Origin of the sequence: Pseudoalteromonas sp. Z9A6 (assembly GCF_011378805.1) — a bacterium.
Taxonomy (GTDB): domain Bacteria; phylum Pseudomonadota; class Gammaproteobacteria; order Enterobacterales; family Alteromonadaceae; genus Pseudoalteromonas; species Pseudoalteromonas distincta.
Window position 1 is genome coordinate 1 of the sequence record NZ_WTKZ01000006.1, and the last position, 57,671, is coordinate 57,671.

The following is a 57,671-nucleotide window of genomic DNA, read 5'->3' on the forward strand; positions in this document are numbered from 1 at the left end:
CAGTTGCTACTGGCGTTTCAGCTTTAGCAGGCTCTTCAGTTGCTACTGGTGTTTCAACTTTAACTGGCTCTTCAGTGGCTACTGGCGTTTCAGCTTTAGCCGGTTCTTTAGCTTTTACTGGCTCTTCTACAGCTTCCACCTTTGCTAAGTCTTCAACCGCAACTGCTTGCTCAACTTGTTGCGACGCATCTACCGGTGTTTCTTCTGATTTAGCTTTAAGTTCTGCTTCGTATTCTGCAGCAGCTTGATCAGCAACTGGAATAAATGCAGGTGCTTCATCAGATTTAACTTCTGCTTCACCTTCAGGGCGACGACGACGTTGACCAGATGCACGAAGATGACGAGGAGAACGACGTGAACGTGTACGTGTTTGCTCTTGTTCGTCTTCAGTAGTTGCTGTTTCATCGTTAGAATCAACAACATCAACTTTCTCTTCTTTAATGTGAGCTGTTTTTTCTGCCGGAGTTTGCTTTTGCTTTTCTACAGCAGGAGCTTGCTCTTGAACTTGTTGAGTTTCAGTAACAGCCGTTTGCTCAGGTGCTTGCTCTGTTGAGTTAGCTTGCTCAGCTTTTTCATCTTGCAGACGTACTTTTTTACGTATGTTACGACGTTGACGGCGAACTTTAGGCTTCTGCTCTTTAGGCTCTGCAGCTTGTGCTGGCTTAGAATCAGTTTCTACTTCCGCCTTTGCAGGGGCTTCAGTTTTAACTTGATCTTTATCTTGGTTTTTATGCTCTGGGCGCTTACGAGAGTTAGGATTACGACGGCGCTTGTTGCGGTTCTCGCTTCTCTCTTGAGTCTCGGTGCTTGCTGCTGAGTCAGTTTTAGCTTCCTCTTCAGCGGCTGAACGCTCATTGCGCGGCTTGTTAGTGCGTGGGTTATTATTACGACGACGTTGATTGTTATTACGACGACGATTATCGTTACCACGACGCGCATTGTTGCGCGTTTCTTGCTGCTCTTTTTCTACAGCTTCTTTTTTCTCTTCTTCAGATTCACTTGCAAATAACGACTTAAACCAATTACCAATAGCAGCTAGTAAGCCACCTTCAGTTTTAGTTTGTGCTACCGCAGCAGGCTCTACGGCTTTAGCTGGCGCTGCTTGTGGAGCAGGAGTAGAAGGCATTACCACGCCTTTTAGCATCGGCTCTTCACGGACTGGCGTACTTGGAGATTTTGACATCTCGAATACTTCAGGCTCCGGTGCAACAACTTGTCCGTAACTTACAGTTTCAAGTGTTTCGTCTTTACGTAAGCGCATAACTTCATAATGTGGTGTTTCCATATGTTGATTTGGAATAATCACTACGTCACATTTATGATGTTTTTCAATGCGATGAACACTACGACGTTGCTCATTTAATAAATAAGCAGCAACAGCAACAGGCACTTGTGCATTTACTTGTGCTGTATTGTCTTTAATTGCTTCTTCTTCAATTAAGCGAAGAATTGAAAGTGCTATTGATTCGTTTGAACGAATAGTACCTTGGCCACTACAACGTGGACATGGGCCTTGGCTTGCTTCACCTAATGAAGGGCGCAAACGCTGGCGCGACATTTCAAGTAAACCAAAGCGTGAGATTTTACCAATTTGAACACGAGCACGATCTGGGCGCGCTGCATCTTTTAAACGATTCTCTACTTCACGTTGATGGCGTGGAGGAGTCATATCAATAAAGTCGATTACAATTAAACCACCTAGGTCACGAAGACGTAATTGACGTGCAATTTCATCGGCCGCTTCTAAGTTTGTATTAAGTGCTGTCTCTTCAATATCGCCGCCTTTAGTTGCCTTAGACGAGTTGATATCAATAGATGTCAGTGCTTCAGTAGGGTCAATTACAATTGAACCACCAGAAGGAAGACGTACTTCACGCTGGAATGCAGACTCAATTTGGCTTTCAATTTGGTAATGTGTAAATAAAGGCGTGTCACCTTGATAAAGCTTAACACGGCTCATAAAGTCAGGACGAAAACGCTCAATGTGCGCTTTAGCTTCTTCAAAAACACGTGGTTTATCAATTAAAATTTCGCCAATGTCACGACGTAAATAATCACGTATTGCACGGAAAATCACGTTGCTTTCTTGGTGAATCAAAAACGGTGCTTTAGCACTATCGGCTGCTTGTTTAATTGCATCCCAGTGTACTAATAGTGCTTTTAAATCGTAGTTAAGTTCTTCAAATGACTTGCCAACACCCGCTGTACGAACAATTAAGCCCATACCTTTAGGTAGTTCTAAACGACCTAATGCTTCTTTAAGTTCAGTTCGCTCATCACCTTCAATACGACGAGAAATACCGCCAGCACGAGGGTTATTAGGCATAAGAACTAAATAGCTACCAGCAACGCTGATAAAAGTAGTTAACGCTGCGCCTTTTTGGCCGCGTTCTTCTTTATCAACTTGTACTATTACTTCTTGACCTTCTTTTATTACGTCGCGAATGTTAGGGCGACCATGAAAAGTGTAACCTGCAGGGAAGTAAGTACGTGCAATTTCTTTTAAAGGAAGGAAACCATGGCGGTCAGCACCGTAATCAACAAATGCTGCTTCAAGAGATGGTTCAATGCGAGTGATTTTGCCTTTATAAATATTGGCTTTTTTCTGTTCGTGACCTGGGCTTTCGATATCTAAATCATAAAGGCGCTGGCCATCAACCAGTGCTACGCGCATTTCTTCTTGCTGCGTTGCATTGATTAGCATACGTTTCATATTGTTACTCTACTTATTTATGTCGCTGACATGACGATGTTTTTCTCGCCTGTTCAGTTGTCCCTATTTTTAGAATGTGCAGCCTCACGACTGGGTCTTTAACGGAACGGCTCTGTATCTCGTATGCAGTATTTTAAATGCTGGCAAACAATAGCGATTATTACCGCTATTAAATTCTTAATGGTGCTAAAACTGTCGGCTTTTCAGCTACGTTTACAAGTTTTACCCAGAAGTCGGCCTGTCATATTAATCTTACTAAATATCATTCATATTAGGCGCGTAGGGCTCATTAAGTTGGTGAGCAATACATACTGATGTATCGCTAATATCCGTTTTAAGAGCAAAAATCGCTGCCGATGTTAATGAACGCTTATTTATTAGATTTTTTTAATTCTAAATAAGCTGCTGTACGGTACTACAATAATTGAGCTAGTGCTGAACGACGTTTTTTACGTCGTCACTATCAGACAAATTATCTGTTCATTGCTTTCTCTAGCACATTAAAAATCGCTTCATGTTCAAACTTAACCAGCAATATATTACGCGCATTGCCGTTAATTGATCGCACGTGTTAACTGAGGAGGCATAAAAGCTTTGGAAAACTTAACTCGGATCTGTATGATCGGCTACCCAGAATGTGCATCACGAATGTTTTAATGTGTTAAAAAGCACCGTTGTTATTTGCAAATACTAAATATTTGCGCTGCTGATTATCCCACTATTATTACAGTGTTAGCAACTAAATTATTTTACTTAAATTAGTGATTAGGCAATGTCAGAAAAAAACGACTTACAAGTAACTTATGTCACGATCAATGAAGACCATTTAGGTCAACGTATTGATAACTTTCTTATTACCCATTTAAAAGGGGTGCCTAAAAGCGCTATTTATAAACTTTTGCGTAAAGGTGAGGTACGCGTCAATAAAAAGCGTATTAAGCCTGTATATAAACTACAGCTTGACGATGTACTGCGTATTGCACCTATCAGAGTTGCTGAGCGTGAAGAGTTTGTACCATCAAAGTTAGACAAAGTAACTCGCCTAGAAGACGATATTTTATTTGAAGATAAATACCTTATTGTCATAAATAAACCTTCAGGTATGGCTGTTCATGGTGGCAGTGGTTTAAGTTATGGTTTAATTGAAGCATTGCGCGCGCTTCGCCCAGAAGAGCGCAGCCTTGAGCTAGTTCATAGGCTTGACCGTGATACATCGGGCTGTTTACTTATAGCGAAGCGCCGTTCGGTGTTAACCGCATTGCATGAACAACTTCGTGAAAAAACCATGGAAAAAAACTATTGGGCACTTGTAGAAGGGCAGTGGGACTCTAAAACTAAAAACGTTACCGAAGGGCTGCGTAAAAATACACTTAAATCGGGTGAACGCGTAGTACGTGTAGATAACACTGAGGGCAAGCCTTCGCATACGCGTTTTAAAGTACTTGAACGTTTTAACGATTGCTCACTTGTACAAGCATCTCCTGTTACAGGACGCACGCACCAAATTCGTGTTCATACGCAATGTAAAGGTCATCCTATTGCGTGCGATGATAAATACGGTGACCAGGGGTTTGATGAATCTATGCGTAAAGTTGGGTTAAACCGTTTATTCTTACATGCACACGATTTAAGTTTTTATCATCCTAAAAACGAAACAACGATGCGTATTGAAGCGCCCCTTGATAAAACGCTTAAAAATACATTACTAAAATTACGAGACGCAAAACAGTGATTGCAGTGACGCCGATTAAAAAATATAAGCTCGTCATTTTTGATTGGGATGGCACCGTTATGGATTCAGTAACTAAAATAGTTAACTGTATTCGTAGTAGTGCTGAGTCACTTAATTTAGTGGCGCCAAGTGATTTAGCAATTAAAAATATCATTGGTATGTCGCTTGAAAAAGCAATTGATGTTTTATTTCCCGATAATGTCGCGCAGCATCAAGCCCTAATTAAAGGGTATAAACACCAATATAGTGTTGATACCACGCCAACTCCTGTATTTGATAATGCTGTTAGCGTTTTAGGTGCCTTAAAAGAGCAGGGCATTGTTTTAGCGGTTGCAACAGGTAAAGGTCGAGATGGATTAGAGCGTTTGCTTGATCAAAGTCAACTTAGACATTTTTTTAGTGCAACACGTACAAGCGACGACGCACTGTCTAAGCCCTCTCCAAATATGCTGCATCAATTACTTGAAGAACTTGGCATAAGCGCTCAAGACGCTGTAATGATTGGTGACACTCAAATAGACATGACAATGGCAAAAACTGCAGGCATGGATAGAATTGGCGTAACAATGGGTGTACATAACGCACAGCAGCTAAATAAGCTTAGCCCTGTTGCAACGGTAGATAATTATCTGCAATTGCAACAGGTTTTGCTTGGCTAATTTATTTAACTAGAACTTGTTTTGAGCGGTAAGCACATCAATACCAAACTCAGCCAGTAATTGGCTGAGTTTAATTAATGGTAATCCAATTAAGCTATTAGGATCGTCTCCGCTTAGTTTTTCAAATAAACAGATACCTAACCCTTCACTTTTAAAGCTGCCAGCACAGTTATAAGGCTGCTCTGCGTCGCAATAAGCACTAATTTGTACATCACTGAGTGTTTTAAACGTCACATTAAAAGGTTCTACGCAGGTTTTTTTTGTTCCAGTTACAATATCGTAAACACAAAGCCCAGTTAAAAATGTTACAGTATTACCGCTAAATAAATTTAGTTGTTTTAGAGCATTTTGTTTATTGTGCGGTTTACCTAAAATTTGATTGTTAAACACAGCGACTTGGTCTGATCCAATTGCTAACCCTTTTTTAAAGTGTTTATTAGCTGCTGAGGCTTTTAACTCACTTAAACGCTTAACCAGTTCAGTAGGTGTTTCGCATTCAAGTGCTGATTCGTCAACGTCGGGTGAAAACGTATCAAAGGGTAAATTAAATTTTTGTAATAAAGACTGCCTAAAAGGCGAGCTTGACGCTAAAATGAGTGGAAGCTTCATGGACTGTTTTCCTACGATAATTCAGATTGAGTTAGGATAAATCAGATCCGAGAGTAAAACACGTTAAAAACCAAGTAAAAATGGTTTTTTACTTTGACTAACAAACTAACTATCTATATGATGCAGCCCCTATGCAAAAGGTGAAAATTCCCATCACTCTTCATCCAGGCAAAGCAGCGCAGCACCGTTTAAAGTATGACGGAATTGTACCGCTTGAAAAACTTACTCGTTTAGAGAAAGTTGTGCAGGAAGAAGTAGGTGAAATAGCGGTAAAAATACATTGCAAAAACGATGATCAAGGTTTCGCTGTGATTAGAGGCAATTTGTCCACACATGTTACTGTCATTTGTCAACGTTGTAATGGTGATTTAGGGTTGGATTTGGTTCAAGACTTTGCATATTCACCAGTAGGTGAAGATACAGAGTTAGATATTTTTCCTGAAGACTACGACGAAGTAGCACTTGATGAAAATGGTGAAGTTAACGTTTTTGATTTAATTGAAGACGAACTAATTTTAGCAATTCCATTAGTGGCTACCCACAACGAAGCTTCATGCAGTTATTCAGCAAAGCCTGCCAGCTTTGGTGTATTAAAGGCGGAAGATGATAAACCTAATCCATTTGATATTTTGAAACAACTTAAGAAAGATTCTTAGGAGAAGACTATGGCTGTACAAAAAAGCAAAAAGTCTCGTGCAAGACGCGGCATGCGCCGTTCACACGATGCGATCAGTGGTCCAACTTTAACTGTAGATCAAACATCTGGTGAGACTCATCGTCGTCACCATGTGACTGCAGATGGTTACTACAAAGGCGTTCAAGTAATTTCTAAATAAGAGATTACTTATATGCTGAAAGATCTAACCATAGCGTTAGATATGATGGGGGGCGATTACGGCCCCCGTTCATCTATTCCTGCTGCCGTTCATGCGGTAAACGCTCATGCCAATTTAAGTCTCATTTTATGTGGCAATGAAGACGTTATATCTAAAGAACTCGAATCCCTCGATTCTTTATCTCATCCAAGACTCATCATTCGTCACTGTAGTGAAATAGTCACTAACGCCTGCGAACCTGCAATTGCTGTACGTTCAAAAAAAGATTCATCTATGCGTGTTGCCCTTGATTTAGTTAAATCGGGCGAAGCACAAGCGTGTGTTAGCTCAGGTAATACCGGCGCTTTATTTTTTATGGCTCACTACGTATTAAAAATGCTGCCAGGTGTTAAACGTGCCGCACTCATTTCATCTGTTCCTACAGAAAGCCAAAACCCAGTATATTTACTCGACTTAGGTGCTAATGTGCACTGCGATGCGCAAATGCTGTATCAGTTTGGGATTATGGGCTCTGTAGTTGCTGGCCAAGCACTTGGCTGCGATAACCCTCGCGTTAGCTTATTAAATATTGGCGCTGAGGACATTAAAGGCCACGATGATATTAAACAGGCTGCACAATTAATGCAGCAAAGCCCACATATTAATTACATTGGTTATAGCGAAGGAAGTGATATTTTTTCTGGCAAGGCTGATGTTATTGTATGCGAAGGGTTTGTGGGTAACGTGGCGCTTAAAACATGCGAAGGCATTGCCAAGCTTATTATGAATAAGTTTACAGCTGCGCTCGAAAAGCACCTTTTGTATAAATGTATGGCGTTTATATTGCGTCCAATAATAAAAAAACTCTATAAAAGGGTGAACCCCGACCAGTATAACGGTGCTTCTCTGGTAGGATTGCGCGGTATTGTCGTTAAAAGTCATGGAAATGCGTCAGCTAAAGCATTTCAAGCAGCAATTGATGAAGCGGTAAAAGAGGTTGAACGTCAACTTCCTGATAAAATAGCCGCTATTTTCGAAAAAACACATTCTAAAGACACGGCGGTTAATCAATAATTGATGTGCCGTGTATTTCATTATTTATTTGTTTAATTAAAAAGAGCAAAGTATGGCACAAAAAATTGCACTTCTATTCCCAGGTCAAGGCTCGCAAACCGTTGGTATGTTACAAGAGCTACTAGAGAGTTCTGACATTGTTAAAGCAACATTTGCAGAAGCATCAGATGCACTGGGTTACGACTTAGCAGAGCTAGTTCTTAATGGCCCAGAAGAAAAATTAAATCAAACTCATCGTACACAACCTGCATTATTAACTGCAAGTGTTGCTATTTACCGTGATTGGCTTGCAGCAAACCCTGATGCAGACGTTGTTATGGCCGGTCACAGCTTAGGTGAATATTCAGCACTAGTATGTAGCGACGTACTAAGCTTGAGCGAAGCTGTTAAGCTTGTTGAAAACCGTGGTTTATACATGCAAGAAGCCGTGCCAGCAGGCGTGGGTTCAATGGCTGCGATTATTGGCTTAGGCGATGAAGAAATAAAAGCGGCATGTGCTGCCTCAGCGCAAGGTGAGGTTGTATCTCCAGTTAACTACAATTCTCCTGGTCAAGTTGTTATTGCAGGGCATAAAGCGGCAGTAGATAGAGCATCACAAGCATGTAAAGATGCTGGTGCTAAACGCGCATTACCACTTTCGGTTAGCGTACCTTCACATTGTGAATTAATGAAGCCAGCTGCTGATAAGCTAGCGGTAGACTTGGCCGCTTTAACATTTAATACACCTAAGTGTGATGTAATTAATAATGTTGATGTAAAAGCTGAATCGACCGCTGATGCAATTAAAGATGCACTAGTACGTCAACTATACAGCCCAGTTCGCTGGACAGAAACAGTACAAGCCTTGGTTGCACAAGATGTAACGCAAAGCTACGAATTTGGTCCTGGTAAAGTATTAACAGGACTTGCTAAACGAATTGATAAAGCAATGGTTTGTGGCTCAGTAAACGATGCCGCTTCAATCGCTGCAGCTAAATAAGAGTATATAAAATGTCTAATTTATTTTCTTTAGAGGGCAAAATTGTCCTAATTACTGGCGCTAGCCGTGGTATTGGTAAAGCAATTGCAACAACATTAGTTGCGCAAGGTGCAAAAGTTGCAGGCACTGCTACAAGCGAGTCAGGCGCTGCTAAAATCAGCGAGTACCTAGGAGACAATGGTAAAGGTTATGCATTAAATGTAACGGATCCTGCATCTATTGAAGCGACACTTGCCGCAATAAAAGCTGATTTTGGCGATATTGACGTACTTGTTAATAACGCAGGTATCACACGTGATAACCTATTAATGCGTATGAAAGAGACTGAGTGGGACGATATAATCGACACTAACTTAAGCTCGATTTTCCGTTTATCTAAAGCAGTACTTCGTCCAATGATGAAGAAAAAGAAAGGCCGTATTATCAATATTGGCTCAGTAGTGGGCACTATGGGTAATGCAGGGCAAGCTAATTATGCAGCGGCTAAAGCAGGCGTCATTGGTTTTTCTAAGTCACTTGCACGCGAAGTGGCATCACGTGGTATTACAGTAAACGTAGTGGCACCTGGTTTTATTCAAACCGATATGACTGATGATTTAACTGATGAGCAAAAAGCAGCAACACTTGCAAATGTTCCAGCAGGGCGTTTAGGCCAACCAGACGAAATTGCAGCTGCGGTATGTTATTTAGCATCTGACGCGGCTGCGTATGTATCAGGTGAAACTTTGCATGTAAATGGCGCGATGTACATGGTTTAACAACCATTGTACCCACATCGTTACTTAATAAAGTTAAGTAAGTTACCTCAAAAACATTGAATTATTTGTGAACTTGCTTTAAACATACTTGAAATCGCTGCGAAAATAAGCGATAAAAGACAAAACACACACTCAGAGGTTTGACCAGACAATTATTTATGGTCAAATCATTGAATCAGAGAATTATGCCGCGTAAACTACGCGGCAATCTGAAAATAACGCATCGGCGTTTTTAATAAAGGAAAGAAGAATGAGCGATATCCAAGAACGCGTAAAGAAAATTATCATTGAACAACTAGGTGTTAAAGAAGAAGAAGTTAAAAATGAATCTTCTTTCGTAGATGACCTAGGTGCAGACTCTCTTGATACTGTTGAACTAGTAATGGCTCTTGAAGAAGAGTTTGATACTGAGATCCCAGATGAAGAAGCTGAGAAGATCACTACAGTACAAACTGCTATCGATTACGTAACAGCACACGCTGAGTAATTAATTGCACGTTAAAGGCAGCATCCGCTGCCTTTAATTTTTTATATCCAAACCACCTCAAAGTTCGTGATTCAAAACTTAAGCCTCAATGCTCAATTTTAGCTAAAAATTAATTTTGATTGTGTTATGCGTTTTTAATCTATTTTTGGGACTAGCACTTTGAGGTAGCTTGGGTATGATCATCCCCTTGTAAATATCCCTTATTGGAGGCAAACCGTGGCTAAACGTCGAGTCGTCGTAACTGGCTTAGGAATGTTGACGCCGCTAGGTAATGATGTTCAATCAACCTGGCAAGGCTTATTAGATGGCAAAAGTGGCATTCAAACAATAACCCACTTTGATACATCAAAATTTGGTACTAAATTCGCTGGCTTAATAAATGACTTTGATGCAACAGCATATATGTCAGCGAAAGATACTAAAAAAATGGACTTATTTATTCAGTACGGCATTGCAGCGGGTGTTCAAGCCTTTAAAGATTCAGGCCTTGAAATTACTGAGCAAAACGCAACACGTATAGGTGTTGCTGTGGGCTCTGGTATTGGTGGCTTAACGCTTATCGAAGAAAACCACATTAAGTTATTAAATAGTGGTCCGCGCAAGTTATCGCCATTTTATGTGCCGTCTACTATTATTAATATGATCTCAGGTCACTTATCAATGATGCATGGACTTCGTGGTCCAAATATTTCAATTGTAACTGCCTGTACTACTGGTTTGCATAATATTGGCCATGCCGCGCGCATGATTGCCTACGGTGATGCAGATGCAATGGTTGCTGGCGGTGCAGAAAAAGCCTGTACGCCTATTGGTATGGGTGGCTTTAATGCTGCACGTGCACTTTCAACCCGCAATGACGATCCACAAGCGGCTTCTCGCCCTTGGGATAAAGACCGCGATGGCTTTGTGCTTTCTGACGGTGCAGGTGTTGTTGTAGTTGAAGAGTACGAACATGCTAAAGCGCGTGGCGCTAAAATTTATGCTGAGCTTGTAGGCTTTGGTATGAGTGGCGATGCGTACCACATGACATCACCACCAGAAGATGGAGCGGGTGCTGCACTTGCAATGCAAAACGCACTAAACGATGCGCAAGTAAACGCTGAGCAAATTGGTTACATTAACGCACACGGTACATCTACAAATGCAGGCGATAAAGCAGAAACAGCCGCTGTTAAGTCTATTTTTGGTAATGCAGCCAAAGATGTAATGGTAGGCTCGTCTAAATCGATGATGGGTCACTTGTTAGGTGCTGCAGGCTCGGTTGAATCGATTATTTCGATTTTATCACTGACAGATCAAAAAGTGTCGCCAACTATCAACCTTGATAACCCAGACGAAGGGTGTGACTTAGATTATATTGCTCACACTGCACGTGATGCAAAGTTAGACTTTGCACTGTGTAACTCGTTCGGTTTTGGTGGTACTAATGGCTCGTTGCTATTTAAAAAGGTATAATCTTTTTTAACAACGAATCAAATTATAAGAGCTCAGTTGTTTAACTGGGCTTTTTTTATATGCCAAATAAAATGCAAACAATAATAGCAGTAGATCAAAACAGCACTTTAAGTACGCGTGACAGAGGCTTAAATTACGGTGACGGCTTTTTTACAACGGCTAAAGTTGTTAATGGGCAAGTACAGTATTGGGCTCATCATAAAGCGCGTTTGATTGAATGCGCACAGCGCCTAGGTTTTCCTGAGCTAGATTTTAATAGCCTTGAAAATCAAATTACTTTGCATATAAACGCTTCACCATTGAACGTGCTTAAAATACTTGTAACGCGAGGCGAAGGCGGACGTGGTTATGGGCTGCCAAGTGAGTGTAATATTACTATTTTATTGAGCATATTAGATTACCCTAGTAATTACGAAGCGCTTGTTAAAAAGGGTGTAAACCTAGAAATAAGCCCAATTAAATTAGCAGCACAGCCTTATTTAGCGGGCCTTAAAACACTAAACCGGCTTGAGCAAGTACTAGTTAAAAAAGCAATGCAAACGCAAAACTGCGACGATGTGTTAGTGCTTGATTACAATAACAATGTAATTGAAGCTTCAGCAGCTAATATTTTTGCGATTAAAAATAAGCGTATGTTTACGCCATTGCTTGATGAGTGCGGAATAAAGGGCGTTTATCTACAATCGTTATGTGATAAATTGCCTGTTGAATTTAAACGCGTGAAAGTAGAAGACTTAACCCAAGCAGACGCCGTATTTGTGTGCAATAGCTTAATGGGAGCAGCACCTGTAAAACGTATTGAGCAACAGGTATTTAATACAGACGAAAGCCACGCATTACTAACTAAATTATTAGCCAAGGAGGCTGAGTGTTAAAAGTTATTTTATCGGTACTTTTTTTAGCTGTTATAACCACTGCTGTTGGTTATCAGCAATTACAAGCAACAATAAATAGCCCGTTAAAGGTAGCACAAAACACACAATTTGAAGTTAAGCATGGCACTGGCTTTAATAAGTTATGCCAACAATGGCAAGCTAATAACTGGGTAGAAAGTTGTTGGCGTTATCAGGTAATTGCCAAATTAGATCCCACACTTACCGACTTAAAAGCGGGGCTTTACGAGCTAACAGCCGATAGCGTTATTAACAACGTAAAAAAAATTAACCAAGGTCAGCAAATTAGTTTTAGTTTTACCATAATTGAAGGGCAAAACTTACGTGAAGTGCTAAGTGCTATTAAAAAAGCTGATAATTTACAAAACGATTTAAAAACTGACGAACTAAGTACTCAAATACTGGGTAATGACACGCACTTAGAAGGCTGGTTGTTCCCCGACACTTACCATTATCATAATAACGATACTGCAAGCAGTGTATTAAAACGTGCAGCACAAAAAATGCAGCAAACGTTAGATGATGCTTGGCAGCAGCGCGGTGCTAATCTACCCTATAAAACAGCATACGAAGCACTAATAATGGCTTCAATTATTGAAAAAGAAACAGGCCTTGCCAGTGAGCGTCCGTTAATTGCATCAGCGTTTGTTAATCGATTAAACACTAATATGCGCCTGCAAACCGATCCAACCGTAATATACGGGCTAGGCGCTGACTTTGATGGTGATATTAAACGTAAAGATTTGCGCGATTATACGCCTTACAATACGTATCGTATTAATGGTTTACCGCCAACACCGATTGCAATGCCATCAAAAGCCGCTATTTTAGCTGCAGTTAATCCGCCGCAAAGTGAATATGTTTACTTTGTATCAAAAGGCGATGGTAGCCACCAATTTTCAACCACGTTAAAGCAGCATAACGCAGCAGTTAAAACGTATATATTAAATAAAAAGAATTAATATTTTATGAAACCAAAATTTATAGTAATAGAAGGGCTAGAAGGATCCGGTAAATCAACCGCTATTTCGTTATGCCAAGACTTTTTGAACAAACAAAAAATAGACTTCATTAACGTCCGCGAACCTGGCGGCACGCCATTGGCTGAATCGCTTCGTACGCTTGTAAAAGCGGAGCATGAAGAAGAGATTGCCTTTGAAACGGAGTTGCTTATTATGTACGCAGCTCGCTCGCAGCTGATGCACAATGTTATTACCCCAGCGCTTGATAAAGGCCAATGGGTACTTGCCGATCGTCATGATTTATCGTCTCAGGCGTATCAAGGTGGCGGGCGTGGCATTAGCTCAAATACATTAGCTTCACTTTCGTCAATGGTGTTAAAAGGCTTAAAGCCAGATTTAACTATTTACCTTGATATTGACCCAGTAATAGGCCTTGAACGTGCAAAAGGGCGTGGCGAGCTTGACCGTATTGAACAAGAAGCCATTGAGTTTTTTCAGCGTACACGTATGCGTTATGTTGAACTTGCTAATGACGACAATACAATTAAAACCGTTGATGCAAACCAAAGTATTGATAAAGTACATCGCGATATTACCAATGTACTGCACTCATTTTTTGAAGGCCTAAAATAATATGCCATTGCCTTGGCTACATGATACTCAAGCACGTTTAGCGAAAAGTTATCGCGCAGAGCGTTTTCATCATGCGCAATTATTTTGTGGGCCTGTTGGCGTAGGTAAGTTTGAGTTAAGTGATGAGCTTGGGAATGCTTTGTTATGTCAAAATATAGCTAAGCAGGTAGCTGAGCAAAACAGTATGCTAAAATCTTGCGGACAGTGTAAAGGCTGTTTACTTACCCAGGCTGGCACTCACCCCGACAAACGTTTAACGCAAGTTGATGGGCAAAGTATTGGTGTAGATGATATTCGTGGTATTAGTGATTTTATGAATCACTCTGCAGCGCAAAATGGCAATAAAGTCGCGATAATCGAAAATTGCGAAAAAATGACCACAGCAGCAGCTAACGCATTATTAAAAACGCTTGAAGAGCCAACTAATAGCCGCTTTTTAATATTAACCACAAGCCAACCACAGCAGCTCCCTGCAACTATTTTAAGTCGATGCGCTAAAAGTGACGTAAAAATAACTAATACAGCACTTGCTCAGCAATGGCTAGAGACATTAGATATTCCTAACTATAGTTGGTTAGCACTTTTTTATAACCAACCGCTGCAAGTAAAGCATTGGCAACAGCAAGACCAGCTAAAAAATATTGATACACTGTATAAGTTTGCAACTGAGTTTAAACAAAGTCATAATTTTAAAGCGTTAGTCGATATAATAAATAAACAGCCTGAACTTGTTCGTATATTTACTTTGTTTTTAAGCGTGCAACTAAAGCAGCAATTACTGCAAGGCATGAGTTTTGACGCTTATCAAAGTGCGCAAAATGCATTAGGCGAGTTTTTACAAAATAACACACAAGTACTTGGCCTTAATTTACCGCTTGCTGTATCACGATTAGCAAACACATTGCGAAATTCTTAAAAGGATTAATCATGCAAGAATTACTAGTAGACATAGACGATTTAGACGAGTTATACCGTTGCTATATGCCTTACTTAAAAAAAGGTGGCTTATTTGTACGTACTAATATGCGTTACGAAGCAGGGCATTCATTAGCGCTTAGAGTTACCTTGCCCGATGCCTTAGAAGATGATGTAGTAACAGGTAAAGTGTCGTGGATCACGCCACAAGGAGCACAAAGCTCTAACCCTCCAGGTATTGGTATTAGCTTTTTAGACGATAAAACAAACCTAAACGCTAAAATCGAAAAGCTCCTTGGGACTATGTTAAACTCAGGCGATCAAACATATACCATGTAGTTATAGGGTCGGTTTTTCATTGAGATTAACGCGCCCTATATTGGGTTCTTTTAATTGCTAACATAATAAATTAAAAGGACAAATTTAAACCCTGAACATAATACAGGCCTCATAGTGATTGTAGATTCTCATTGCCATTTAGACCGTCTTGATTTTGATAAATTAGACTTAAACCTTGACCAAGTTCTTGATAAAGCGCGTGCAAAGCAAATAGAGCATTTTTTATGTGTAAGTGTAACGCTTGATCAGTTTCCAAGCATGCTTGATAAAATTAAGCATTACGACGATGTATCAGCCTCATGCGGTGTACATCCACTTGATCAAAAAGACGCCCTTAATAAACAGCAACTAACCGACTTAGCCTCACACGAAAAAGTTGTTGCCATTGGCGAAACGGGTCTTGATTACTACTATTCAAAAGATACTCATGCAGTGCAGCAAGCAAGCTTTGTTGGGCATATTGAAGTGGCTAACGAATTACAAAAGCCGTTAATTATTCATACTCGTGATGCCCGCGCCGACACGATTAACTTAATGCGTGAGCACAAAGCCGAAAACTGCGGTGGTGTACTACATTGCTTTACTGAAGACTGGGATATGGCAAAAAAAGCCATAGACATGGGCTTTTATATTTCTATATCGGGTATTGTTACCTTTAAAAATGCTATTGAATTAAAAGAAGTAGTAAAACAAATACCGCTAGATAGATTATTAATAGAAACCGACTCGCCTTATTTAGCGCCGGTACCGCATCGTGGGCAAACAAATCAGCCAGCGTACGTAGAAGATGTTGCTTATTACATTAGCGAACTTAAAGGCATTAGCTTTAATGAACTTGCTAAAGCGACTACCGAGAACTTTTATTCTTTATTTAAATTAGCAGCTAAAGGCTAAATACATGATTACTCACACGGCAAACCTTCCTATTTTACTAATGGGGCCAATGGTGCGCCGTGCAGAGCAAACTGGAGTCTGCATTCAGTTTGCTACCTCCAGGCCTGCAAACTGCCAAATAAACTTATTAAATGTTGAGTGTTATAGCGATCAACACACTGTTTCTTTAGGGGAGCATTTATACCTGCATTTCGTCATTATAAAGCCAATAAATAACAAACTCCCTGTCGATAGCTTATTAAGCTATGAGCTTGTAATTGATGATATAGCAGTCGATTTATCGCCGTGGTGCTATAGCAATCAAACAGCGCCTGCATTTGTAATTCCCAATAAACTGAGTGATATTTTGCATGGCTCGTGCCGTAATGCACATCATCCAGCAAAAGACAGCTTAGTGTCTGCAAGCCACTGGCAAAATACTCAGCGCGGTAATAATAATCAAGGCGCACAGTTGCTATTACTGAGCGGTGACCAGGTTTATGCCGATGACGTAGCAGGGCCCATGTTATTAGCTATTCATCAGTTAATTAAAGCGTTAGGTATCTATAAAGAGCAACCACTTGCCATTGAGCTACCGGGCGATATAAATGAGCAACTTTATAATCGCCATTTGTTATTACCAAAAACGCCTTGGCAGAAACGCTCAAAGTTAGGTGTTGGTTACTGGCTAAAAAAAGACGAACCTCATTTTTCAAGCGTAAAAGCCTACAATCACCTTATCCATTTTGAAGAATACATTGCACTTTATTTATTAAATTTTAGTGCTGCTGCTTGGCAATGCGTTGATATACAAAACACAACGTATTCAGGTCAAAACAAGCAAAACAAAACTATTTTTGACGCTGAAAAAACAGCACTGATTGATTATGCAAAAGGCTTAAGTGAAGTAGAGCGATTGTTTGCCAATGTATCTACGCTAATGATGTTTGACGATCACGATGTAACCGATGATTGGAACCTCACCGCTGGGTGGGAGCAAGCTATAAATGAAAACCCAAGTAGTAAACGAATTATTAATAACGGCTTAATTAGTTATTGGCTTTTTCAGGGAATGGGGAACGATGCACTAAATAAAACAGGCGAGCTACTTACACCTTTTAAGCAAAGCCGTACTGCTAATAATTTATGGCAGTTTAAAGCATTTGATAAACCACTAAACGATTTTAGTTTTTGGCATTACGAACTTACTACAATACCCAAAGTAGTGGTGCTAGATACGCGTACGCACCGCTGGCGAAATGAGCAAAACTTTAACGAGCCCTCAGGTCTACTTGATTGGGAACGTCTCACTGAGCTTGAAGAAAGCCTATTAAGCCACGACCAAGTTATTATTGTATCGCCAGCCCCTGTGTTTGGTGTTAAATCGATAGAAGCCATTCAAGCCATGTTTAACATATGTGGCCAACCGCTTATGGTAGATGTAGAAAACTGGATGGCGCACGAAGGCTCAGCCAAAAAGCTACTCGATACATTTAGACGCACCGACACCCCAAACGAAACGCTTATTTTATCGGGAGACGTACATTACTCATTTTGCTTTTCGGTGCAAAAGCGTTTTGGCGATCACCCCAATCGAATTTGGCAACTTACCGCCAGCGGTATTAAAAACGAGTTCCCGCGTAAATTAATAAACATACTCGATAAACTAGATTCAATTCTATACGGCCCAAAAAGTCCCTTAAACTTTTTTACTAAACGTTGGCATATGGAAGTAGATAAGCATCAAACCATAGGCGAAGGGCAAAAATACTTAGTAAGCGACTCCGCTATTAGTTTAATAACACTAGAGCAAGGAAATTTAGCCCGCTACCAACTTATACACGGTGAAGGGCATTTAACTGAGTTTGATTTAGAAGAACAGTAAGTTGCTCATCTACAAGTCAATTGTAGATGAGCACTCTTGGTAAGGCGTTTGAAAAAGTAAGAAATAGTACTGTCTATAGAAGAAGCTGCAAATAAAAACGCCCAAAGGCTTATAAAAACCTCTGGGCTATAAAGTGACTCTAAATTGAGTCTAGCGTTAACTAAAAACTTTCTGGTTCGTTAGGGAGAAGAAGAAAGTACTTAAAACTATAGTAAAGGTACTCAATAAAGCATAACTAATTTTGCCATCTGGTTACATTTGATAACAAAGGATTGGATTAATTATGCGTAATTTGTACTTTAGTTTAACCCCAGCTTATTAACTGCGTATTTTGCACTAGATCTCGGGGTAGTGAATTTTTGATCTTATTTTTTTGCCATTTCCCCAGCCCAATAGGGCAGCCACACAGGGTTAATACTACTTCACCTATTGTTTGAGTTGCTTCAGCTAAGCGTATATCTTTACCTTGAAAATAATCATTTGCTTGCTCGTTATTTAAAGCAAATACATTAGTTTTACACTCGTTGCCAAATACGGTTGCAAATTCGTGCGTTAGCCTTACGCCATTTTTATGGATAATGCCAATTTGAATACCTAAGCGTGCGTACTTAATTTTATTTTGCAGGGCTTCAAACCCTTGTGGAAATAACCATAGTTCTTTATCTCGCTGCATTAAGTTGCCAGGTAGGTTAGTTAACCCAAAGTGCTTTTTAAGCGATTGCATAAACGCGACGCTTTGTTTTTTATCAAACTCGTTAAACGGAAACGCGCCTTTTTTAACAGTTTGATTTGGATTATCGCAACTTGCGTGTTTTTTAAATTTAGCGATAAAAAAGCCTTCGCTATCGAATGTTTGCGGCCATACATGCAAATAGCCTTCACTTGTAGTGGCTTTGCTGGCACCTTCAAATAAATCACTGAGTGACTCAGGCGCTATATAGTCGCCAAATTCACTGAGTAAATAATCGCACACTTGCTGGTTTTCGAGTGGGGTAAGTGTGCAGGTTGAATACACTAATGTGCCACCTGGTTTTAATGCATAAAAAGCGCTTTTAATTAAGTCTTTTTGTACTTGGGCTATTTGAATGTTTGATTCTATTGACCAATTTTTTAGTGCGTCGGCGTCTTTACGCACAGTACCTTCGCCAGAGCAGGGCGCGTCTAGCAATATGCTATCAAAGCATTCAAACATGTAGTTGCCAAATATAACGCCATCAAAATGTGAGAGCGCACAGTTACCTACTCCCATACGTTTGAGTGTTGCGCTGAGTACCTTTAAACGAGATGACGAAAGCTCGTTTGCAACAAGCACGCCTTGGTTATCCATAAGTGCTGCAAGTTGTGATGTTTTAGAACCTGGCGCTGATGCCATATCAAGCACGGTGTTATTTTGCCAGTTAGCGAGTTTAATACTTTGCTTTAATGCGATAGGGGGTAGCATTGAACTTGCCTCTTGTACGTACATAGCTCCGCTTAGGTGTAAGTCGGTATTACCAAGGGCTAGGTTTTGCTCTTCATCGCTTGGGCGCTCTAGCCAAAAACCTTCACTGCACCAAGGTATGGGGGTTAGCAGCCAATTTTTTTCAGTTGCACGTTCTACAAATTCTTCAATGCTAATTTTTAATGTATTAACGCGGATAGATTTTCTGAGGGGCCTACGACACGCATTTAAAAAGTCATCTAAGTTTAGATGCGCTGGTAAATAGGTTTTTACGTCATCAATAAAGTGCTCAGGAATAAAAGTGTTGGCGTTCACGCGTTAGCTCATACTATAAAAATAAAGCGCGATAATAGCATTTATGCGAGGTGTTTTCAGCGCTAAAAAGCGTAACATCTGATTTATTACGCTGTCGACACTTCACTGTTTTAGTCCATTTTAAAACCATTTTTATGCGACTTTAGGTTAATAGTGTCGACAATGAGCGTGTTTTTTAGCCATTGTGATGTGTTTAAGGGTTGACATGATTTTTTAATAAGCCCATAGTAACCACATTAATTGTCGACAATCTAAAAAATAACTTATGACACACACATTTTTAAACGAAGCGCCTATAACTACCGCATCAGATCAAGTATTTGTAGATATGCGCCGTGAGATTGTTGAAGGCAGTATAGTTCAAGGCAGTAAAATATCAGAGCCTGAGCTTGCCAAACGTTATGGTGTAAGCCGCGCAACGCTTAGAGAGGCGTTAAATCGCCTAGAAAGTTGCTACCTTATTGAGCGTAAAGCTAACGTAGGTTGCCGAGTAGTTGCCCTTACCGCCGAACGCTTGATTGAAGTTTACCAAGTTCGTAGTTCGCTTGAAGGCTTGGCATGTAGACTTGCTGCCGACAATATGGAACCCGAAGAAGTAAAAGGCTTAAAGCAATTACTTAATCAGCACCTACAAACACAGCGTGTTAAAGAGGGCGAATCTTATTATCAAGAAGCCGGCGATTTAGATTTTCATTACCGTATTATTCAAGGCAGTAAAAACGCGCATTTAATTCATTTACTGTGTAATGAGCTTTATCAACTAATACGCATGTACCGTGTACAAATGGGCATGGTGGGGCCGCGTGTATCAAAAGCGTTTGATGAGCATTTAGCGATTATTAAAGCGATTGAAAACCACGATGGCGAACTGGCCGAAATGCTTATGAAGCGCCACATAAGTGCATCGCAAGCAAATATTCAAACCAAATTTGATTTATTAACTAAGCAGAAAGCATAAGCTGTTAAAAGCTAAAAGCTAGCAAAAGCAGTCAAACAGTCATAATTACAGATTAAAACTATAAGTTACTCCACGTAGCAACCGTTCAAAGTGAGGAGAAAGTAATGTCAGCAGGATTAAAATTTAAACACGCTATTGCCAATAACCGCCCGTTACAAGTAGTAGGTACTATTAACGCCTACACAGCGATGATGGCTGAAAAAATGGGTCACCAAGCTATTTACCTCTCAGGTGCCGGTGTTGCAAACGCCTCGTTTGGTATGCCTGATTTAGGTATGACAAGCCTTGATAACGTGCTTGAAGATATTCGTCGTATTACGGGTGCGAGCGATTTACCACTACTTGTTGATGCCGATACCGGTTGGGGTGGGGCGTTTAACATTGCACGCACAGTAAAAGAAATGACTAAAGCCGGTGCGGCGGGTTTTCATATAGAAGACCAAGTAGCGCAAAAGCGCTGTGGTCATCGCCCTAATAAAGAAATTGTAAGCCAAGGTGAAATGGTTGACCGCATTAAAGCGGCGGTTGATGCAAAAACCGATAGCGATTTTTATATTATGGCGCGTACCGATGCATTTCAAAAAGAAGGTTTAAACGCCGCGATAGACCGTGCAGCTGCCTGTGTTGAAGCCGGTGCTGACGCTATTTTTGCAGAAGCCGTGCACGACCTTGCTGATTACCAAGCATTTGCAAAAGCGATTAACGTTCCAATTTTGGCAAACATTACTGAGTTTGGCCAAACACCTATTTACACAAAAGAGCAGTTAAGCGATGTAGGTGTTGAAATGGTGCTTTACCCACTAAGTGCATTTAGAGCCATGAACAAAGCGGCATTAAACGTGTATTCAGCAATTTTAAATGAAGGCTCACAACAAAGCCAAATTGAAAATATGCAAACGCGTTCTGAGCTTTACGACTTTTTAGATTACCACACGTACGAGAACACACTCGACACCCTTTTTTCATCAAAATCTGACAAATAATAATTTGGGCCTATTAATCTTTAGTGGTTGAATTTTCAGCAGTATGTTTGGTGTTTAGGCAAGGCAGAGCCTATGCAGTGTGGTTATTCCCCATAAATTGGCGATAACGCAGTATAAATACCAAACATGCGCTGCCCGTCGGGTTCTTTCTAGGGACGATTATCTCTTTGTTGCTCGGTTTTTACTTAGTCCACTAGGTTACAAACCTCGCGCTGCGATTTAATCGCCCCTAGATTGAACAAATTCCAATCTACAAAGTTCAATACGCCCAACAATCACACACAAATTTAAAGTAGGAGAAGATCATGGTAGATAAAGCATTAGGCGGCGCGGGTTTACGCGGACAAGTGGCTGGTCAAACAGCATTGTGTACTGTTGGACAAAGTGGTTCTGGTTTAACGTATTGTGGTTACGATATTAGCGAACTTGCCGAAAAAGCGCAGTTTGAAGAAGTGTCTTTTTTACTTTCACGCGGTGAGTTACCAACAACTAGCGAATTGGCTGAGTATAAAGCAAAGCTAAAAAGTTTACGCGGCTTACCAGATGCGCTTAAAACTGTGCTTGAAAATATTCCTAAAGACGCGCATCCAATGGATGTAATGCGCACGGGCTGCTCAATGTTGGGTAACCTTGAAATGGAGCTTGATTTTAACCAAGCTAATGATGCAATCGACCGTATGGTTGCTGTGTTCCCAAGTATTATTTGTTACTGGTACCGCTTTACACATGATGGCGTACGCATTGAAACACAAACTGATGACGACTCAGTTGGCGCACATTTTTTAACACTGTTACATGACAAAGCACCTAGTGATTTATTTGCACAAGTGATGAACGTATCACTAATTTTATACGCAGAGCATGAGTTTAATGCTTCTACATTTGCGGGTCGTGTGTGTGCATCAACGCTTTCTGATATTCACTCTTGTGTAACAGGTGCGATTGGTACGCTACGTGGGCCATTACATGGTGGTGCTAACGAAGCAGCTATGGATATGATTCAAGGTTTTACAAGTGCTGAGCATGCTGAGCAAGAAGTAATGGGCATGCTTGAACGTAAAGATAAAATTATGGGCTTTGGTCATGCTATTTATCGCGAATCTGATCCACGCAATGTAATTATTAAAAAATGGTCTGAAAAACTAGCGGCAGAGGTAGGCGATACCGTGCTTTACCCAGTGTCTGTTCGTTGTGAGGAGATTATGTGGCGCGAGAAAAAACTGTTTTGTAATGCCGATTTTTTCCATGCGTCTGCTTATCACTTTATGGATATTCCGACTAAGTTATTTACGCCAATATTTGTAATGAGCCGTGTTACTGGTTGGACTGCACATGTAAAAGAGCAACGCGCTAACAACCGTATTATTCGCCCAAGTGCCGATTACACAGGGCCTGATGCACGTAGTTACACACCAATCGAATCAAGAAGTTAATTATTTTTAACTAAGGTGAGCCAATGGCTCACCTTTTACGGCTTTAATACTTTATATAATAAAAACAACTACAAACCTAAAGCCTTTCTTGAAAAATACCAATTGCACCCTCCATAAAATTGGTATTACATCCGTCACCAAATTAGCGAACCCTTATTATGACCATAATTAATAATACCCAATACCGTAAACCTCTACCGGGCTCAAATGTCGACTATTACGATACCCAAGAAGCCGTAGATGCAATTAAGCCAGGTGCATACGCCACGCTACCTTATTCATCACGTGTATTTGCCGAAAACCTAGTACGCCGATGCGACCCTGCCATGTTAACCGATGCACTTAATCAGCTAATTGAGCGCAAGCAAGATTTAGATTTTCCGTGGTATCCGGCGCGCGTAGTATGCCACGATATTTTAGGCCAAACGGCACTTGTTGATTTAGCAGGTTTGCGTGATGCAATTGCAGCCAAAGGCGGCGATCCGGCAAAAGTGAATCCGGTGGTACCCACGCAGTTAATAGTGGATCATTCGTTAGCGGTAGAGCATGCCGGTTTTGATCCTGACGCATTTGAAAAAAACCGCGCCATTGAAGACAGACGAAATGATGACCGTTTTCACTTTATAAACTGGACAAAAACTGCCTTTAAAAATATTGACGTTATTCCACCGGGTAACGGCATTATGCATCAAATTAATCTTGAAAAAATGTCGCCGGTTATTCAAAACCGAGATGGCATTGCATTCCCAGATACACTAGTTGGCACCGACAGCCACACGCCACATGTTGATGCGCTGGGCGTTATTGCTGTGGGCGTAGGTGGGCTTGAAGCTGAAAGCGTAATGCTGGGCCGCGCTTCTTATATTCGCTTGCCTGATATTGTAGGTGTTGAGCTAACAGGTAAGCGCCAACCCGGTATTACCGCAACCGATATTGTGTTGGCTATTACTGAATTTTTACGTGAGCAACGTGTTGTTTCTACTTATTTAGAGTTTTACGGTGAAGGTGCCGACGCACTTACTCTTGGCGACAGAGCAACCATTTCAAACATGACACCTGAATTTGGCGCAACTGCAGCCATGTTTTATATTGATGATAAAACAATAGATTACTTGCGTTTAACAGGTCGCGAAGAAGAACAAATTGCCCTTGTAGAAAACTACGCAAAAACAGCGGGCCTTTGGAGCGATAGCTTAAAAACCGCAAAGTATGAGCGTGTGCTTAAGTTTGATTTATCAAGCGTGGGGCGCAATATTGCGGGTCCATCTAATCCACACCGCCGCGTATCGACAAGCGATTTAGCTAAAGAAGGTATTTCGGGTGTTGTTGAAAATGAAGAAGGCTTAATGCCAGACGGCGCATGTATTATTGCCGCGATTACTAGCTGTACTAATACTAGTAATCCACGCAATGTAATTGCCGCTGCACTCCTTGCCCGTAACGCAAATGCTAAGGGTTTAATGCGCAAACCTTGGGTTAAAACCTCATTAGCACCAGGCTCAAAAGCAGTGCAATCATACCTTGAAGACGCAAACCTACTAACAGAGCTTGAGCAACTTGGCTTTGGCATTGTTGGTTTTGCGTGTACTACCTGTAATGGTATGAGCGGGGCGCTTGACCCTGTTATTCAAAAAGAAGTAATTGATCGCGATTTATACACTACAGCGGTGCTTTCGGGCAATCGTAACTTTGATGGGCGTATTCATCCTTATGCTAAGCAAGCATTTTTAGCGTCACCTCCTTTAGTTGTTGCGTACGCTATTGCAGGCACTATTCGCTTTGATATTGAAAAAGGGATACTAGGGCAAGATCAACAAGGCAACGATATTACGCTTAAAGATTTATGGCCATCGGATGAAGAGATTGATGCAGTAATTAAGCAAAGCGTTAAGCCAGAGCAGTTTAGAAAAGTATACGAGCCGATGTTTAATTTAACCGTAGATTACGGTGAAGATAACGACCCACTTTACGACTGGCGCCCAGAAAGCACCTACATTCGTCGCCCTCCTTATTGGGAAGGTGCACTTGCGGGTGAGCGCACAATGACCGGTATGCATGCGCTTGCGGTACTTGGCGATAACATTACAACGGATCATTTATCGCCATCAAACGCAATTATGGCAAGCAGCGCTGCTGGCGAATACCTAACCAAAATGAACGTCCCAGAGGAAGACTACAACTCGTATGCAACGCACCGGGGCGATCATTTAACAGCGCAGCGTGCAACCTTTGCTAATCCAAAGCTGCTAAACGAAATGGTGCTTGACGAAAACGGCGAAGTTAAGCAAGGCTCGTACGCACGCTTAGAACCACAAGGTACTAATACCCGTATGTGGGAAGCAATCGAAGCCTACATGGAGCGTAAACAACCGCTTATTATTGTAGCCGGTGCCGATTACGGGCAAGGTTCGTCGCGCGATTGGGCAGCAAAAGGCGTAAGACTTGCAGGCGTTGAAGTAATAGCAGCTGAAGGTTTTGAGCGTATTCACCGTACTAACCTAATTGGTATGGGTGTTTTACCGCTTGAGTTTAAAGCGAGCACAACGCGTAAAACTCTAAAGCTGGATGGCAGTGAAACGTACGATGTAGCAGGCGATTTAAAACCAGGTGCCACCGTTAATTTAAGTATTACTCGTAAAGACGGTGAAGTACTCACTGTGCCTATGAAGTGCCGTATCGATACCCAAGAAGAGCTTTCTATTTACGCAGCTGGTGGTGTGTTACAACGCTTTGCACAAGACTTTTTAGAAGCAACGCAATCTGCATAAGGGCAAGCATTATGTTTAAACCGCAAATTAAAGTGCCTGCAACCTATATGCGTGGCGGCACCAGTAAAGGTGTGTTTTTTAATTTAACTGATTTACCAAAGCCTGCTCAAGTAGCAGGCGAGGCGCGCGATAATTTATTACTGCGTGTTATTGGCAGCCCCGATCCGTATGCCAAACAAACGGATGGCATGGGCGGCGCTACATCAAGCACCAGTAAAACCGTAATCCTAAGTAAAAGTGAGCAAGCCGACCACGATGTTGATTACTTGTTTGGTCAAGTGGCGATAGATAGACCTTTTGTGGATTGGAGCGGTAACTGCGGCAACTTAACGTCAGCAGTGGGGGCTTTTGCTATTAGTAATGGTTTGGTCGATAAAAGCAGAGTACCTAATAACGGTGTTGCTATTGTGCGTGTGTGGCAGGCTAATATTAAAAAAAGCATATTAGTGCATGTCCCTATGACCAATGGCGAAGTGCAAGAAACCGGTGACTTTGAACTCGATGGTGTTACTTTTGCTGCAGCTGAAGTAAAACTTGAATTTATGGACCCCGCTGATGGCGATGGCGCGTTATTTCCAACAGGTAACGTAGTTGATGACTTAGAAGTACCAGGTGTTGGTACTCTAAAAGCAACCATGATAAATGCAGGTATTCCTACTGTATTTATTAACGCCACTGATATTGGTTATACCGGCACAGAGCTGCAAGACGATATAAATAATGATGTTGCTGCACTTGCAAAGCTTGAAACCATTCGCGCTTATGGCGCCGTTAAAATGGGCTTAATCACTGATATTAATGAAGCGCAAGTTCGCCAACATACGCCAAAGGTTGCGTTTGTTGCAGCGCCTTTAGATTACAAAGCGTCTAGCGGTAAAGTTATTAAGGCTGCCAATATCAACTTATTAGTACGCGCAATGTCGATGGGTAAACTACATCATGCCATGATGGGCACAGCCGCTGTAGCTATTGGTACGGCTGCGGCTATTGAGGGCACACTTGTTAATATAGCCGCTGGTGGCGGAGCATTGAGTGAAGTTAACTTTGGTCACCCGTCGGGCACGCTAAAAGTAGGTGCTGAGGCTAAAAATAATGCTGGCAACTGGCTAGTTACCAAAGCAAGTATGAGCCGAAGTGCACGTGTATTAATGGAAGGGGTTGTAAGAGTACCTTACTAATCACTGGTGAAGTTAAGCGCAACTAAACATTTATTTTAGTTAAGCAAACAAATTTTATAAACGTTTGCTTAGCTAAAATAAAACCTACTCACACTCGTTAGAAATAATCCTTTTTCATTAATTTTTAGAATTATCGTCTTTTTTAGCTCTCATCCACCGCATTTACTTGAAGAATATAATTAACAAACTAGATTATATGTAATATTCATTTAATAAAATGAATATATTGTATCAATATGTGCTGGTTCTTTATGAGTGTCTATAGGTTATTGAATAATAGAGATGCTGATAAAGAAGTAGCTCATAGAATAAAGATAAATACTTCTATAAAACGTATAAATATGTAGCATAACTATATAGCTTAATGGTATTTTTAATGTTCTAGTAACAAAAGTTATGATTGTGTACTTTTTGATGCTTTTTAAACATAAAAGCTTAAATAAATCACTATCAACTAAACTAATTTCTGATACTCATTCCAGGCTATCAAGGAGAAATAAATGGTAAAGCGTACGATCAAATTTACACCTATTGCAGCTTCAGTTGCACTTACATTAGGCTTAACAGCATGTGGTTCTGATAACGACAGAAATATTCCTGTTACACCTGTAGAATCTTTCACTGCAACGGGCGATGCACAATTTAACATTGAAGTAACAGGTAAAGCAGTTAAAGGTTCAATGAAAAGTGCAGTAGTAACTGTAATGACTTTAGATGCATCTGGTCAAAGCGTTCCTGTTGCATTTCGCTCAGCTGCTTCAGCAGAGGCTGAGTCTTTTTCTGAAGAAGCACTATCACAAGATGCTGCAGATGCAGCGGTAGAAGCAAGTAAAATTGCCGCTAACCCTGAAGTGCTAACTGATGAAAACGGTCGTTACAGCATCTACTTAGATGATGATTTTACTGGACCTGTTTACATTACTGTTAAAACGTCTGAAGAAGGCGATGATAGCTTTTTACGTTGTGATGCTTACGTAGGTTGTGGCACTTACGACGAAGCGCCAGAAGTTGACGACGAAAATGATGGCGATACTGATATTGAGTTTGGCGAATGGTACAAAACTGACCTAGAGCTTTCAGTTGTTAAGTTTATTCCAGCTGTTGAAGCAGATACATCTGGAGCGAGCGGTGCAGCTGGCGACGCTAATGTTTTAGGTTCTTATAAAGCTAATGTTACTTTTTTAACATCGTTAGTGGCGGGTCTTCTTCTTGACTCAGGTTCAAGTGTAGATGAAGACGCTATTGCTACAGCTAGCTTAAACACTGTTGTACAAGTGATGGGTCAAGACGCAGCACTTTTACTTTCTGCTATTATTGGCGATTTATCTAACGGCGGCGCTGTAGATTTAAGTAATGTTGATGGCGAAGAAGAACTTACTGACGGTATTTTAGCAATTGCACAGCTTTCATCTTCAATTCAAGGTTTACCTTCAATTGGTGATGTAATGAGCAGCATTAAAGCGGGTATTAAATCAGGCCAGTTTAAAGGTAATACTGACGCTGGCATTGCTGCAATAGCTACAATGTTACAAACAGCAATTACAAATACTGCAAACATTTTTGTTGCTGTAGCAACGGGTGATGAAACTGCAATTGAAAACGCTTTAAAAGCGGCATTCTCTATTAACAACCCTAATGCAACACAAGCACAAATTGATGCGTTTGCCGCTAATTCAGTAGGTATTGCTAAAAAAGCAAAAGCAGCTAAAGACAAAGCTGTTAAAAATGGTGCAGCAACTGATGCCGGCCTTGCAGCCGCTGCAGTAAAAGTTAAAAAAGCACTAGAAGTAATTGGTTGTACTGGTGCAGAGTGTACAGTTGGAGATGATTTTTATACAGCTCTAGCAGCTGCTTTAACAGTAGAAGTTACAGCTTCACAGACTGCACTTACTGCATTAGAAATGGATATTGAAACAGCTCAAAGTTCACTTGCTGATGTTCAAGCAATGGGTGGCGACGCTCTTACAGCTGATAACGCAGCTGCATTTGTAAGTGCTGTAACATTACTGAAAAATGAAGCTGCTACAGCTGATTTAACAGTTAAAGCGGATTCTATTTTTGTTAAATCACAAGGTTACGTAACTGCTGCAAAAGCGTTAGTTACTCAAAGCTCTGATTACCAACAGATTCTTGATTCTGCAACGTCTTTACAAACAGATGCAGGTGTTGCTGTAACTGACACAGTTGCATACGACGCTGCATTAGCTGCACTAGTAGCGGAAGCAGAAGAAGCGATTAAAACGTTTGATATTGCTTTTGCTGCAGCAAAACTAGTTGCTGAAGATACTGCAGACGTTGCTGATGAGAAAAAATCAGCAGCAGACACAGCTGAAGCAGCTTCTACAAGCGCACTTGCTAACGCAGAAGGTGCAATGGTAGATACAGCCGAAAACGCAACTGAAGCTCTTGAGCTTGCTATGACTGCTGTTACTGCTGCGTCTGATTTTGCTGCTGCTGTTGATGCACTTGAAATTGCTATTGAGCAAGCACTAGTTGCTGCTAATGCTTACCTAGACCTTGAAGGCGAAGGCGCACAAGCAATGATTGATGCGCTTACAGCTATGCAAACAGCTGCTGAAGCTCAAGGTGAACTAGCTAGCGAGCAATTTGTAACAGCTTATAACCTACAACTTGTTGCTGAAGCGGCGGTTGCTAAACTTGAGGTACTAACCTCTGTTAAAGCTACATCAGAGTCATTATCGACTATGACTGTGCTTACTAACACTGGCGGTCAAGCGGTTATCGATGCAGCAGATGTTCTTGCTGACGTAATTGATGAATTGGCTGAAATGGGCAACTCAGGTGAAGGTACTTCTACTCGTCAACCTGATTGGTCATATAACTATGACTTAGATGCACTAGTTTTAGAATTAGAGAACGAAACTACCGGTGAAATGATCAGTGCTTCAGCTTCTTACCAAGGCGAGCAATTAGTTGTTGCTTGGGGCGCTACATTAATGGGTGAAAATGACGCAACTGTGTCACTTGTTACGGGTGAAAGTCGTACTGCAGCTCTAGAAGAGTGTGAACTGTTTGCTGACGGTACGATTATTGATCCTACGCAAATTGATTCATGTTTAATATTCACATTTGATGGTGAAGTAGATGCTGACACAGTTGATGACGCTGAAATCGTTAACACTGAAGCTTGGAACCACGTTGAAATTATGGACGGTGATTCTGGTTTCACTGGTATGCTAAACATTACTGCAACTGAAGAATCAGATTCTTCAAGCATTACACTTGAAGGTATGTCTGGCGACTTAGACTTTAAAGTAATGGGTATGGTTGACGGTAGTGGTGATGAAGATGAAAGTACATTAGAAGTTATGGTTAAAGGTGACGCAGCAATGGGTTACACATTATCTCTAACGGGTATGGAATCTACAGGTTACACTGGTGATGTTAAAGCTATGTACAATGGCGAAATGATGTCATTCGGTTCAGCTACTAAAGTTACTAACGGTGTATCTATCACTTACATCGATGGTGATGTAGTGCCTTACACTGATGTTGATTTAATTGATTCATCTAAGTAATATTTAAACTATAAAAGGGGAAAGCAGCGCTTTTCCCTTTTTTTATAGAAAGCGATTAAATTATGAAAAAAAAAATTCTCTTGTTAGGATTTTCAACAGCTTTTATTTCTCCTCTTGCTTCCGCAGATAACCAATTTCAAATATTTACTCATTTTGACGCAGAAATTTATACTGAAGCACAACCAGTACAGGCCTTTGTAGATGATTTTGATGCACCATTAAAATCGGGTGACAGTGCATTTACCTATAATATTTTTGAAGTGGGTGTTGGCTACGGTAATTTTAAAGTGGGTTTACAAAGTCGTTATGACTATGTTCTTAACTTTGATCCTGATACAGCTAAATACACTCATACCGAAAAGAATGACTTAGAGTTTGAAGATAGATTTTATACTTATTACCTCGATGCTAAACAAGCAACGTCTAATGGTGTATTTGTATCTTATGATTTTAAATTTTTAGATAAAAATGCATTAACAATAACACCTAAACTTTCTGTTTTTGCCAGCTCACACTATCAAGATGCCACTGTAAATGGTGAGATTTTTAGTGATGAAGTTGAAGGTGCTGTGACTGTCGATTACAACTTTTCTAAAGACATTTTATTTAAAGAATTTACACCTTCACAAAAGCCTGAAGGGCTAGGCTATAGCCTAGATATTTTTGCCGATTGGCAAGTAAATGACGAACTTAAAGTTGGTTTTAGCGTAAAAGATTTGCTGTATAAAACAGAGTACGAAGACAGCGGCTCTGTAAAGGGGCAAACTACTGAAATTCCATTTAGCGAAGATGATAACGGCGATATTATTACTCAGCCAACAGTTTCATTAAAAACATCTGCATTTGGAAATACGGTATCTCATGATTTCGAAATGGAAATGCGACTACAAGCATTTGCCGATTACAGAATAAATGATCGGTTTTCAACTCAGTTAACTTTAAAACGTTACGACAAAGACACGTTTAGCCAATTAAAAGGCCGTATTCACTTTTGGGATCATTGGCGAGTACAAGCAGGCTACGAAACAAAAAGCGAAGCATTTTTAGTTGGTATAGAAAACGAATATTTTGGTCTTAATTTACAAACTGATAGCCTAGATTTAGATAAAGCCTATTATGCGAATGTGAATTGGTACGTGAACATTAAGTTTTAAGGAATGACGATGTTAAAACAAATTATACCTTTAGGGGTCGCTATTGCATTGGCTGGTTGTGGTTCTTCATCAGACAGTGACAGTTCAGAATCTGTTGCAGTGAGTGAAATTGCTACATCTTCTTCTGTGAGTTTTTATGTATCTAATTGGCAATCACCACAGGGCACGCTTAATGTTTTAGATAGCGATGGGGTGGTGCAAGAATCAATTGAAGTCGAAAACATCAATACTGCGAGTGTAAGTGTAACTCCACTTACTTTTAATAGTTTTGAGTTTATACCTAGCGATACAGCTCTACCTTGTCCGCGATTTACAGGGTGTGGCAGAACTGTACGTGGTGATGTAAATGATTTAAACGCAAACCGGTTAATCGATTATCAAGAATTGACAACCGTTACTCTTAATTACAAAGCGGATGCATTTAGTGCACCGGGTGTAAATAAGGTTTACTTATCACCATTGAGCAAAGCAATTACAGAAGAAGGCTTTAGTGCTACACAGGCGAGTTTATCAGCCACGCCTTTTTATCATTTAACGCACAGTAATTTAAATGCAAGTGTTGAAGCAGAAATGGTTACAAATGCCTTCACTTACGCGGCAATTTTATCTGGTGTTGCTGATAGTTCGTTTAGTGTTGAAAGTGCTTTTAATGAATTTACTACCTTGGAGACTGACCAGCAAGCATGGCAATATTACAGCGATTTAGCAGCGCAGTATGTTACAGACAATCTATTTAGCGACCAAGGTAATGCTTTGCTGAAAAATGTAGCTGGTCAAGTTAAGCAAACGATTGCAAGTGTAACTACATTTACAAATTGGCAGGCTCGCTCAGCAGAAGTGCAAAGCTTAGATTCAAGAGAGTTACTTGTTGATACGCGAAATATAATTGGTGTTGCAAGACTTCAAGAAAAAAGCTATTCAGATGAATTAGACGCAAAATTTACTGAACTTGAAGGTACGTTTGATGAAGACACACAAAGAACCCTTGATGCACTTAGTAATGCTTTAAACGAAGTTATCACAAATTATTCACCACTAGCTGATGGCTCTACACCATCAGGGCAATATAAACTTCGTGATTTAGATATTGATTACAACCAATCACCTTATACTTGGGCTATTACTGGCACATATGATGAGTTACCTATAACCATTGACTTATCAATTCCAACTTTCAGAGTAAGTGGTGTATTAGGTAATAAAATCGAAGGTGTAATGAGCGCAACAGTCACAAATGGTGCTACGGTATTAAGTGTGGATGTAAGTGAATTGCTGATTGAGTTTGACGGCATAGATGCTCAAAGTGAATTAAACCCCGAAGCCGATACGGGTATTACACAAGTAACGACCAACGTAATTATCAATAAAACAGCGGGTAAACTCGAAGGTGATTTATCAGTAAACTTAAATCGCTTTGTTAATTCATTAGGTGAGGAGTCAACCACGTTATCTACTTTTGATTTTAATGGTGATTACGTAAGCGACATTCAAAACACTGCATTTCATATCACAGCAGTAGAGGCTTCGCCTTTTGTTGGTGAAGATAATGACGACTTAGCATTTACTTTTGAATTAGATTTTCCATTGAGTGGTGCAAGTGATTTTAAATTTGCATACGTAGGCGATGTGGAAAACCTATCAGAACTTACCTCTACAGATATATTTGTTAGCATACAAAATCGCGCGTTAGATTTACGTATTCGTGATGTTAGTGGCAACATTAATCTAATAGCGAAAGGCGAAAATGGACGTTGGTTAGATGTAAAGCAAAAGGGTCGTAATTACAGTGGCGGTTTATATTTTGGTGATACTAAACTAGCTGATGTTACTGCGGTACGTGGTATTCCTGGTGTTTTATTTCCAAATGGTGAGTTTGAGTCGTTATTTTAACTATTAGATTAAATAATTAAAAACTCAGCATATGCCTTACAGCTCAGCGCTTTTTGTGATGAGTGAAGTGTTTTTATAACTATTCGAAATCCGATATTAGTTTTCTAGTATCGGATTTTTAATGCTTGTCACATTAGTTAAATGCGCCTGAATTGAGGTAGCTGCCAATCCCGAGTGTAAACATCCATAGCCCCCATAAGCTGTGTTCAATAACACACACGACCGTTGAGCGGCTTTGTGCGTAGGTATACGCAAACAGTAAACCGCCCAAAAAGGCTAAGGCTACTGCAATCCAATTTGCATACACAATATGCGCCAACGCAAATACACTCGCACTAACTACAATACGCACTGCTTTTTTTGGCATAATGCGTTTATAACGATGAAAAAAATACGTTCTGAATATTAATTCTTGAGGAATAACCGACAGTATTGGGTAGAGCACCAACAGTAAAAGCCAATCATTAAATGAGTTACGGGGAAGGGTAAACCAGTTGCCTTGATGAATAATCCCGTAAAACATGCCCGAGAACAGCGCACCTAAAAAAAAGAAGCTAAACACACGCCTTTTAACAGCAGAAAATTGTCCAAGGCTTGTGAGTCTAAACCGTTTAAAATGGGGATCGCCTAGTAGCAACATACAACACACACTCATAAGTATAATAAGCGCAGGGATAAGCCAATTAGCTAAATGCTCGCGTAATCCAAAACCCAACAAGGGCAGCAATATAAAAATGAGGGTAAATTCAAACCAGCGATATTGATTGGCGTTCAAGGTCGTCTCAACTTGTTTTTTTAATAAGCTATCAAGCTAAGACGACATTTTTATGACGAGGGGCTTACTTTGCTGGTTCTTCTTCACTAGGGAGGTATTTGTACAAGGCAATAATAGTGGCAAAAATACTCACAAAGGTAATACCCATTAAACCAAACACTTTAAAGTTAACCCAAAAGTCGAGCGAAAAATTATATGCAATATAAATGTTTAGTGCTGCGATGCCAGCAGTAATTACAACCCACATTAAATTAAGCTTATCCCATAACGGCTCTGGAACAACAATAGCTTGCTTTGTATCATTAGCATTTTCGAGGATTGAGCTAAGCGCTTTTTTAACGAGATTTTTCTTAAGTACATAACGGCTAACAAGTAACGTTAAGCTTAAACCTGCGTATATGAGTGTTGCTTTCCATTTTATGTATTGCTCATCATGAAGTACCAGCGTTAACGTACCAAACACAGCAGCAATGCCAAAAAATATCCACTGACGAGTTGGCACAGTTCCATGTTTAAAGTAGCTATAAGCAACTTGAATGAGCGTAGTGGCCATTAATAAACCGGTAGCCCAGTAAATATCGACTAGCTTGAAAACTGCAAAAAACAGTATGAGTGGAATGTATTCAATTAATGCGTGCATATACTACCTAAATTATACAAAAAAGAGTCAAAGGCTTTTTACCACATAAAGCTTAGCAACTACAAGGTTGACTTGTTGCCCTGTAACCCTTAGCCTGCGTGGCTTTATTGCCAATTTGGTTTGGTATTTTTTATATCATCATATTCCCACGCTTAACCAACACTGATTTGGCGTGTATTTAGGAGCCTAAAATGAATAAAGCAGAACTCGTTGCTGCCATTGCACACAAAAGTGAATTAACAAAAAAAGATTCTCAAGCGGCGCTTTCAAGCTTGCAAAAAGTAATTACTAAATCGCTTTCTGAGGGCGATCAGGTTCAAATTAATGGCTTTGGTACGTTTGCACTAAGTTATTACCCAGCGCGCGCTGGGCGTAACCCGCAAACAGGCGCAGCAATTGAAATAGAAGGCGCTAATAAAGCGGTTTTTAAACCGGCTAAGGCGTTAAAAGATCTGCTTTAAATTTATTTAAGGTTTTAAACCCCGTATTGATAGATAAGTTACATGAGCGCGAAGTAAATTCGCACCTACGGGTATATGTTGTAGGTGAGGTTTTATACCTCGCGTTTGGTGGCTTTAAATTATATGAGCTGGAAATAAATTCGCACCTATGTAGATTATTCATAATCTCTAAATGATTTACATGGCATTATAAATCCCACTTACATTAAATCCTTTATTTTCAATTACTTGTTATCGGCATGCATTATGCTGTTTAACTGTGTGTTTCGAACATATTTTTAAACAATACCAGTCTGCTGATATATGGGGTCTATTGAACGACGTTAAATTGCTCAAATATTTATGCAGGTTGGTATCAAATAAGGAGATCTCAATGAGTACATTACAAACAAGCACGCGTTTACAAGGCAAAAAAATTGCAATTTTAGCCACTGATGGGTTTGAGCAAAGTGAGCTTTTATCTCCACGCAGCGCATTACTTGATGCCGGTGCAAACATCGAAATAGTATCAATTAAAGAAGGCCAAATTACGGGCTGGGATGAAGACAAGTGGGGCGATAAAGTGACAGTAGATAAACTAGTCACAAACGCAGACCCCGCTGATTACGACGCGCTTATGCTACCTGGTGGTTTATTTAACCCAGACAGTTTACGCCAAGATAAAGATGCTAAAGCCTTTATTGATGGCTTTTTTGGCGCAGAAAAAAACAAACCCGTTGCTGCTATTTGCCACGCACCGTGGTTGTTAGCTGAAATTAATAAATTGCGCGACCGTACTATTACTTCTTTTCCTAGTATTAAAAGCGATTTAATTAATGCAGGTGCTAATTGGGTCGATCAAGAAGTATGTGTAGACCAAGGTTTGGTAACAAGCCGAAGCCCAGCTGATTTAGAAGCATTTAATGCTAAATTTATTGAAGAGATTTTAGAGGGTAAACACCAAGCTCACTAATTTGCTTTTAAAAAACAAAAAAGGGCATTTTAAATGCCCTTTTTTAATGCGTAAATTTACACTTTTTATAATGCGGTTGCCGCTTTCATTTCACTAACAAATGCTTTTAACTGCGTTGTCATTGCGTCTAAATCGTTAAGGTTAGCTTCAATAATTTTAACTACAGCAGAGCCTGAAATAGCACCTGCTGCGCCTGCATTAAGTGCCGCTTTTACATCATCTGGTGTTGAAATACCAAACCCTAAAAGAGCAGGAGCTGCATGGTATTCTTTTAATTTAGTGACAATATTACCCGCTGGCATTTGTGCTTTAGTATCGGTACCGGTAACACCTGCGCGCGATAGTAAATACGTATAACCACGACCGTAAGAGGCGCATTGGCGAAGTGTGTCATCATCCGCATTAGGTGTTGCAATAAAAATTGGGTCTACACCGTTATCCATTGCCGATTTTCTAAATATTTTAGATTCATGCAGAGGTACGTCAGCCACTAAAATAGAGTCTACACCTACCGCTTTTGCATCTTTGTAAAATGCTTCTATGCCGCGCTTAAAAACAAGGTTTGAGTAAAGCAATAATCCAATTGGAATATCGGCGTTATACTCGCGTATCTCTTTAATAACATCAAAGCAATCTTGCGTGTTAATGTGTACATCAAGTGCGCGAATATTCGCTTTTTGAATTACAGGACCATCTGCAATAGGATCAGAAAACGGAATACCAAGCTCAAGTGCATCAGCGCCGCCGTCAATTAAGCTTTTAATAATCGCAACACTTTGCTCTTTACCTGGGTCGCCAATTGTTACAAATGGTACAAACGCACCTTGTTTTTTCTCGTTAAGCGCTGCAAACATTTTACCGTAACGATCCGTTTTTACTTGGCTCATAGCTGACCTCTTTCAGATAGTACATTGTGAACGTGTGCTAAATCTTTATCGCCACGACCACTTAAATTAATAACTAAAACGCTTTCCTCGGTTTGCTCTTCTGCATACTTAAGTGCATAAGCAAGCGCATGGCTTGATTCAAGCGCCGGAATGATCCCTTCGTTTTTAGCAAGTGATTGAAACGCATCAAGCGCTTCTGTATCAGTGATACCAACGTATTGAGCGCGACCAGTTTCGTGTAAAAATGCGTGCTGAGGACCAACCGCAGGGTAATCAAGACCCGCTGATACAGAGTAAGACTCTTCAATTTGGCCATCGTCGTTTTGCATAATGTACGTGTAAGTACCGTGTAATATACCTTTAGTGCCTTTACAAATTGTTGCACCGTGCTCATTTGTATCAAGCCCTTTCCCAGCAGGCTCAACACCAATTAATTTAACGCCTGGCTCGTCAATAAAGTCAGTGAACATACCAATTGCGTTTGAACCACCACCAACACAGGCAATTACAGCGTCAGGTAAACGACCTTCGGCTTTAAGTATTTGTTGTTTAGCTTCTTCACCAATAACTTTTTGATACTCACGTACAATTGTTGGGAATGGGTGAGGACCAGCTGCTGTGCCTAGTAGGTAGTGCGCGTCTTGATAATTAGCTGACCAGTCACGCAGGGCTTCATTTACTGCATCTTTTAATGTGCCAGAACCCGCTGTTACCGGAATAACCTCTGCGCCCATTAACTTCATTCTAAATACGTTTGGTTGCTGACGTTCAACGTCTTTTGCGCCCATATAAATTCGACATTTTAAACCCAGTAATGCACATGCAAGCGCGGTTGCAACGCCGTGTTGGCCTGCGCCTGTTTCAGCAATTACTTGTTTTTTACCCATGCGCTTAGTAAGTAACGCTTGGCCAAGTACTTGGTTGGTTTTATGTGCGCCACCGTGTAATAAGTCTTCACGCTTTAGATACAGTTTTACTTTTGGGTTTTTAACTAAATTGCGCGTTAAAGTAAGTGGGGTAGGACGACCCGCATACTCGTTTAATAATTTACTTAGCTCAGCCTGAAACTCAGGATCTTTTTGTGCTTTGTTAAATTCGTTTTCTAACTGCTTAAGCGCAGGGACAAGCAACTCGGGTACAAACATACCGCCAAACTCGCCAAAATAAGCTGGATTTTGCATTTTAACCTCAATAATTTCTGATGCTTGTAAAAGCATTATGTAATTTGTTAGGGCACTTTTTACCCGCAGATTCTTCAACGCCTGAGTTTAAATCAAGGCCTAAGGCACCTTTAAAAAGCGCATCTTTAATATTGTCTGGATTTAAGCCTCCAGCGAGCATAAACGGTGTGGTTGCATCATGAAGCACCGACCAATCAAATGCTTTACCTGTACCGCCAGCTTGTGTGTCGCTGTGTGTATCGTAAAGGTGTCGGTCAACGCCATTTACAGGCGTTGGCAATGCATCTTTTATTGCTTGGGCTTTCCAAATCTCGCAGCCGGTAGGTAACTGTGTACGCAACTGAGCGATGTAATCGTCACTTTCTTGACCATGTAATTGAACTGCCGCCAATTTTAGCACACTTGCGTATTGAGCAACTTGATCAATTGGGGCATCTACAAACACACCCACAAAATTAAGCGGGGCACTTTGGCTAAGCTCTTTTGCGCAATCTAAATCAACATAGCGTGGCGATTTAGGATGAAAAATTAAACCACCGTAAATAGCACCGTTTTGATATGCCGCTTGTGCATCTTTGGTACGTGTTAAACCACATACTTTATTGTCACCTAAAATAACACGGCGACATGCTTGCTCTAAATCACGCTCGCCCATAAGTGAGCTGCCAATTAAAAAACCATCGCATAATGGAGCTAAACGTTTTACGTCTTGATGGGTGTAAATACCCGATTCCGAAATAACCACTTTATCAGCCGGAATAAGTTTGCGTAGCTTTTCGGTAGTGGCTAAATCGGTGCTTAAATCGCGTAAATCACGGTTATTAATACCAATAATTTGTGCATCAAGCGCAAGTGCACGGTGTACTTCTTCTTCATTACTTACTTCGGTTAATACCGACATATTTAGTGAATCGGCAACAGCATGCAGTGCTTTATAGCTTTCGTCATCAATTACCGAAAGCATCAGCAATATAGCGTCACCGCCATAAATACGCGCCATATATACTTGGTATTCATCTATAAAAAAGTCTTTACAGATAAGCGGTTGTTCTACTTGGCTGCGCACAAATTCGAGGTAATCAAAACTGCCTTGAAAATATTTAGCATCAGTTAACACGCTCATGCAGGTGGCGTATTTTTTATAAACTGAGGTGATTTCGGTTAAATCAAATGGCTCTCTAATTAACCCTTTTGAGGGCGATGCTTTTTTACACTCTAAAATAAACTGTGTGCCTGGGGCGGCTAATGCTTTGTAAAAGCTACGGCTTGTAGGCACTGCAAGGTGCTTAAAGCTTTCAAGCGGGCGTGCGGCTTTACGCTCAATTAGTTCTAATTTTTTATCAGCAACAATTTTATCTAATACATTAGCCATTACTTACCTCAATAATTGCATTTAGTGTGTTCATGGCTTGCCCTGAACTTAATAATGTTTGTACTCGCTTTGCCCCTTCTTTTAACGTTTCTGCTTTACCTGTTAGGTATAAAAGGGCAGCTACGTTAACCACAATGGCAGCATTATGTGCATCTGTGCCTTTGCCTTGTAAGATGGCAAGGCTAGCATTTGCGTTGTATTGTGGGCCTTCACCAGCGAGTTGTTCAAGTGAATAGTTTGCAAGGTCAAAGTCGCTTGGGTTTAGTGTGTACTGTGTAAGCTTGCCATTATTCAGCTCAACTACCGTTGTTGGGCCGTGTAGAGCTATTTCGTCAGTGCCCGAGCCGTGAACAATCATAGCGCGCTTTGTGCCAAGGGTTTTAAGTGTTTGTGCCATTGGCATACATAACGCTTCGTTGTACACACCTAACAATTGCACATCAGGTGCTGCAGGGTTAGCAAGCGGGCCTAAAATATTAAAAATAGTGCGTGTTTTAAGCGCTGTACGCACGCCCATAGCATGGCGTACGCCACTGTGATAGTGCGGTGCAAACAAAAAGGTAAAATTGGTTTGCTCAAGACATTTTGCTGCCTGCTCTGGGCTCATGTCTATATTAATGCCCAGCGCTTTTAGTAAGTCGGCAGAGCCTGAATTACTCGATACACTGCGATTACCATGTTTTACCATGTTAATGCCGGCAGCAGCGGCAACTATGGCTGCTGTTGTGCTTATATTAATTGTGTTTGAGCCATCGCCGCCTGTGCCACAGCTATCAGCAAGTTGTGTACTGCTGGTAGTAAAAGCAACAGCGTTATCGCGCATTGAGGCTGCAGCACCTGCTATTTCATCGCTTACTTCGCCTTTAATTTTAAGGCTTATTAGTAGGGCGGTTAGCTCAATCTCGCTCATGTTACCTTGCATTATTTCATCAAACAGTGCTTTGGCGTCTGCGTAGCTTAATGATTGCCCTGTAATTAGTTGTTCAATAGCGTGTTGAACATTTATGGGTTGTTCTGGTTGTGTACTCATAATGTCCTTTTTTATTTAGCGCGTGTTAAGTAAGCGACACTTTGCTGAAGTAGCATTGCGCCGTTTGGCGTCAGTATTGATTCTGGATGAAACTGGTAACCTAATGCATTGTCATCATGATGATAAATAGCCATAGGGATATCTTCGTACTGGGCAATAACCTTTATATTATCAGGCACTTTTGTTGCCATTAATGAATGGTAACGTGCTACAGGCATTGTATTGCCCATACCATCAAATACAGGATGTTCGCCTAAATTAATAATTGAAGACTTACCATGTACGGTTTCACCCGCGTGACCGATTACTCCGCCATAGCTTTGTGTTAACGCTTGTTGGCCTAAACAAATGCCTAGCATTGGGAAGTGGCCTTTAGAGAGCTCAATAAGCTCCATTAAACAGCCTGCATCGGTTGGTGTGCCAGGGCCTGGTGAAAGTACTAATAGCACTTGGCCTTGCTCTTGGCGCATTTTATTAAAAATAACCTCAGCGCTAATGTTGTTTCTGTAAACAACAAGTTCGCAGCCAAGCATCGTAAGCTCATCAACAAGGTTGTATGTAAATGAGTCAAAGTTATCTAAAAAATAGATTTTAATAGGATTCGCTTTACTCATTTTATACCGCCTTATACGTAGATTTTATGGCGGTGATAACCGCTTGTGCTTTAGCGCGAGTTTCGTTTGCTTCAGAAATAGGATCTGAGTCAAACACTACACCTGCACCTGCTTGCACGTAGGCTATGTTATTTTTAACAAAAGCAGAGCGAATAACAATACAGCTATCCATTGCGCCATCACCGGTTAAGTAACCTACAGCGCCGCCATAACTGCCACGGCGTTTCCCTTCAGTTTGACGAACAAGCTCAGCAGCACGTACTTTTGGTGCACCAACAAGGGTGCCCATATTCATACACGCTTGGTAAGCGTGCAGTGCATCAAGTTCTGGTTTTAATGTGCCAACAACGCGTGAAACTAAATGCATTACCTGTGAATAGCGGTCTACTTTTAATAACTCTTTGGCAAAACGAGTACCTGCAACACTAATGCGGGCTACGTCGTTACGCGCTAAATCAACAAGCATTAAATGCTCGGCGCGCTCTTTTTGATCGTTTCTTAGTTCCAGCTCAATGCGGCTGTCTAAGTCTGGATTTATTTGCCCGTTAGCAAATTTGCCGCGCGCTCGAGTACCAGCAATTGGGTAAACTTCTACTTGCTGACTACTTACGTCGTACTTAAGGGCAGACTCAGGAGACGCGCCAAATAATGCAAAGTCTTCATCGCGCATATAAAACATGTAAGGGCTTGGGTTTTGCTTTTTAAGCTGGCTATACGCATGTAAAGAATCAGGGCAAGGTAGTGAAAATGTACGCGACGGCACTACCTGAAAAATATCGCCATCTACAATGTTCTTTTTAAGCTTAACAACTTGCTCGCAATACGTGTCATCGTCTATATCAACGCTTACTTCACATTCGCCACTTTGCATATCCGCACTAAATTCTGCTGCGTTATCGCACAGCGTATTTAACCGCTCAAGCTCTTTACCTACTTCAAAGCAGTTAGCGTGTACGTCTGGGCCATTAAATACATTGCCAATGAGTTCGGTTGTTTGTTTTTGATGATCAATAACAACTAAGGTTTCGGCTAAATAAAATACGTAATCTGGGCAGGTGTTTTCGCCATCAGGTACATCACTTAATTGCTCAAAGTTTGCCACCATGTCGTAGGCAAACACACCGCCTAAAAATACCGAAAACGGATTTTCGGTGGTGCTTTGAATGCTGTTAATACAGGTACGAAGAGCACTGAAGGCGTTATCGGCAACAAGCTTACTTGCTTCGTCTATATCGCTGCTGGTGTCTTGGTAGTTAAGTGTAAGCGTTGTGTCGTTTAATTGTGAATCACAGCTCTTAACATTTGCTTGTAAGTAGCTTAATAATTGCTTGCCGTTATTAGATTGTGCGCTAACAGTTACCGTTTTACCCTTACATACAATGCGCAGGGCGCTATCAACTAAAATTAAACTTTTTACACTGTCTTTAGAATCAATCTCAGCCGATTCAAGCAGTAGTGAGTTAGGCTTATCAAGTGCCGCGTATAATGCAAGAGGGCTACTAATATAGTCGCGTACTTGCGTAATGCTTGTTACTTCGCCTGGTGTGGTAGTTATATGACTAAAAATCAAACCTCATTCCCTCAAAAAATTAAACCCCGCAGTGCTTTTGCAATGCGGGGTTTGAATAACGATATCTAAATTACAAACAGATCATTACCGTCCCGCTATATCAGGCGCCACCACCAACGATGTGTAAGAGTAAGACCGTTATTCATGTTTTTCTGCCTCAAAATTTATTAAATATTTTTAACGTATATGTTTCGTAAAATTTAGTTATAAAAAAACCCGCATAGTTGCGGGTTTTGAATTTTTGCTAGACACGACAATTCATCACCCGAAAATTACGAGTGCCACCACCAAATAGTGTTTAAGTTTGAATTGATCATTATTGTTAATTCTTAATGTGTCTGAAAGTGGCTACAGTAAAACGTATCTTATGCTTTTGTGTCAAGTGTTTATTTAAAACAATTTAGTCAAAAAAGTTGTTATACTTACATAAACACCAGTAACCCTTAATTTTAAGCAGTTTTCTTTTGATAAAATACGATTTACATAGCCATACTACACATTCAGACGGGCGTTTAACGGTTGAAGAATTATTGCATCGCGCTGTTGATAAAAATATTGATGTGTTTGCTATTACCGATCATGACACTGTGGCGGCTATTAAGCCTGCTCAGCAATTTATTGAAGCAGAAAACTTACCGCTTTCATTAATAACGGGTACCGAAGTATCTACTAAATGGGAAAGCTTCGAAATTCATATTGTAGGTTTAAATATTGATATTAATAATATTGACCTTACTTCTTTATTATCGGCTCAGCAGCAAAAGCGAGAAGAGCGTGCACTAGAAATTGGCGCACGCCTTGCAAAAAATGGCTTTGATGGCATTTACGAGCAAGCTAAAGAGCTGGCAAAAGACGCGCAAATTACGCGCGCACATTTTGCACGTGCCCTTATTGAGCGGGGTGTAGCTAAAAATTTCCCAGGCGTATTTAAAAAGTACTTAGGGCGCGGCAAAACAGGCTATGTACCTAGTTGCTGGTGCACCATGCAAACCGCTATAGAGGCAATACATGCTGCTGGTGGTGTTGCTGTACTTGCGCACCCAAGTAGCTATCAAATGTCAAACAAGTGGCTACGCAAATTATTAGTAGAATTTAAAAGTGTAGGAGGAGACGCAATGGAAGTTGCACAACCTCAACAGGCGCCAAGCGAACGTCAATTTTTAGGTGAACTCAGCCGTGAGTACGAACTACTTTGCTCGCAAGGGTCTGATTTTCATTTTCCGACAAGCTATTTAGAGCTTGGCAAAAATTTATACTTACCGAAAGACTGCCAAGGTGTTTGGCAAGTTTGGGAAGGACAAGAAGGGGCATTAACATGAGTCAATTATTCCATATTCATCCTGATAACCCGCAACCAAGATTGATTAGTCAAGCCGTTGATATTATTAAACAAGGCGGCGTTGTTGTTTACCCAACAGATTCGGGCTATGCCATTGGCTGTAACATTGGTAATAAGCAAGCCAAAGAGCGCATAGAGCGTATTCGTGGTATTGAAAAAAACGATAATTTTACGCTAGTTTGCCGTGATTTATCGGAGCTATCTACTTATGCACGTGTAGATAACCAGCTATTTAGATTAATTAAAAATAATACCCCAGGGCCCTATACCTTTATTTTTAAAGGCACAAAAGAAGTCCCTAAGCGTTTATTAAACGACAAGAAAAAAACAATTGGTATGCGTGTAATTGAACACCCAATTGCTTGTGCGTTACTTGCCGAACTTGGCGAGCCGCTAATGTCGTGTTCTTTAATTTTACCCGGGCAGCAGTTTACAGAATCAGATCCGGATGAAATCTTAGAGCGATTAGATAAACACGTTGATTTAATTATTCACGGTGGCCATTTAGCCGAGCAAGCAACCACAGTAATCGACTTGTCGGAAGATGAAGTTAAAATATTACGTGTTGGCTGTGGTGATACAAGCCCATTTGAGTAATAACAAGTGAGCGAAAGTACTGCTGATACAAAAAGTAATGAAAAGCCAGTGCAGCAAAAGCTGCCACTGGCTTTTTTGCATGGTAAAGCGGTTGTAGATAAACCAGAAGACTTATATATTCCGCCCGATGCGCTCGAAATAATATTAGAAACCTTTGAAGGCCCTCTCGATTTACTGCTTTATTTAATTAAAAAGCATAAGCTTGATGTGCTCGATCTTTCTATTTTTAGTATTACAGAGCAGTATGTAAGTTACGTTGAAATGATGACCGAGTTTCAACTCGAACTTGCCGGCGAATATTTAGTAATGGCTGCGTTACTTGCACAAATTAAGTCGCGCTTATTACTCCCTGTTCACGAAGAGCTTGAAGAGGAAGAAGACCCTCGCGCTGAGCTTATTAAACGCCTGCAAGAATATGAGTTATTTAAAAAAGCCGCTGAAAACCTCGATGATACCCCCCGTGTTGGGCGTGATATTTTTATAGCGCATGCCGCTATGCCAATAAATGAAGACACAAGTCAAAACCTCCCCGATATTGAACTTAAAGACTTAATGCTGGCGTTGAGTGATGTTATGGCGCGAGCAAAAACGTTTGAACATCATCAAATTACTGCCGAAGTACTCTCAACCCGAGAGAGAATGAGCCAAATATTACAACAGCTATCGAAAGCAAATTCAGCAGTGGTTTTTAATGCGCTTTTTACGCCTGATGAAGGGCGTAGTGGTGTGGTGGTTAGTTTTATAGCCATGCTTGAGCTCATTAAAGAAGGACTTGTTACTTGTTTGCAAGTAAGCCCAGAGAGCTTAATTTATGTCAGCTTGAGCGAGCAATCCACCCTATAAACTTATCTGTTTAATCCTCAACTTCTAAAACTGACTTTAATTATCAAAGTTCTGTGCTTATACGCACGTAAAGTGTTTGTAAATGTTATTTTCATTTACGGCTATGCACTATATTGTAACGTCATAGCATTATAGGACGTTACACATGTTTAAAAATACACCTTCATCTTACGGACTTGTCGCCATTATTTTACATTGGCTCATGGCGTTGACTATTTTTGGCCTGTTTGGTTTAGGTTTATATATGGTTGAGCTTACTTATTACGATAGCTGGTACAAAGGCTCGCTCGATTTACATAAAAGCATTGGTATTACGCTTGTGGCCGTATTTTTATTTAGAATTTTATGGCGTGCTTTATCTACACAACCTAAACCCTTAGGTGAAAGTAAAGGTATGAACCAATTAGCACACACCGCGCATATTGTTATGTATATTATTTTGGCCGTTATTGTTGTTGCTGGGTATTTAATATCAACCGCAGACGGACGTCCAATAGAAGTGTTTACCTTATTTAACGTATCAGCGCTTGATTTTGCTTTTGATGACCAAGCCGATATTGCAGGAAAAGTACATTATTACGGCGCGTGCACATTAATAGGGTTTGCAGTATTGCATGCACTAGGGGCGTTAAAACATCACTTTATCGATAAAGATAAAACCTTAATCAGAATGATCAAACCATTAAAGGATGATTAAAATGAAAAAATTATTAGTAAGCACAGCCGTTTCGGCTGCAATGATGTTATCGGCAACAGCCGCTAATGCAGCTGATTATGTAATTGATACAAAAGGCGGGCACGCATCTGTTAACTTTAAAATTAAACACTTAGGTTACAGCTGGTTATATGGTCGTTTTAATACTTTTGACGGCACATTTAGTTATGATGCTAAAAACCCTGATGCATCAAAAATTATGGTAAATATTGACACCACAAGCCTTGATTCTAACCATGCAGAGCGCGATAAGCACTTACACGGTAAAGATTTTTTAAATGTGGATAAATACCCAAAAGCGACATTTAAAAGCACCAGCATTAAATTTGATGAAAATGGTGAAGAGGCCGACGTAACCGGCGAATTTACGCTGCATGGCGTAACTAAAACTATTACCTTTGAAATAGATAAAGTGGGCGAAGGTAAAGATCCGTGGGGCGGCTACCGCGTAGGTTTTGAAGGCGAAACCAGCCTTAAACTTACCGACTACGGTATTGATTACAACTTAGGGCCTGCATCTACTCATGTTGATATTATTTTATCAATAGAAGGCGTTCGTCAGTAATACCATTATTGAATATAAAAACGCCACTTACTGTGGCGTTTTTTTTGCTTAACAGAAACTCAAATTATGCGACTTTGTATTTGTTTATTTTGTGCTATTAATACGTGACTTTAATAGAGGCCTTAAATCCTCAGGCAACCAACGCATAAGTAAATCGTTATAAGCCTGCGTTTTTTTAATAACTTTAAGCTGCTCATTAAGAATAGCGATGTCTTTTGCGCCTTGCTCGTTTTTAGTACAACCAATAAAACCATAACTTAACGCGGGAGATTCGGTTAATGGACGTTGGGTTAAGTTTTCTTCAAAGTGCATTGATTTAGCTAAATAGTAATGCTCGCTTGGGTAACCCAGCAAAATATCAATTCGTTTTAGGTTAAGCATATATGTAAGGCTCGCTAGGCTATCGCGAGTGGGTCTAATTACTAAATCTATATTAGGCGTACTGTTTATTAAAGTATCTATCTCTTGGCCGTAAGAGCGGCTCATAGAAACTCCAAGAGTTAGTTTTTTATCTTGTATTAAATTGAGTAGTGATACTTCTTTAGATTCCGCTATATTTAGCGCTTTTGCGAGCTTTTTATGCATTGCTATTGAAGGCGAGAGGCCCGTTGTTGAGCTCTCCTCTGTGAAATAAATATGCTCTTTTCTGTAATCATTTTTATAAAGCGATAACGCACAAACATTATTTGAAGTATTGGACAGCTCTTGAATTACTTTACCTGAGGGGATAAGCATGCGGTTAAAGGTAATATTAGGAAGTTGTTTTTCAAGTAAAGAAATTATGCTTTCGTCACGGCCTTGGTGTTGATATTGACCATTTAAAATATAATAGGGTGCAAAATCGTGCGCTAGCCAGTTTATGGTTCTAGCATTGCTTATTGAGCTCAGACAGAAAAAAAGTAAGAAAGTTAAAAATATACGGAGCATTACAACAGCTACCAGTAATTATTATTGTAAAACTATTGTAACCAATAAAGGGCTAAAAAGTAAAATGCCAGCAACAAGGCTGGCATAATATCTTATCAATAATTGCAATAATAGAATGGCAATTAAAGTTATATGTTGCTTAGTTAGCTTTTAGCCACTTAACAAACTGGCGTGCATCACTCGCTTTTTGAAATAATGCATTTTTTAAACCTTGTGTATCACTGAAGATTACACGATGTTTGTTTACTGAAATTGATTGCACTGGATGTGCTATTTGGATCATAGACCCGTTATATTTATAAGACATAATAAAACTCACTTTATTCTTGTTATTTATTCTGCGCTATATTTGTATAGCAAATTGCAGTCAATAAATTAACGATGTTGTGTTTAGCTTCATTACAGTGTTGACGATCTTTATGACACTTTTGCGATGATAATAAAAAATCATCTCGGTATTATTCAAGGGGTTCTCGCCGTACAATAACTTAGCTTTCAAATATACGTTTTGCGGGGCTTACTGGATCAGGGTAAATGGTTAACCGCGGCGGTTTCTTTAAACCAGAGAGGGAAGGTAACTTATATATAAATTGTGTGCAAGCTATTTATTATAAAAATATTTATAATAAATCTTATCAACTGCTTACAAAGCCCATTTTTAGTTACCAAAGGATAAGTATGAATTACTTAATAGTGAGTGATATTTATGGTTTAACCCCTGCTTTAAGTAAGTTATCACAGGCAATTAGTTCAAATTTAGTGATTGTTGACCCATACAACAAGATTCAAGCTATTGAAAGTGAAAAAGATAGTTATAATAATTTTATACAGCAGTGTGGCCATGACAAATACACGGACAAACTTCTAGAATGCTTTGAGAGTTTAAAAGTGCCGACCACATGTATTGCGTTTAGCGCAGGGGCAAGTGCAGCATGGCGGGCACAGTTATTAACAGGCAATACACACCTTAAAAAGTTAATTGGCTTTTATCCGTCGCAAATTCGTAATTATTTAGCGTTAGATGCAAATGTACCCTGTGAATTCATATTCCCAGAAAGTGAGAGTCACTTTAATGTTGATGAAGTTATTAAAGCTTTAAGCACCAAAGCGAGTGTTAAGTGCTATAAAACCAATTTTTTGCATAGTTTTATGAACGAGTACTCAACCAATTTTAATGCGCAAGGGCTGGTTAAATATAGTAGCTATATAAAACAGAGCAGCCGTTAAAGCGTGTTTAGCTGCTTTTTATTAATATCAGGAAAATCAGTACGGGTATTATATTTTGCATACAGCGTTGTAAAAATGCTGCTGCTGGATAACTTATCTAACTCTTTTATAAAGGTTTTAGCACTAGAACGACCGGGTCTACAGCATGTTTGATACTGTTTTATTATACCCGCGACAGATAAACCTTGTTTTTGTAGCTTAAGGTCGGCCTGTGCAAAAAAAGCCGCACCCGTCCAATAAACACGTTGCTGGGCGCGTTGTTTCCACATATCGGCAGAGAGCTTATTAAGTGGCTGTGTTTTAGTTTTGGTTTGCAGGCGGGCACGATCAAATCCTGCATTTAAACGTTGTACAAACTGTGGCTGGGTGATTATACCGCTGTCACGCATTATTACGTTTTGCATATAACTGGCAAAACCCTCGCTTAGTCAAAAACCGGAGTAGGGAAGTAGCGGCAAATATAAATGCGAAAGTTCATGGTATAGCGTCCAATCTTTAGTGAATGCATTTAAACTGGCGTAGCGATCTATATGTAGTTCAATCCCATCGGGGTTATTGCGCTTAACTGTAGCCCAAGGTACAGGCTCAAAAGCAAAGTATTGCGGTTTTAAATAAATAGGCAAAGTGGTTTGCTTTAAAGGCCCCAGTGTATTTTGTGTTTTTTCAACACTTTGATTAACCCATGTAGACACCGTATTTTGAGCATTACTTGAGAGCGAGCTAAGGTTATGTATGACTACTTCAGCGGCTAATACGTTAAAAGAGCTGATTGATAGTAGCAGTACAAAAAAGTATTTCATTAAAATGCTCTACTGTAATTTAATAACTGGTACGCCAGGCTTAATATACAAGACCAACTAAATGGATAAATAATCACGCCTAATTCTTTATTTTTTAAAATGATAGTAACTATAAAAGTACAAATACAGACACCTCTAGCTAAGCATGGTTTAATCAATTAATCGTTATTTTAAGTTAGGTTTAGCCATGACGTATCAGCATATTCAAGTTCCTGAGCACGGCCAAAATATCACTATTGATGCACAAGGACACTGGCAAATACCGTTAGAACCTATAATTGCCTTTATTGATGGCGATGGCGTGGGTTTAGATGTTATGCCGGTAATGCGCCACGTTGTTGATAGTGCAATTGAGCATTGTTATAAAAGTGCACGGAAAATTCATTGGATGCAAGTTTATAATGGCGAGCAGGCCGCAAAGCTGTATGACGGTGACTGGTTCCCGCAAGAAACAATTAACGCGGTACGTGCCTGCAAAATTGCCATAAAAGGGCCGTTAACCACACCACTGGGTGGTGGCTTTCGATCGCTTAATGTTGCACTCAGGCAAGAAATGGATTTGTTTGTAAATATGCGCACTATAAAAGGCTTTAGTGCACTTCCTTCTCCTTTAAAAAATCCTTTTTTAACAAACATAACAGTGCTTCGTGATAGCAGCGAAGACGTGTACTCAGGTATTGAGTGGCAAGCAGGGAGTGTAGAAAGCGAAAAAATGCTCGATTTTTTATGTGAGGAAATGGGCGTAACCCGCTTAAGGTTTTCACAAGAATGCGGTATTGGTATTAAAAATATATCTAAAGAAGGCTCTGAGCGACTAATGCGCTTTGCCATTAACTATGCACTTAAAAACGATAGTGAATCATTAACGCTAGTACACAAAGGTAATGTACTTAAATTTACCGATGGGGCATTTAAGCGTTGGGGGTATGCACTTGCACAAAGCGAATTTAATGCCACTGCACATGAAAATGGGCGTTGGCTGCAAATAGATCGAGTAAATCAAGCACCTCTAATTATTAAAGAAGTTATAGCCGACAACATGCTGCAGCAATGTTTAATGCACCCAGAGCAATTTGATGTAGTGGTGACGACTAATCAAAATGGTGACTTTTTAGCGGATATGCTGAGCGCACAAGTTGGCGGTGTTGGCATAATGCCTGCTGCAAATTTAAATAACGATGTCGCATTTTTTGAGCCTACACACGGCACGTTTGAACGTATAGCAGGGCAAAATAAAGCAAACCCCAGCAGTAGTATTTTAAGTGCGGTATTAATGCTTAAATTTATGGGATGGGACGAGGCCGCATTACTAATAGAAAATGCGTTAGAGCAAACATTTAAAAGCGGTGAAGTAACCTTTGATTTAGCGCAAGAGCAGAGCGATAACTCAAGTATTCATAACTCGACAACCTTAACTTGTACTGGCTTTGCAAAGAAGGTTATCGAGCACTTTTAAACACATTCATTATTAAGCTGCTGAGGCAGTTTTTACTCTGTGCATGCAAGGGCGGTTGGTTAACTGCGCTGCACGATGGTAAATCTCATGTGCTTGAGGTTCATCGCACTGCGTACCACTAAGCGTATCCATTAACGCAACAACAATAATTGCAGGAACCTGGCAGCAATATTCGTCTAAAACGGCTTCTGTCGTTTGTGCATCAACATGGCAAAGTGGGTGGTTTTTAAGTTGGTATGCGTTTAGCAATGTATCCACTTCTAATACATCATTTGGTTGGTGCTTTGTTTTACGGCATTTACAACCAAACTCATCAACTAAAGTAGCTAATGCTTGGTAAGTTTCAGTGGTGTCAGCTTTTGTGCATAACTGCTCTTCAATAAACTGATGTAAATTAGCATCAATAAATAACCCGTCTTGTTGTGTGAAGCTTGATGTTGTCATAATTATTACTCTTAGTTTGTTGGCTTAACTTCACTCTAGCGCTAAGTGTATTATTAATGAAATTGTTGTTTTCAATAACTGACATTGATTTCATCAATAGTAAGTTTTAAAACTAAATAAAAAATAGAAAACATACCTAAATTATACTAATTAATTTGGTGCAGAGCGGTAAAAACGTGCACAAAACTGGAACAAGGGGATTAGTTGATGAGTTAAGTTGGATGCTTAGTTAATTGTTTTTATTGAATTTTAATTTTTTTATGAAGTCGGTACTAAGCTTGCTAACTATACTCTGTAGGTAGACTCCTATATCGACGATTTCCAAAAGCGCCATGGTATTTTCCCAAAGTTGAATACCACGGCGCTTTTTTATTTTCTCGTGTATTTTATTTAGCCGTAACAATAGTAATATTAAATTTTAATAAAGTAGGGAATAGCCACTAAAATAGCGCCTACAATCAACAGCATGCTAACACTGCTCATAAAATACGGAAATACCAATAGCGACAAACCAATACAAAGCGGTACTACGGCTTTTTTTCTTCGCCCGTAAGTAAGGTAGCCAATACCTATGCCTCCAAACAAAACACTCCACGCAATTATTGATGCACTATCCATTTTTACTCCATTTGAAGTTATTGTCTAAAACCGAGCTTGTTTGAAACTCATAGCACAGCATGTCTATATTTAATTATCTGTCTGCAATCGTTTTAGCAAACGCTAATAATTCACGCCTTAACCATTGGTGTGCAGGCGCATGGTGTAGTAGCGGGCTCCATATCATTTTTACCTCAATAGGGACTATTTGAAATGGCACAGGGCTGATTACTAAATCAGTATGGGAGGTTAACAATTTAGCCTGCCTGCGCGGTAGGGTGGCAATAAGTTGCTCTGATTGGCAAAGCAGGCTTGCAACCATGTAGTGGCGAGTAAAAACACGTATTTTGCGGGTTTGTTCTAGTTGCCAAAGGGCTTCGTCTACCCAGCCTAATTTTTGCTTTCCTGATTTATTAGTAACTGCGGCCTCAGGCCCCCAGCCTGCACGGTTTACCCAAATATGTTCTTTTTGTAAGTAGTCGTCTAACCCTGATTGTTGTAAAAATGTATTTTTAGGATGCGTTAAACAACAGTAATTATCTCGCCAAACACTGGCTTGATGAAACGAGCGAGGCAGACCATTAAAGCGGTTTATGGCTAAATCTATAGTGCCTTTTTCCATGTCTTGCAGGTTTACGTCGCTTGGGCTTAATACATCAAAATTAATACCGGGATTTTTACTAAGCTGCGCAGTTATAAAAGGGGCTATTAAGGTCGACTCTATGTAGTCGTTTGCCATTATTCTAAACGTAACTTCAGCTGTTGCAGGGTTAAATTGCTCACTAGGCTGCGTAATAGCTTCGGCCATTTTTAATAGCGTCTCAACCTCAGGCTTTAATGCAAGTGCTTTAGCTGTTGGCGTCATAGAGCCTGCGGCACGCACCAGTAGCGGGTCGTCAAATAAATCGCGCAAACGTTTTAATGCGTTACTCATAGCAGGTTGCGTAAGCGCGAGCTTATTCGCAGCTTTTGAAACACTTTTTTCATCAATGAGTACATTTAAGTAAACTAACAAGTTGAGGTCGACGTTTCTTATATTCATATGATCAATTTAAATTATATGCTTTATTAATTATCTAAATTAAAGCCTGCTTGCTAAGGTGTAAACAATTAATAAAAATAACCGCCATAACTGGCATCAATATAAGTGCTGTATTTATGCAAAATAGGCTAACAAATCAATCTAATAATGCGCTACAACACGTTGTAGCCAGTAAGCTTGCACGATCTGTTTTTGCTGGATTTGAGGCGATGTTTTCGCAATTTTTAAATATTACACTGGGTGCGCAGAGCCGGTTTGAGCAACGACAGCATCACAGTGTACAAAGTGCTATGCGTGAACGTTTACAAGTGTATGAGCGTGAGGTAAAAAACGTGAGTGAAGCCGTCAGAGTTATTGCTTATGCTGAGCTTACTTGCCCGCAAACGTGGCAGTTAGCTAAAAATATTTATGGCGATATGGTACAAAATCACGAAAATAAACCCATAGCGCATACCTTTTTTAATTCAACGTTTGGCGCAATTTGGGACGATAAAAAAATTCGTACTGTGCATTTGTTCGTATTAAAAGCAAAGTATCGTAGTGAGCCGCGCTCTTATGAAAGCTTAGTGAGTAGAGTATCGCTACATAATGGGTTTAATAAAGCTGTTAAAACGCTTATTACTAATCAAGTATTTAGAGTGCCGTTTAGTAATTTAGAACGTGATGTAGCCACATTACAAAGTACGTTAATGCAAGGCGCTAAGCAGCAATGCAAACAGGTGTACGAACTTATCAATTTAAACGACGGGTATATTGAATACGCCAACTCATTATTTTTTAGAAACAAAGCCTGTTATTTAATTGGGCGCTGCATTGCTAAAAATGGCGACAATATGCCTTTTGCTATCGCTATTTTAAATACCGATGAGGGACTAAAGCTTGATGCTGTAATGATGGGCGCCGATCAATTAAGTTTATTATTTGGCTTTGCACGCACCTATTTTATGGTTGATACCGATAAGCCCGCACGTTATGTAGATTACCTAAGTGTATTAATGCCACACAAACAACGCTTTGAGTTATTTAACGCCATTGGTTTTATAAAGCACGCCAAAACTGAGTTTTATCGGTATAAGGTCGATACGACTAAAAATAGCCCAGCCAACTTCAAGTATGTTAAAGCGCCAGGTACGCCGGGTATGGTAATGCTGGTATTTACTATTGAAGGGCTAGATTACGTTTATAAAGTAATTAAAGACAAATTTAGTGCGCCAAAAACAGCCACCAAAGCACAAGTGATAGACAAGTATAACTTTGTAAAACAAGCCGATAGGGTTGGTCGTTTGGTAGATACGCACGAGTTTAGATATTTAGCGTTTGATTTAAGCCGTTTTAGTGATGAATTGCTTGAGCAGATGAAAAACCAAATTGGTAGCAGTATGGTTATATCGGGTAAGGCACTCATTTTAAAGCACGTTTATGTTGAGCGTAAAATGACCCCGCTTAATTTATATATTAACCAATGCGATAACAAAACCCTAGAGCGAGTAATGCATGACTACGGTAAAGCAATTAAAGAGTTAGCGGGCGCTAATATATTTCCGGGCGACATGCTAATGAAAAACTTTGGCGTAACGCGATGGGGGCGAGTGGTGTTTTACGACTTTGACGAAATTTGCCCACTAACCGATTGCAACTTTAGAGAGGTGCCACACACCCAAAATGCACTTGAAGAGCTAAGTAGTAACTCGTATTTTGATATAGCTGAAAATGATATATTTCCGAGCCAATTTAAGGTGTTTTTTAGCGCCAACGAGATTGCGTTTAGTTATTTTAATAATGAGCACAGTAACTTGTTTTTAGCGACGTTTTGGCAAGGTTGTCAGCAACAAGTACATAATGGTTATCTACCCGATGTTTATCCTTACAAACAAAGTTGGCGCTTTTGAGGTTGTTTGAATCTGTGTTCATCCCCATCTATATGTTATTACAGTTTTTAAGCTTGGAGCAACAATGAAATATATTTCTCATGAAGATGGTAATCTTGCATTTAGTGAAACCGAAAAGCCGGTTTTAAAGAGCCATGAAGTACTTGTTAAAGTTGCAGCAATAGGTGTAAACCGTGCAGACAGTATGCAGCGCCAAGGTAAATACCCGGCCCCTGCGGGAGATAGCCCGATTTTAGGTTTAGAATGTGCGGGTACAGTTACTGAGCTTGGAAAAGATGTAGATAAAAGCTGGCTAAACAAGCGTATTTTTACGTTGTGCTCAGGTGGTGCTTATAGCGAATATGTAGCAGTTGATGCAAAACAGCTTATGGAATTACCCGATGATGTAACAATGGCTGAGGGCGCCGCAATAAGCGAAGTGTATTTAACGGCATTTGGCGCGTTATTTGAGCTTGGTAAATTACAAAAAGGGCAAACAGCGCTTATTCATGCAGGTGCTAGTGGTGTGGGCGGTGCAGCAATTCAAATGGCTAAAAGCGCAGGTGCTACCGTAGTTATTACTGCCGGTACGGATGACAAATGCCAACACGCAAAAGAACTCGGTGCCGATCATGCAATTAACTACAAAACCACTGACTTTGTAGAATATATGAAAGCAAATGAGTTAACAGCAAATGCAATTGTAGATCCTGTTTCGGGTAGTTACTTAAATAAAAATGCCGCTATTGCAGCCATGGATTGCCAAATTGTGATGCTTGCATTTTTAGATGGACGTTTTGCTGAAGTTGATTTTGCCGCGCTTTTACAAAAGCGTATTTCGTTTCATGCCTCAACGCTTAGAAATCGCAGTATTGAGTTTAAACGCCAGGTGCGCGACGACTTTGTAGCACGCTTTTACAATGATATTGCCACTAAAAAGTACGACTTTAACTTGTATAAAACATTGCCTTGGAGCGACGCAAACGAAGCCCATGCTATTTTAGAGCGTAATGAAAACGCAGGAAAAGTGGTTTTACTTGTAGAGTAACTCTTTAATTTTAGGGTTTAGCCCATATACTAAGCTCTATAAAAAAACACTTAAGGTTTAATAATGAATCCAATACTAGCAATACTTAAAGAGCACAATGTAAGCGACGAAAAAGTAAAAGCATTGTTTGAAGCGTTTACTCAAAACCCAATGATGGCAATGGCGCTTGTTCAAGAGCTTGGTATTCCGCCAGAAAAGCTACAACAATTAATGGCAGTCGTGATGACTCAACCGCATCTTATTAAAGAAGCGACTGACGAACTTGGTTTAGATTTTGAAAAAGTAAAAGAAGCGAAAGAAAAACTAAATCAATAATTTGTTATGTCATGAAACAAAAATAACTAAAAAAGCGCATAAGTATTTACTTATGCTTTTTTAGTTGGCTCATTCTTTTATGACTACTCTTTTGGAAGTAGTACTGTGTCGATAACATGAATTACGCCGTTGCTTGCTTTTACATCAGCTTTTACAACTTTAGCGTCATTTATCATTACGCCCATGCTGTCGGCTTTAACCATAACTGATTCGCCTTGTAGTGTTTTCGCACTATCTACCTTCATTACATCGGCTGCCATCACTTTTCCAGACACTACGTGATAAGTTAATACCGCCGTTAGCTTATCTTTGTTTTCAGGCTTGAGTAACATTTCTACAGTGCCTTCAGGTAATTTAGAAAATGCAGCATCTGTTGGTGCAAAAATAGTAAAGGGTCCTTTACCTTGCAGTGTTTCAACTAAACCTGCGGCTTTAACAGCAGCAACAAGAGTAGTGAACGAACCATTTTCAACGGCTACTTCAACAACGTCTTTTTTCATACCATGATGATCAGCATAAGCCATTGTAGTAAATCCAAGGCTTGCAGTTGTAAACAATAATGCAGTAGTAATTTTCTTAAACATTTTATTTTTCCTTTAAGTTAATACCCGTTGGTTTCGTTAAATGTTACGACGCTCTAAATTTAATCGATCAATTAAAATTAGTAGCCAACATGTTTTGTTACATCATTGATTGAACTGCAGCTAATTAACAAAGTCATATAAACAGTTACTTAATTAAAGACTTGTTCAATTGAAGGGAATAGGCATGAAATTAGTTTATAAGTTTTGGAAAAATAACCGCTCTCTTATCGTATTTATTGCACTGATGAGCGTATTTAGAAGCGCTGTAGCCGATTGGTACGAAGTGCCAACAGGCTCAATGAAACCAACAATTCAAGAAGGTGACAGAATACTTACCGATAAAATGGCCTACGATATTCGTGTCCCATTTACGCATATAAAA

54 protein-coding genes and 1 pseudogene (1 of these 55 running past the window's edge) are annotated in these 57,671 nt (G+C 40.1%); 37 read left to right on the forward strand and 18 right to left on the reverse strand.

Going from position 1 to position 57,671, the window contains the following annotated elements:
- On the reverse strand, positions 1-2,713 hold a 2,713-nt coding region (gene rne, locus GQR53_RS03575), incomplete at its 3' end, for a ribonuclease E (RefSeq protein ID WP_165742891.1).
- 772 nt (positions 2,714-3,485) lie between these two features.
- Here rne and rluC point away from each other — a divergent pair.
- Positions 3,486-4,445: a 23S rRNA pseudouridine(955/2504/2580) synthase RluC gene (gene rluC / locus GQR53_RS03580; RefSeq protein WP_165742892.1), complete on the forward strand. Its 960-nt coding sequence runs from the start codon at positions 3,486-3,488 to the stop codon at positions 4,443-4,445.
- Positions 4,442-5,104, forward strand: a complete 663-nt coding sequence (locus tag GQR53_RS03585) for an HAD-IA family hydrolase (RefSeq protein WP_346774382.1) — start codon at positions 4,442-4,444, stop codon at positions 5,102-5,104. The genes rluC and GQR53_RS03585 overlap by 4 nt, the downstream gene beginning before the upstream one ends.
- Positions 5,105-5,113: 9 nt before the next feature.
- On the opposite strand, the gene GQR53_RS03590 is transcribed toward GQR53_RS03585, so the two are convergent.
- The gene (locus tag GQR53_RS03590) at positions 5,114-5,713 is read right to left on the reverse strand and encodes a Maf family protein (RefSeq protein ID WP_165742893.1); all 600 of its coding nucleotides are present in this window, start codon (positions 5,711-5,713) and stop codon (positions 5,114-5,116) included.
- Between the two features lie 131 nt (positions 5,714-5,844).
- Between GQR53_RS03590 and yceD the strand changes: the two genes are divergently transcribed.
- The 14 genes from yceD to GQR53_RS03660 all read left to right on the forward strand — a co-directional run bounded on the left by yceD (position 5,845) and on the right by GQR53_RS03660 (position 17,781).
- Positions 5,845-6,369: a 23S rRNA accumulation protein YceD gene (yceD, locus tag GQR53_RS03595; RefSeq protein ID WP_007375269.1), complete on the forward strand. Its 525-nt coding sequence runs from the start codon at positions 5,845-5,847 to the stop codon at positions 6,367-6,369.
- 9 nt (positions 6,370-6,378) lie between these two features.
- Positions 6,379-6,549, forward strand: a complete 171-nt coding sequence (gene rpmF, locus GQR53_RS03600) for a 50S ribosomal protein L32 (RefSeq protein WP_002962381.1) — start codon at positions 6,379-6,381, stop codon at positions 6,547-6,549.
- Between the two features lie 12 nt (positions 6,550-6,561).
- The gene (gene plsX, locus GQR53_RS03605) at positions 6,562-7,602 is read left to right on the forward strand and encodes a phosphate acyltransferase PlsX (RefSeq protein ID WP_002962380.1); all 1,041 of its coding nucleotides are present in this window, start codon (positions 6,562-6,564) and stop codon (positions 7,600-7,602) included.
- A 52-nt stretch (positions 7,603-7,654) separates the two neighbouring features.
- Positions 7,655-8,581 carry an ACP S-malonyltransferase gene (fabD, locus tag GQR53_RS03610; protein WP_165742894.1) on the forward strand — a complete coding sequence of 309 codons (927 nt, stop codon included), beginning with the start codon at positions 7,655-7,657 and terminating at the stop codon, positions 8,579-8,581.
- Between the two features lie 11 nt (positions 8,582-8,592).
- Positions 8,593-9,339: a 3-oxoacyl-ACP reductase FabG gene (gene fabG / locus GQR53_RS03615; RefSeq protein ID WP_002962378.1), complete on the forward strand. Its 747-nt coding sequence runs from the start codon at positions 8,593-8,595 to the stop codon at positions 9,337-9,339.
- A 250-nt stretch (positions 9,340-9,589) separates the two neighbouring features.
- Complete coding sequence (gene acpP, locus GQR53_RS03620) at positions 9,590-9,826, forward strand: acyl carrier protein (RefSeq protein ID WP_002962377.1); 237 nt, start codon at positions 9,590-9,592, stop codon at positions 9,824-9,826.
- A 216-nt stretch (positions 9,827-10,042) separates the two neighbouring features.
- On the forward strand, positions 10,043-11,281 hold the full coding sequence (fabF, locus tag GQR53_RS03625) for a beta-ketoacyl-ACP synthase II (RefSeq protein ID WP_002962376.1): 1,239 nt from the start codon (positions 10,043-10,045) through the stop codon (positions 11,279-11,281).
- Between the two features lie 59 nt (positions 11,282-11,340).
- The gene (gene pabC / locus GQR53_RS03630; protein ID WP_165742895.1) at positions 11,341-12,156 is read left to right on the forward strand and encodes an aminodeoxychorismate lyase; all 816 of its coding nucleotides are present in this window, start codon (positions 11,341-11,343) and stop codon (positions 12,154-12,156) included.
- Positions 12,150-13,136 carry an endolytic transglycosylase MltG gene (gene mltG, locus GQR53_RS03635; RefSeq protein ID WP_149592580.1) on the forward strand — a complete coding sequence of 329 codons (987 nt, stop codon included), beginning with the start codon at positions 12,150-12,152 and terminating at the stop codon, positions 13,134-13,136. Before pabC ends, mltG begins: the two co-directional genes overlap by 7 nt.
- Positions 13,137-13,142: 6 nt before the next feature.
- A complete protein-coding gene (gene tmk / locus GQR53_RS03640) occupies positions 13,143-13,769 on the forward strand; it encodes a dTMP kinase (protein WP_165742896.1) in 627 nt (208 codons plus the stop codon).
- A gap of 1 nt (position 13,770) precedes the next feature.
- Positions 13,771-14,685, forward strand: a complete 915-nt coding sequence (locus GQR53_RS03645) for a DNA polymerase III subunit delta' (protein ID WP_165742897.1) — start codon at positions 13,771-13,773, stop codon at positions 14,683-14,685.
- An 11-nt stretch (positions 14,686-14,696) separates the two neighbouring features.
- Positions 14,697-15,023 (forward strand): PilZ domain-containing protein, encoded by a 327-nt coding sequence (locus tag GQR53_RS03650; protein ID WP_002962367.1) that lies wholly within the window; start codon positions 14,697-14,699, stop codon positions 15,021-15,023.
- Between the two features lie 114 nt (positions 15,024-15,137).
- Positions 15,138-15,917 (forward strand): YchF/TatD family DNA exonuclease, encoded by a 780-nt coding sequence (locus tag GQR53_RS03655; RefSeq protein WP_024604137.1) that lies wholly within the window; start codon positions 15,138-15,140, stop codon positions 15,915-15,917.
- 4 nt (positions 15,918-15,921) lie between these two features.
- Positions 15,922-17,781: an alkaline phosphatase D family protein gene (locus GQR53_RS03660; RefSeq protein ID WP_165742898.1), complete on the forward strand. Its 1,860-nt coding sequence runs from the start codon at positions 15,922-15,924 to the stop codon at positions 17,779-17,781.
- A gap of 304 nt (positions 17,782-18,085) precedes the next feature.
- Here GQR53_RS03660 and rsmF read toward each other — a convergent pair whose 3' ends face one another.
- Positions 18,086-19,537, reverse strand: coding sequence for a 16S rRNA (cytosine(1407)-C(5))-methyltransferase RsmF (gene rsmF, locus GQR53_RS03665; RefSeq protein ID WP_165742899.1), 1,452 nt, complete (start codon positions 19,535-19,537; stop codon positions 18,086-18,088).
- Between the two features lie 265 nt (positions 19,538-19,802).
- On the opposite strand from rsmF, the gene GQR53_RS03670 reads away from it, so the two are divergent.
- From GQR53_RS03670 to GQR53_RS03705, 8 genes are all read left to right on the forward strand, one after another.
- Positions 19,803-20,495: a GntR family transcriptional regulator gene (locus GQR53_RS03670; RefSeq protein ID WP_165742900.1), complete on the forward strand. Its 693-nt coding sequence runs from the start codon at positions 19,803-19,805 to the stop codon at positions 20,493-20,495.
- Between the two features lie 104 nt (positions 20,496-20,599).
- On the forward strand, positions 20,600-21,478 hold the full coding sequence (prpB, locus tag GQR53_RS03675; protein ID WP_002962361.1) for a methylisocitrate lyase: 879 nt from the start codon (positions 20,600-20,602) through the stop codon (positions 21,476-21,478).
- 305 nt (positions 21,479-21,783) lie between these two features.
- Positions 21,784-22,911, forward strand: a complete 1,128-nt coding sequence (gene prpC, locus GQR53_RS03680; RefSeq protein ID WP_165735358.1) for a 2-methylcitrate synthase — start codon at positions 21,784-21,786, stop codon at positions 22,909-22,911.
- A 158-nt stretch (positions 22,912-23,069) separates the two neighbouring features.
- Complete coding sequence (gene acnD, locus GQR53_RS03685; protein WP_165742901.1) at positions 23,070-25,679, forward strand: Fe/S-dependent 2-methylisocitrate dehydratase AcnD; 2,610 nt, start codon at positions 23,070-23,072, stop codon at positions 25,677-25,679.
- Between the two features lie 11 nt (positions 25,680-25,690).
- Complete coding sequence (gene prpF, locus GQR53_RS03690) at positions 25,691-26,857, forward strand: 2-methylaconitate cis-trans isomerase PrpF (protein WP_165742902.1); 1,167 nt, start codon at positions 25,691-25,693, stop codon at positions 26,855-26,857.
- Positions 26,858-27,357: 500 nt separating this feature from the next.
- Entirely contained in the window at positions 27,358-30,396 is a 3,039-nt protein-coding gene (locus GQR53_RS03695) for a hypothetical protein (protein ID WP_165742903.1), read from the forward strand.
- 62 nt (positions 30,397-30,458) lie between these two features.
- Positions 30,459-31,550, forward strand: a complete 1,092-nt coding sequence (locus GQR53_RS03700) for a hypothetical protein (RefSeq protein WP_165742904.1) — start codon at positions 30,459-30,461, stop codon at positions 31,548-31,550.
- A 9-nt stretch (positions 31,551-31,559) separates the two neighbouring features.
- The gene (locus GQR53_RS03705; protein ID WP_165742905.1) at positions 31,560-33,440 is read left to right on the forward strand and encodes a hypothetical protein; all 1,881 of its coding nucleotides are present in this window, start codon (positions 31,560-31,562) and stop codon (positions 33,438-33,440) included.
- Positions 33,441-33,573: 133 nt separating this feature from the next.
- On the opposite strand, the gene GQR53_RS03710 is transcribed toward GQR53_RS03705, so the two are convergent.
- The gene (locus tag GQR53_RS03710; RefSeq protein WP_165742906.1) at positions 33,574-34,215 is read right to left on the reverse strand and encodes a CPBP family intramembrane glutamic endopeptidase; all 642 of its coding nucleotides are present in this window, start codon (positions 34,213-34,215) and stop codon (positions 33,574-33,576) included.
- A gap of 64 nt (positions 34,216-34,279) precedes the next feature.
- Entirely contained in the window at positions 34,280-34,855 is a 576-nt protein-coding gene (locus GQR53_RS03715) for an inner membrane-spanning protein YciB (RefSeq protein WP_165742907.1), read from the reverse strand.
- 191 nt (positions 34,856-35,046) lie between these two features.
- On the opposite strand from GQR53_RS03715, the gene GQR53_RS03720 reads away from it, so the two are divergent.
- Positions 35,047-35,316 (forward strand): HU family DNA-binding protein, encoded by a 270-nt coding sequence (locus GQR53_RS03720; protein WP_007582488.1) that lies wholly within the window; start codon positions 35,047-35,049, stop codon positions 35,314-35,316.
- Between the two features lie 373 nt (positions 35,317-35,689).
- Positions 35,690-36,268 (forward strand): type 1 glutamine amidotransferase domain-containing protein, encoded by a 579-nt coding sequence (locus GQR53_RS03725; protein ID WP_024595007.1) that lies wholly within the window; start codon positions 35,690-35,692, stop codon positions 36,266-36,268.
- Between the two features lie 65 nt (positions 36,269-36,333).
- Here GQR53_RS03725 and trpA read toward each other — a convergent pair whose 3' ends face one another.
- Genes trpA through GQR53_RS03755 form a run of 6 tightly spaced genes read right to left on the reverse strand, consistent with a single transcriptional unit; the run spans position 36,334 to position 42,922 of the window.
- Positions 36,334-37,155 (reverse strand): tryptophan synthase subunit alpha, encoded by an 822-nt coding sequence (gene trpA / locus GQR53_RS03730; RefSeq protein ID WP_024595006.1) that lies wholly within the window; start codon positions 37,153-37,155, stop codon positions 36,334-36,336.
- Entirely contained in the window at positions 37,152-38,336 is a 1,185-nt protein-coding gene (gene trpB, locus GQR53_RS03735) for a tryptophan synthase subunit beta (RefSeq protein ID WP_165742908.1), read from the reverse strand. Before trpB ends, trpA begins: the two co-directional genes overlap by 4 nt.
- A gap of 7 nt (positions 38,337-38,343) precedes the next feature.
- A complete protein-coding gene (gene trpCF / locus GQR53_RS03740; protein ID WP_165742909.1) occupies positions 38,344-39,708 on the reverse strand; it encodes a bifunctional indole-3-glycerol-phosphate synthase TrpC/phosphoribosylanthranilate isomerase TrpF in 1,365 nt (454 codons plus the stop codon).
- On the reverse strand, positions 39,701-40,738 hold the full coding sequence (gene trpD / locus GQR53_RS03745) for an anthranilate phosphoribosyltransferase (RefSeq protein ID WP_165742910.1): 1,038 nt from the start codon (positions 40,736-40,738) through the stop codon (positions 39,701-39,703). The genes trpCF and trpD overlap by 8 nt, the downstream gene beginning before the upstream one ends.
- An 11-nt stretch (positions 40,739-40,749) precedes the next feature.
- Positions 40,750-41,352, reverse strand: coding sequence for an aminodeoxychorismate/anthranilate synthase component II (locus GQR53_RS03750; protein WP_165742911.1), 603 nt, complete (start codon positions 41,350-41,352; stop codon positions 40,750-40,752).
- Position 41,353: 1 nt separating this feature from the next.
- Positions 41,354-42,922: an anthranilate synthase component 1 gene (locus GQR53_RS03755; protein ID WP_165742912.1), complete on the reverse strand. Its 1,569-nt coding sequence runs from the start codon at positions 42,920-42,922 to the stop codon at positions 41,354-41,356.
- Positions 42,923-43,386: 464 nt separating this feature from the next.
- Between GQR53_RS03755 and GQR53_RS03760 the strand changes: the two genes are divergently transcribed.
- The 5 genes from GQR53_RS03760 to GQR53_RS03780 all read left to right on the forward strand — a co-directional run bounded on the left by GQR53_RS03760 (position 43,387) and on the right by GQR53_RS03780 (position 46,981).
- A complete protein-coding gene (locus GQR53_RS03760; RefSeq protein WP_149592562.1) occupies positions 43,387-44,241 on the forward strand; it encodes a PHP domain-containing protein in 855 nt (284 codons plus the stop codon).
- Positions 44,238-44,858 (forward strand): L-threonylcarbamoyladenylate synthase, encoded by a 621-nt coding sequence (locus GQR53_RS03765; protein ID WP_002961576.1) that lies wholly within the window; start codon positions 44,238-44,240, stop codon positions 44,856-44,858. The genes GQR53_RS03760 and GQR53_RS03765 overlap by 4 nt, the downstream gene beginning before the upstream one ends.
- 6 nt (positions 44,859-44,864) lie before the next feature.
- On the forward strand, positions 44,865-45,701 hold the full coding sequence (locus GQR53_RS03770; protein WP_165742913.1) for a ScpA family protein: 837 nt from the start codon (positions 44,865-44,867) through the stop codon (positions 45,699-45,701).
- A 145-nt stretch (positions 45,702-45,846) separates the two neighbouring features.
- Positions 45,847-46,398: a cytochrome b gene (locus GQR53_RS03775; RefSeq protein WP_024594560.1), complete on the forward strand. Its 552-nt coding sequence runs from the start codon at positions 45,847-45,849 to the stop codon at positions 46,396-46,398.
- A gap of 1 nt (position 46,399) precedes the next feature.
- Positions 46,400-46,981, forward strand: a complete 582-nt coding sequence (locus tag GQR53_RS03780) for a YceI family protein (protein WP_165742914.1) — start codon at positions 46,400-46,402, stop codon at positions 46,979-46,981.
- An 84-nt stretch (positions 46,982-47,065) separates the two neighbouring features.
- On the opposite strand, the gene GQR53_RS03785 is transcribed toward GQR53_RS03780, so the two are convergent.
- Both GQR53_RS03785 and GQR53_RS03790 read right to left on the reverse strand, forming a co-directional pair.
- On the reverse strand, positions 47,066-47,908 hold the full coding sequence (locus GQR53_RS03785) for a transporter substrate-binding domain-containing protein (protein ID WP_149602820.1): 843 nt from the start codon (positions 47,906-47,908) through the stop codon (positions 47,066-47,068).
- A gap of 139 nt (positions 47,909-48,047) precedes the next feature.
- Complete coding sequence (locus tag GQR53_RS03790) at positions 48,048-48,215, reverse strand: hypothetical protein (protein WP_002961566.1); 168 nt, start codon at positions 48,213-48,215, stop codon at positions 48,048-48,050.
- Positions 48,216-48,586: 371 nt separating this feature from the next.
- Between GQR53_RS03790 and GQR53_RS03795 the strand changes: the two genes are divergently transcribed.
- Positions 48,587-49,135 (forward strand): hypothetical protein, encoded by a 549-nt coding sequence (locus tag GQR53_RS03795; RefSeq protein ID WP_165742915.1) that lies wholly within the window; start codon positions 48,587-48,589, stop codon positions 49,133-49,135.
- Here the strand turns inward: GQR53_RS03795 and GQR53_RS22255 are convergent.
- Positions 49,132-49,935: pseudogene (locus GQR53_RS22255) on the reverse strand (hypothetical protein). The gene GQR53_RS03795 and the pseudogene GQR53_RS22255 overlap by 4 nt on opposite strands.
- A gap of 187 nt (positions 49,936-50,122) precedes the next feature.
- On the opposite strand from GQR53_RS22255, the gene icd reads away from it, so the two are divergent.
- Positions 50,123-51,391: an NADP-dependent isocitrate dehydrogenase gene (gene icd / locus GQR53_RS03805; protein ID WP_165742916.1), complete on the forward strand. Its 1,269-nt coding sequence runs from the start codon at positions 50,123-50,125 to the stop codon at positions 51,389-51,391.
- A 12-nt stretch (positions 51,392-51,403) separates the two neighbouring features.
- Here the strand turns inward: icd and GQR53_RS03810 are convergent, their stop codons facing one another.
- From GQR53_RS03810 to GQR53_RS03820, 3 genes are all read right to left on the reverse strand, one after another.
- On the reverse strand, positions 51,404-51,835 hold the full coding sequence (locus GQR53_RS03810) for a hypothetical protein (protein ID WP_024595338.1): 432 nt from the start codon (positions 51,833-51,835) through the stop codon (positions 51,404-51,406).
- Between the two features lie 411 nt (positions 51,836-52,246).
- Entirely contained in the window at positions 52,247-52,453 is a 207-nt protein-coding gene (locus tag GQR53_RS03815; protein WP_007375422.1) for a hypothetical protein, read from the reverse strand.
- Positions 52,454-52,526: 73 nt separating this feature from the next.
- Entirely contained in the window at positions 52,527-53,474 is a 948-nt protein-coding gene (locus tag GQR53_RS03820; protein WP_165742917.1) for a LysR family transcriptional regulator, read from the reverse strand.
- A 116-nt stretch (positions 53,475-53,590) separates the two neighbouring features.
- Between GQR53_RS03820 and aceK the strand changes: the two genes are divergently transcribed.
- The 3 genes from aceK to GQR53_RS03835 all read left to right on the forward strand — a co-directional run bounded on the left by aceK (position 53,591) and on the right by GQR53_RS03835 (position 56,705).
- Positions 53,591-55,363 carry a bifunctional isocitrate dehydrogenase kinase/phosphatase gene (aceK, locus tag GQR53_RS03825; protein WP_165742918.1) on the forward strand — a complete coding sequence of 591 codons (1,773 nt, stop codon included), beginning with the start codon at positions 53,591-53,593 and terminating at the stop codon, positions 55,361-55,363.
- A gap of 64 nt (positions 55,364-55,427) precedes the next feature.
- A complete protein-coding gene (locus GQR53_RS03830; protein WP_024595341.1) occupies positions 55,428-56,390 on the forward strand; it encodes a zinc-binding dehydrogenase in 963 nt (320 codons plus the stop codon).
- Positions 56,391-56,453: 63 nt separating this feature from the next.
- The gene (locus GQR53_RS03835; RefSeq protein ID WP_007582532.1) at positions 56,454-56,705 is read left to right on the forward strand and encodes a DUF2999 family protein; all 252 of its coding nucleotides are present in this window, start codon (positions 56,454-56,456) and stop codon (positions 56,703-56,705) included.
- 83 nt (positions 56,706-56,788) lie between these two features.
- Here the strand turns inward: GQR53_RS03835 and GQR53_RS03840 are convergent, their stop codons facing one another.
- The gene (locus GQR53_RS03840) at positions 56,789-57,289 is read right to left on the reverse strand and encodes a fasciclin domain-containing protein (protein WP_165742919.1); all 501 of its coding nucleotides are present in this window, start codon (positions 57,287-57,289) and stop codon (positions 56,789-56,791) included.
- A 184-nt stretch (positions 57,290-57,473) separates the two neighbouring features.
- On the opposite strand from GQR53_RS03840, the gene lepB reads away from it, so the two are divergent.
- A protein-coding gene (gene lepB, locus GQR53_RS03845) for a signal peptidase I (RefSeq protein ID WP_024597614.1) crosses the window boundary here: on the forward strand, positions 57,474-57,671 show its 5' end (the start). It continues 453 nt past the right edge of the window; only the first 198 of its 651 coding nucleotides appear in the window; it begins with the start codon at positions 57,474-57,476; its stop codon lies beyond the right edge, outside the window.

Bases quoted from the DNA above. Each gene is read 5' to 3' on its own strand.
- rluC (WP_165742892.1), top strand. From the start codon at position 3,486: ATGTCAGAAAAAAACGACTTACAAGTAACTTATGTCACGATCAATGAA.
- GQR53_RS03590 (WP_165742893.1), bottom strand. From the start codon at position 5,713: ATGAAGCTTCCACTCATTTTAGCGTCAAGCTCGCCTTTTAGGCAGTCT.
- yceD (WP_007375269.1), top strand. From the start codon at position 5,845: ATGCAAAAGGTGAAAATTCCCATCACTCTTCATCCAGGCAAAGCAGCG.
- rpmF (WP_002962381.1), top strand. From the start codon at position 6,379: ATGGCTGTACAAAAAAGCAAAAAGTCTCGTGCAAGACGCGGCATGCGC.
- plsX (WP_002962380.1), top strand. From the start codon at position 6,562: ATGCTGAAAGATCTAACCATAGCGTTAGATATGATGGGGGGCGATTAC.
- fabD (WP_165742894.1), top strand. From the start codon at position 7,655: ATGGCACAAAAAATTGCACTTCTATTCCCAGGTCAAGGCTCGCAAACC.
- fabG (WP_002962378.1), top strand. From the start codon at position 8,593: ATGTCTAATTTATTTTCTTTAGAGGGCAAAATTGTCCTAATTACTGGC.
- acpP (WP_002962377.1), top strand. From the start codon at position 9,590: ATGAGCGATATCCAAGAACGCGTAAAGAAAATTATCATTGAACAACTA.
- pabC (WP_165742895.1), top strand. From the start codon at position 11,341: ATGCCAAATAAAATGCAAACAATAATAGCAGTAGATCAAAACAGCACT.
- tmk (WP_165742896.1), top strand. From the start codon at position 13,143: ATGAAACCAAAATTTATAGTAATAGAAGGGCTAGAAGGATCCGGTAAA.
- GQR53_RS03645 (WP_165742897.1), top strand. From the start codon at position 13,771: ATGCCATTGCCTTGGCTACATGATACTCAAGCACGTTTAGCGAAAAGT.
- GQR53_RS03650 (WP_002962367.1), top strand. From the start codon at position 14,697: ATGCAAGAATTACTAGTAGACATAGACGATTTAGACGAGTTATACCGT.
- GQR53_RS03660 (WP_165742898.1), top strand. From the start codon at position 15,922: ATGATTACTCACACGGCAAACCTTCCTATTTTACTAATGGGGCCAATG.
- GQR53_RS03670 (WP_165742900.1), top strand. From the start codon at position 19,803: ATGACACACACATTTTTAAACGAAGCGCCTATAACTACCGCATCAGAT.
- prpB (WP_002962361.1), top strand. From the start codon at position 20,600: ATGTCAGCAGGATTAAAATTTAAACACGCTATTGCCAATAACCGCCCG.
- prpC (WP_165735358.1), top strand. From the start codon at position 21,784: ATGGTAGATAAAGCATTAGGCGGCGCGGGTTTACGCGGACAAGTGGCT.
- acnD (WP_165742901.1), top strand. From the start codon at position 23,070: ATGACCATAATTAATAATACCCAATACCGTAAACCTCTACCGGGCTCA.
- prpF (WP_165742902.1), top strand. From the start codon at position 25,691: ATGTTTAAACCGCAAATTAAAGTGCCTGCAACCTATATGCGTGGCGGC.
- GQR53_RS03695 (WP_165742903.1), top strand. From the start codon at position 27,358: ATGGTAAAGCGTACGATCAAATTTACACCTATTGCAGCTTCAGTTGCA.
- GQR53_RS03700 (WP_165742904.1), top strand. From the start codon at position 30,459: ATGAAAAAAAAAATTCTCTTGTTAGGATTTTCAACAGCTTTTATTTCT.
- GQR53_RS03705 (WP_165742905.1), top strand. From the start codon at position 31,560: ATGTTAAAACAAATTATACCTTTAGGGGTCGCTATTGCATTGGCTGGT.
- GQR53_RS03715 (WP_165742907.1), bottom strand. From the start codon at position 34,855: ATGCACGCATTAATTGAATACATTCCACTCATACTGTTTTTTGCAGTT.
- GQR53_RS03720 (WP_007582488.1), top strand. From the start codon at position 35,047: ATGAATAAAGCAGAACTCGTTGCTGCCATTGCACACAAAAGTGAATTA.
- GQR53_RS03725 (WP_024595007.1), top strand. From the start codon at position 35,690: ATGAGTACATTACAAACAAGCACGCGTTTACAAGGCAAAAAAATTGCA.
- trpA (WP_024595006.1), bottom strand. From the start codon at position 37,155: ATGAGCCAAGTAAAAACGGATCGTTACGGTAAAATGTTTGCAGCGCTT.
- trpB (WP_165742908.1), bottom strand. From the start codon at position 38,336: ATGCAAAATCCAGCTTATTTTGGCGAGTTTGGCGGTATGTTTGTACCC.
- trpCF (WP_165742909.1), bottom strand. From the start codon at position 39,708: ATGGCTAATGTATTAGATAAAATTGTTGCTGATAAAAAATTAGAACTA.
- trpD (WP_165742910.1), bottom strand. From the start codon at position 40,738: ATGAGTACACAACCAGAACAACCCATAAATGTTCAACACGCTATTGAA.
- GQR53_RS03750 (WP_165742911.1), bottom strand. From the start codon at position 41,352: ATGAGTAAAGCGAATCCTATTAAAATCTATTTTTTAGATAACTTTGAC.
- GQR53_RS03765 (WP_002961576.1), top strand. From the start codon at position 44,238: ATGAGTCAATTATTCCATATTCATCCTGATAACCCGCAACCAAGATTG.
- GQR53_RS03775 (WP_024594560.1), top strand. From the start codon at position 45,847: ATGTTTAAAAATACACCTTCATCTTACGGACTTGTCGCCATTATTTTA.
- GQR53_RS03780 (WP_165742914.1), top strand. From the start codon at position 46,400: ATGAAAAAATTATTAGTAAGCACAGCCGTTTCGGCTGCAATGATGTTA.
- GQR53_RS03785 (WP_149602820.1), bottom strand. From the start codon at position 47,908: ATGCTCCGTATATTTTTAACTTTCTTACTTTTTTTCTGTCTGAGCTCA.
- GQR53_RS03790 (WP_002961566.1), bottom strand. From the start codon at position 48,215: ATGTCTTATAAATATAACGGGTCTATGATCCAAATAGCACATCCAGTG.
- GQR53_RS03795 (WP_165742915.1), top strand. From the start codon at position 48,587: ATGAATTACTTAATAGTGAGTGATATTTATGGTTTAACCCCTGCTTTA.
- icd (WP_165742916.1), top strand. From the start codon at position 50,123: ATGACGTATCAGCATATTCAAGTTCCTGAGCACGGCCAAAATATCACT.
- GQR53_RS03810 (WP_024595338.1), bottom strand. From the start codon at position 51,835: ATGACAACATCAAGCTTCACACAACAAGACGGGTTATTTATTGATGCT.
- GQR53_RS03815 (WP_007375422.1), bottom strand. From the start codon at position 52,453: ATGGATAGTGCATCAATAATTGCGTGGAGTGTTTTGTTTGGAGGCATA.
- GQR53_RS03820 (WP_165742917.1), bottom strand. From the start codon at position 53,474: ATGAATATAAGAAACGTCGACCTCAACTTGTTAGTTTACTTAAATGTA.
- aceK (WP_165742918.1), top strand. From the start codon at position 53,591: ATGCAAAATAGGCTAACAAATCAATCTAATAATGCGCTACAACACGTT.
- GQR53_RS03830 (WP_024595341.1), top strand. From the start codon at position 55,428: ATGAAATATATTTCTCATGAAGATGGTAATCTTGCATTTAGTGAAACC.
- GQR53_RS03835 (WP_007582532.1), top strand. From the start codon at position 56,454: ATGAATCCAATACTAGCAATACTTAAAGAGCACAATGTAAGCGACGAA.
- GQR53_RS03840 (WP_165742919.1), bottom strand. From the start codon at position 57,289: ATGTTTAAGAAAATTACTACTGCATTATTGTTTACAACTGCAAGCCTT.